65 protein-coding genes (2 of these 65 only partly in view) are annotated in these 53,954 nt (G+C 65.2%); 12 read left to right on the plus strand and 53 right to left on the minus strand.

From position 1 onward, the window contains the following. The 27 genes from D3877_RS16075 to D3877_RS29450 form a co-directional block, all read right to left on the minus strand. Positions 1–1,029, minus strand: partial view of a baseplate J/gp47 family protein gene (locus D3877_RS16075; protein WP_119831741.1) — the 5' portion only. 72 nt of this gene lie to the left of the window's left edge; 1,029 of the gene's 1,101 nt are visible here — the first part of the coding sequence; its start codon is at positions 1,027–1,029; its stop codon lies beyond the left edge, outside the window. Further along, positions 1,029–1,463 (minus strand): phage GP46 family protein, encoded by a 435-nt coding sequence (locus D3877_RS16080; protein WP_119831742.1) that lies wholly within the window; start codon positions 1,461–1,463, stop codon positions 1,029–1,031. Before D3877_RS16080 ends, D3877_RS16075 begins: the two co-directional genes overlap by 1 nt. 2 nt (positions 1,464–1,465) lie before the next feature. Next, positions 1,466–2,047, minus strand: a complete 582-nt coding sequence (locus D3877_RS16085) for a phage baseplate assembly protein V (RefSeq protein WP_119830439.1) — start codon at positions 2,045–2,047, stop codon at positions 1,466–1,468. After that, the gene (locus D3877_RS16090) at positions 2,044–3,117 is read right to left on the minus strand and encodes a phage baseplate assembly protein (RefSeq protein WP_199720745.1); all 1,074 of its coding nucleotides are present in this window, start codon (positions 3,115–3,117) and stop codon (positions 2,044–2,046) included. Before D3877_RS16090 ends, D3877_RS16085 begins: the two co-directional genes overlap by 4 nt. Continuing rightward, positions 3,117–4,592: a DNA circularization protein gene (locus D3877_RS16095; protein WP_147395201.1), complete on the minus strand. Its 1,476-nt coding sequence runs from the start codon at positions 4,590–4,592 to the stop codon at positions 3,117–3,119. The genes D3877_RS16090 and D3877_RS16095 overlap by 1 nt, the downstream gene beginning before the upstream one ends. Beyond that, entirely contained in the window at positions 4,592–5,689 is a 1,098-nt protein-coding gene (locus tag D3877_RS16100; RefSeq protein ID WP_119831744.1) for a cell wall hydrolase, read from the minus strand. Before D3877_RS16100 ends, D3877_RS16095 begins: the two co-directional genes overlap by 1 nt. Then, the gene (locus D3877_RS16105; protein WP_119831745.1) at positions 5,677–6,009 is read right to left on the minus strand and encodes a hypothetical protein; all 333 of its coding nucleotides are present in this window, start codon (positions 6,007–6,009) and stop codon (positions 5,677–5,679) included. The genes D3877_RS16100 and D3877_RS16105 overlap by 13 nt, the downstream gene beginning before the upstream one ends. Positions 6,010–6,713: 704 nt before the next feature. Continuing rightward, on the minus strand, positions 6,714–6,947 hold the full coding sequence (locus D3877_RS16110) for a phage tail assembly protein (RefSeq protein ID WP_119831746.1): 234 nt from the start codon (positions 6,945–6,947) through the stop codon (positions 6,714–6,716). After that, positions 6,881–7,381 carry a phage tail tube protein gene (locus D3877_RS16115; protein WP_199720824.1) on the minus strand — a complete coding sequence of 167 codons (501 nt, stop codon included), beginning with the start codon at positions 7,379–7,381 and terminating at the stop codon, positions 6,881–6,883. The genes D3877_RS16110 and D3877_RS16115 overlap by 67 nt, the downstream gene beginning before the upstream one ends. A gap of 12 nt (positions 7,382–7,393) precedes the next feature. Further along, positions 7,394–8,872 carry a phage tail sheath subtilisin-like domain-containing protein gene (locus D3877_RS16120; RefSeq protein ID WP_199720825.1) on the minus strand — a complete coding sequence of 493 codons (1,479 nt, stop codon included), beginning with the start codon at positions 8,870–8,872 and terminating at the stop codon, positions 7,394–7,396. Continuing rightward, entirely contained in the window at positions 8,869–9,039 is a 171-nt protein-coding gene (locus tag D3877_RS16125; RefSeq protein WP_119831747.1) for a DUF2635 domain-containing protein, read from the minus strand. The genes D3877_RS16120 and D3877_RS16125 overlap by 4 nt, the downstream gene beginning before the upstream one ends. A gap of 11 nt (positions 9,040–9,050) precedes the next feature. Beyond that, positions 9,051–9,386 carry a hypothetical protein gene (locus D3877_RS16130; RefSeq protein WP_119831748.1) on the minus strand — a complete coding sequence of 112 codons (336 nt, stop codon included), beginning with the start codon at positions 9,384–9,386 and terminating at the stop codon, positions 9,051–9,053. Next, positions 9,356–9,655, minus strand: coding sequence for a hypothetical protein (locus D3877_RS16135; RefSeq protein WP_119831749.1), 300 nt, complete (start codon positions 9,653–9,655; stop codon positions 9,356–9,358). The genes D3877_RS16130 and D3877_RS16135 overlap by 31 nt, the downstream gene beginning before the upstream one ends. Then, positions 9,652–9,978, minus strand: coding sequence for a head-tail joining protein (locus tag D3877_RS16140; RefSeq protein ID WP_119829096.1), 327 nt, complete (start codon positions 9,976–9,978; stop codon positions 9,652–9,654). Before D3877_RS16140 ends, D3877_RS16135 begins: the two co-directional genes overlap by 4 nt. A gap of 3 nt (positions 9,979–9,981) precedes the next feature. After that, the gene (locus tag D3877_RS16145; RefSeq protein WP_119831750.1) at positions 9,982–10,212 is read right to left on the minus strand and encodes a hypothetical protein; all 231 of its coding nucleotides are present in this window, start codon (positions 10,210–10,212) and stop codon (positions 9,982–9,984) included. Position 10,213: 1 nt separating this feature from the next. After that, positions 10,214–11,251 carry a major capsid protein gene (locus D3877_RS16150; protein ID WP_119831751.1) on the minus strand — a complete coding sequence of 346 codons (1,038 nt, stop codon included), beginning with the start codon at positions 11,249–11,251 and terminating at the stop codon, positions 10,214–10,216. A 14-nt stretch (positions 11,252–11,265) separates the two neighbouring features. After that, a complete protein-coding gene (locus tag D3877_RS16155) occupies positions 11,266–11,670 on the minus strand; it encodes a head decoration protein (protein ID WP_119831752.1) in 405 nt (134 codons plus the stop codon). Positions 11,671–11,680: 10 nt separating this feature from the next. Further along, on the minus strand, positions 11,681–12,280 hold the full coding sequence (locus tag D3877_RS29885; RefSeq protein ID WP_158599927.1) for a hypothetical protein: 600 nt from the start codon (positions 12,278–12,280) through the stop codon (positions 11,681–11,683). A gap of 27 nt (positions 12,281–12,307) precedes the next feature. Beyond that, entirely contained in the window at positions 12,308–13,195 is an 888-nt protein-coding gene (locus D3877_RS16165) for a S49 family peptidase (RefSeq protein ID WP_238474917.1), read from the minus strand. After that, complete coding sequence (locus tag D3877_RS16170; RefSeq protein WP_199720826.1) at positions 13,192–14,829, minus strand: phage portal protein; 1,638 nt, start codon at positions 14,827–14,829, stop codon at positions 13,192–13,194. The genes D3877_RS16165 and D3877_RS16170 overlap by 4 nt, the downstream gene beginning before the upstream one ends. A gap of 3 nt (positions 14,830–14,832) precedes the next feature. Continuing rightward, positions 14,833–15,090 carry a gpW family head-tail joining protein gene (gene gpW / locus D3877_RS16175; protein WP_119831754.1) on the minus strand — a complete coding sequence of 86 codons (258 nt, stop codon included), beginning with the start codon at positions 15,088–15,090 and terminating at the stop codon, positions 14,833–14,835. A 10-nt stretch (positions 15,091–15,100) separates the two neighbouring features. Beyond that, positions 15,101–17,080: a phage terminase large subunit family protein gene (locus D3877_RS16180; protein ID WP_238474918.1), complete on the minus strand. Its 1,980-nt coding sequence runs from the start codon at positions 17,078–17,080 to the stop codon at positions 15,101–15,103. Beyond that, positions 17,058–17,627 (minus strand): hypothetical protein, encoded by a 570-nt coding sequence (locus D3877_RS29445; protein ID WP_147395202.1) that lies wholly within the window; start codon positions 17,625–17,627, stop codon positions 17,058–17,060. The genes D3877_RS16180 and D3877_RS29445 overlap by 23 nt, the downstream gene beginning before the upstream one ends. A gap of 97 nt (positions 17,628–17,724) precedes the next feature. Next, positions 17,725–18,432: a hypothetical protein gene (locus D3877_RS16190; protein ID WP_119831756.1), complete on the minus strand. Its 708-nt coding sequence runs from the start codon at positions 18,430–18,432 to the stop codon at positions 17,725–17,727. Position 18,433: 1 nt separating this feature from the next. Continuing rightward, the gene (locus D3877_RS16195) at positions 18,434–18,763 is read right to left on the minus strand and encodes a phage holin family protein (RefSeq protein ID WP_119831757.1); all 330 of its coding nucleotides are present in this window, start codon (positions 18,761–18,763) and stop codon (positions 18,434–18,436) included. 3 nt (positions 18,764–18,766) lie between these two features. Further along, entirely contained in the window at positions 18,767–18,991 is a 225-nt protein-coding gene (locus tag D3877_RS16200) for a hypothetical protein (RefSeq protein ID WP_119831758.1), read from the minus strand. A 94-nt stretch (positions 18,992–19,085) separates the two neighbouring features. Beyond that, positions 19,086–19,484, minus strand: a complete 399-nt coding sequence (locus tag D3877_RS29450) for a hypothetical protein (RefSeq protein WP_147395203.1) — start codon at positions 19,482–19,484, stop codon at positions 19,086–19,088. A gap of 24 nt (positions 19,485–19,508) precedes the next feature. On the opposite strand from D3877_RS29450, the gene D3877_RS29455 reads away from it, so the two are divergent. Further along, entirely contained in the window at positions 19,509–19,730 is a 222-nt protein-coding gene (locus tag D3877_RS29455) for a hypothetical protein (RefSeq protein ID WP_147395204.1), read from the plus strand. 68 nt (positions 19,731–19,798) lie between these two features. On the opposite strand, the gene D3877_RS16210 is transcribed toward D3877_RS29455, so the two are convergent. The 17 genes from D3877_RS16210 to D3877_RS16285 all read right to left on the minus strand — a co-directional run bounded on the left by D3877_RS16210 (position 19,799) and on the right by D3877_RS16285 (position 33,987). After that, entirely contained in the window at positions 19,799–21,073 is a 1,275-nt protein-coding gene (locus D3877_RS16210) for a hypothetical protein (RefSeq protein ID WP_119831760.1), read from the minus strand. Then, positions 21,070–21,363 carry a helix-turn-helix domain-containing protein gene (locus tag D3877_RS16215; protein ID WP_119831761.1) on the minus strand — a complete coding sequence of 98 codons (294 nt, stop codon included), beginning with the start codon at positions 21,361–21,363 and terminating at the stop codon, positions 21,070–21,072. The genes D3877_RS16210 and D3877_RS16215 overlap by 4 nt, the downstream gene beginning before the upstream one ends. Continuing rightward, positions 21,360–21,644 (minus strand): DUF2312 domain-containing protein, encoded by a 285-nt coding sequence (locus tag D3877_RS16220; protein ID WP_238474919.1) that lies wholly within the window; start codon positions 21,642–21,644, stop codon positions 21,360–21,362. Before D3877_RS16220 ends, D3877_RS16215 begins: the two co-directional genes overlap by 4 nt. After that, positions 21,641–22,867, minus strand: a complete 1,227-nt coding sequence (locus tag D3877_RS16225; RefSeq protein WP_119831762.1) for a hypothetical protein — start codon at positions 22,865–22,867, stop codon at positions 21,641–21,643. Before D3877_RS16225 ends, D3877_RS16220 begins: the two co-directional genes overlap by 4 nt. A gap of 11 nt (positions 22,868–22,878) precedes the next feature. Continuing rightward, on the minus strand, positions 22,879–23,154 hold the full coding sequence (locus D3877_RS16230; protein WP_119831763.1) for a hypothetical protein: 276 nt from the start codon (positions 23,152–23,154) through the stop codon (positions 22,879–22,881). After that, positions 23,148–24,176 carry a DNA-methyltransferase gene (locus tag D3877_RS16235; RefSeq protein ID WP_119831764.1) on the minus strand — a complete coding sequence of 343 codons (1,029 nt, stop codon included), beginning with the start codon at positions 24,174–24,176 and terminating at the stop codon, positions 23,148–23,150. The genes D3877_RS16230 and D3877_RS16235 overlap by 7 nt, the downstream gene beginning before the upstream one ends. A gap of 47 nt (positions 24,177–24,223) precedes the next feature. Further along, positions 24,224–25,309: a phage antirepressor gene (locus D3877_RS16240; protein WP_158599928.1), complete on the minus strand. Its 1,086-nt coding sequence runs from the start codon at positions 25,307–25,309 to the stop codon at positions 24,224–24,226. Further along, positions 25,302–25,916 carry a hypothetical protein gene (locus D3877_RS16245; RefSeq protein WP_119831766.1) on the minus strand — a complete coding sequence of 205 codons (615 nt, stop codon included), beginning with the start codon at positions 25,914–25,916 and terminating at the stop codon, positions 25,302–25,304. Before D3877_RS16245 ends, D3877_RS16240 begins: the two co-directional genes overlap by 8 nt. A gap of 19 nt (positions 25,917–25,935) precedes the next feature. Then, a complete protein-coding gene (locus tag D3877_RS16250) occupies positions 25,936–27,369 on the minus strand; it encodes a helicase-related protein (RefSeq protein WP_199720827.1) in 1,434 nt (477 codons plus the stop codon). Then, complete coding sequence (locus D3877_RS16255; RefSeq protein ID WP_119831767.1) at positions 27,366–27,623, minus strand: hypothetical protein; 258 nt, start codon at positions 27,621–27,623, stop codon at positions 27,366–27,368. Before D3877_RS16255 ends, D3877_RS16250 begins: the two co-directional genes overlap by 4 nt. Continuing rightward, positions 27,623–29,200: a DNA cytosine methyltransferase gene (locus tag D3877_RS16260; RefSeq protein WP_119831768.1), complete on the minus strand. Its 1,578-nt coding sequence runs from the start codon at positions 29,198–29,200 to the stop codon at positions 27,623–27,625. Before D3877_RS16260 ends, D3877_RS16255 begins: the two co-directional genes overlap by 1 nt. Positions 29,201–29,203: 3 nt before the next feature. Beyond that, positions 29,204–31,048, minus strand: a complete 1,845-nt coding sequence (locus tag D3877_RS16265; protein WP_119831769.1) for a DNA polymerase III subunit beta — start codon at positions 31,046–31,048, stop codon at positions 29,204–29,206. A 3-nt stretch (positions 31,049–31,051) separates the two neighbouring features. Continuing rightward, a complete protein-coding gene (locus tag D3877_RS29890; RefSeq protein ID WP_158599929.1) occupies positions 31,052–31,219 on the minus strand; it encodes a hypothetical protein in 168 nt (55 codons plus the stop codon). After that, entirely contained in the window at positions 31,219–32,352 is a 1,134-nt protein-coding gene (locus tag D3877_RS16270; protein ID WP_119831770.1) for a nucleoside triphosphate pyrophosphohydrolase family protein, read from the minus strand. The genes D3877_RS29890 and D3877_RS16270 overlap by 1 nt, the downstream gene beginning before the upstream one ends. Further along, entirely contained in the window at positions 32,349–32,705 is a 357-nt protein-coding gene (locus D3877_RS16275) for a DUF968 domain-containing protein (RefSeq protein ID WP_119831771.1), read from the minus strand. The genes D3877_RS16270 and D3877_RS16275 overlap by 4 nt, the downstream gene beginning before the upstream one ends. Before the next feature lie 209 nt (positions 32,706–32,914). Continuing rightward, the gene (locus tag D3877_RS16280) at positions 32,915–33,181 is read right to left on the minus strand and encodes a hypothetical protein (RefSeq protein WP_119831772.1); all 267 of its coding nucleotides are present in this window, start codon (positions 33,179–33,181) and stop codon (positions 32,915–32,917) included. Then, positions 33,178–33,987 carry a phage regulatory protein/antirepressor Ant gene (locus D3877_RS16285; protein WP_119831773.1) on the minus strand — a complete coding sequence of 270 codons (810 nt, stop codon included), beginning with the start codon at positions 33,985–33,987 and terminating at the stop codon, positions 33,178–33,180. Before D3877_RS16285 ends, D3877_RS16280 begins: the two co-directional genes overlap by 4 nt. On the opposite strand from D3877_RS16285, the gene D3877_RS29460 reads away from it, so the two are divergent. Beyond that, complete coding sequence (locus tag D3877_RS29460) at positions 33,986–34,471, plus strand: hypothetical protein (protein ID WP_147395205.1); 486 nt, start codon at positions 33,986–33,988, stop codon at positions 34,469–34,471. The two genes, D3877_RS16285 and D3877_RS29460, sit on opposite strands and share 2 nt — an antisense overlap. Positions 34,472–34,696: 225 nt before the next feature. On the opposite strand, the gene D3877_RS16290 is transcribed toward D3877_RS29460, so the two are convergent. The 6 genes from D3877_RS16290 to D3877_RS16310 form a co-directional block, all read right to left on the minus strand. Beyond that, positions 34,697–34,999: a helix-turn-helix transcriptional regulator gene (locus D3877_RS16290; protein WP_119831774.1), complete on the minus strand. Its 303-nt coding sequence runs from the start codon at positions 34,997–34,999 to the stop codon at positions 34,697–34,699. A 183-nt stretch (positions 35,000–35,182) separates the two neighbouring features. Beyond that, positions 35,183–35,506, minus strand: coding sequence for a helix-turn-helix domain-containing protein (locus tag D3877_RS29465; RefSeq protein WP_147395206.1), 324 nt, complete (start codon positions 35,504–35,506; stop codon positions 35,183–35,185). Between the two features lie 175 nt (positions 35,507–35,681). After that, entirely contained in the window at positions 35,682–36,443 is a 762-nt protein-coding gene (locus D3877_RS16295) for an SDR family NAD(P)-dependent oxidoreductase (RefSeq protein WP_119831775.1), read from the minus strand. Positions 36,444–36,600: 157 nt separating this feature from the next. Continuing rightward, complete coding sequence (locus D3877_RS16300; RefSeq protein WP_238474920.1) at positions 36,601–37,572, minus strand: DMT family transporter; 972 nt, start codon at positions 37,570–37,572, stop codon at positions 36,601–36,603. 326 nt (positions 37,573–37,898) lie between these two features. Continuing rightward, complete coding sequence (ubiB, locus tag D3877_RS16305; RefSeq protein ID WP_119831776.1) at positions 37,899–39,437, minus strand: 2-polyprenylphenol 6-hydroxylase; 1,539 nt, start codon at positions 39,435–39,437, stop codon at positions 37,899–37,901. Positions 39,438–39,442: 5 nt separating this feature from the next. Beyond that, positions 39,443–40,231, minus strand: a complete 789-nt coding sequence (locus D3877_RS16310) for a class I SAM-dependent methyltransferase (RefSeq protein ID WP_238474921.1) — start codon at positions 40,229–40,231, stop codon at positions 39,443–39,445. A 259-nt stretch (positions 40,232–40,490) separates the two neighbouring features. Between D3877_RS16310 and D3877_RS29470 the strand changes: the two genes are divergently transcribed. The 10 genes from D3877_RS29470 (at position 40,491) to D3877_RS16360 (ending at position 51,408) form a co-directional block, all read left to right on the plus strand. Then, positions 40,491–41,240 (plus strand): hypothetical protein, encoded by a 750-nt coding sequence (locus D3877_RS29470; RefSeq protein ID WP_147395207.1) that lies wholly within the window; start codon positions 40,491–40,493, stop codon positions 41,238–41,240. Further along, positions 41,237–42,748 carry a helix-hairpin-helix domain-containing protein gene (locus D3877_RS29475; protein WP_147395208.1) on the plus strand — a complete coding sequence of 504 codons (1,512 nt, stop codon included), beginning with the start codon at positions 41,237–41,239 and terminating at the stop codon, positions 42,746–42,748. Before D3877_RS29470 ends, D3877_RS29475 begins: the two co-directional genes overlap by 4 nt. Before the next feature lie 211 nt (positions 42,749–42,959). After that, positions 42,960–43,802: a bifunctional DNA-formamidopyrimidine glycosylase/DNA-(apurinic or apyrimidinic site) lyase gene (gene mutM, locus D3877_RS16325; protein WP_119831780.1), complete on the plus strand. Its 843-nt coding sequence runs from the start codon at positions 42,960–42,962 to the stop codon at positions 43,800–43,802. A 163-nt stretch (positions 43,803–43,965) separates the two neighbouring features. Next, on the plus strand, positions 43,966–44,253 hold the full coding sequence (locus D3877_RS16330) for a hypothetical protein (RefSeq protein WP_238474922.1): 288 nt from the start codon (positions 43,966–43,968) through the stop codon (positions 44,251–44,253). Between the two features lie 123 nt (positions 44,254–44,376). After that, positions 44,377–45,153: an enoyl-CoA hydratase gene (locus D3877_RS16335; protein ID WP_119831782.1), complete on the plus strand. Its 777-nt coding sequence runs from the start codon at positions 44,377–44,379 to the stop codon at positions 45,151–45,153. Between the two features lie 174 nt (positions 45,154–45,327). Next, entirely contained in the window at positions 45,328–45,588 is a 261-nt protein-coding gene (gene rpsT / locus D3877_RS16340; protein WP_119831783.1) for a 30S ribosomal protein S20, read from the plus strand. 539 nt (positions 45,589–46,127) lie between these two features. Next, positions 46,128–47,726 carry a chromosomal replication initiator protein DnaA gene (gene dnaA, locus D3877_RS16345; protein WP_119831784.1) on the plus strand — a complete coding sequence of 533 codons (1,599 nt, stop codon included), beginning with the start codon at positions 46,128–46,130 and terminating at the stop codon, positions 47,724–47,726. A 147-nt stretch (positions 47,727–47,873) separates the two neighbouring features. Next, positions 47,874–48,803: a GGDEF domain-containing response regulator gene (locus D3877_RS16350; RefSeq protein WP_119831785.1), complete on the plus strand. Its 930-nt coding sequence runs from the start codon at positions 47,874–47,876 to the stop codon at positions 48,801–48,803. Between the two features lie 189 nt (positions 48,804–48,992). Then, positions 48,993–50,198, plus strand: coding sequence for an extracellular solute-binding protein (locus tag D3877_RS16355; RefSeq protein WP_238474923.1), 1,206 nt, complete (start codon positions 48,993–48,995; stop codon positions 50,196–50,198). 154 nt (positions 50,199–50,352) lie between these two features. Next, positions 50,353–51,408 (plus strand): ABC transporter ATP-binding protein, encoded by a 1,056-nt coding sequence (locus tag D3877_RS16360; RefSeq protein ID WP_119831786.1) that lies wholly within the window; start codon positions 50,353–50,355, stop codon positions 51,406–51,408. Positions 51,409–51,417: 9 nt separating this feature from the next. Here D3877_RS16360 and D3877_RS16365 read toward each other — a convergent pair whose 3' ends face one another. The 3 genes in view from D3877_RS16365 to D3877_RS16375 are tightly spaced (at most 51 nt apart) and all read right to left on the minus strand, a layout consistent with a single transcriptional unit that may run on beyond the window. Beyond that, positions 51,418–53,121, minus strand: a complete 1,704-nt coding sequence (locus D3877_RS16365; RefSeq protein ID WP_147395209.1) for a copper resistance CopC/CopD family protein — start codon at positions 53,119–53,121, stop codon at positions 51,418–51,420. After that, on the minus strand, positions 53,118–53,654 hold the full coding sequence (locus D3877_RS16370; RefSeq protein ID WP_119831788.1) for a YcnI family copper-binding membrane protein: 537 nt from the start codon (positions 53,652–53,654) through the stop codon (positions 53,118–53,120). Before D3877_RS16370 ends, D3877_RS16365 begins: the two co-directional genes overlap by 4 nt. A gap of 51 nt (positions 53,655–53,705) precedes the next feature. Further along, on the minus strand, positions 53,706–53,954 hold the 3' portion of the coding sequence (locus D3877_RS16375) for a DUF2946 family protein (protein ID WP_119831789.1). It continues 159 nt past the right edge of the window; the window shows 249 of its 408 coding nt (coding positions 160–408); the start codon falls outside the window, past its right edge; it ends in the stop codon at positions 53,706–53,708.

Genomic DNA, 53,954 nt, shown 5'->3' on the forward strand with positions numbered 1-53,954 from the left:
GATGTCGAAGCTGGAATCGCCCAACGCCACCTGCACCGCTTCCCACAGGCGGTTGATGTTCACCGTCCCGCCGGGCGTGGCGTCTTCGCGCAGGCGTTCGATCAGGGCGTCGCGCGCCGCCGCCTGCGAGGACAGGGGGATTCCAGCGATGGTCAGCGCCAGCGGCGACGGGATTGGCGCGACGACATAGACCAGCGCCGTCACCGGCTGGAGCGGCCAGAGCGCGTTGGCGACGGTCAGCTGGTCGCCGGTGGCCGGTTGCGCGCGGGTTTCGGCGCTCGCCACGCCGTCCGACCCTTGCGGAAAACCGCCGTGCGCGGCCTGCGCGTCGTCGAACATCACAAACAGCACGACGGTGCCCAGCCCCGCGCCGTTGCGGACGCACCAGGACCGCGTCACGCCGGGGACGGCGAGCGCCCAGCTGACGAAATCGTCATGCGCGCCGCCCATCGCCGTGATCTGGTAGGCGGTCAGCATGCGGGTGCGCAGCTCCTCGTCCGCCTCGACATCCGCCCCGCCGATCAGCGCGCCGCTCGTGCCCGACGACGGCACGCCGGAAACCGCTTGCGACAAGGCGAAGGCCGCGCCCGCGTCGGTGTTGCCGCCCGCCCCCGGCTCGTCGGCGAGGACCGGGACGCTCGCCGTTCCAGCAACCCCAACGGCAACCGTCTGGGTGCTGGTGAACGCCCGGCCATCGGCGGCGCGGGCGATGGCCGTTCCGCTTGGGATCACGGCGCCGACGGCCCCGGCGAAGGTCACGATTCCGGTCGCGGCGGCGGCGGGCTTGCGGGTGACGCCCTTCAGGGCCGCCCAGCCCTCCAGGGCCTCGTCGGTGCAGGTGAAGGGGACGGCCTGCTTGGCGATCCAGTCCAGATAGCCGTAATGCAGATGCGCCAGCCCGGCTTGAGCCGCCCCCAGCACCCCAAGCACCGACCGCCGCAACAGGTTGGCCCCACCATCGACCGCCGAGGCGACGTCCTGCGCCACCTGCTGGCGGATGTCGGTGAGGGTTGGACGCGAAAACGGCATCAGGCGACTCCTTGCCAAGCCCAATCAAAGTTAAAGCTGGTCGATTGGCCGTCGCTGCGGTGGGCGATGACCCAGACGCCCAAGGTCGAGCGGCGCGCCCATTCCACGCGGATCGTGAAGCGCGCGACCACGCCGTCGTCGATCAGCCATTGCAGCGCCTCGGCGACGTAATCGGCGGCGCGCCGCCGGGTCTCTTCCGTCTGCTTGGCGCGGTCGAGCAACCACAGCCGCGAGCCGATCTCGCGATCCCCCCACCAACCCCGCCGGTCGCCCGTGCCGTCCGGCAGGCTGTCGGAGGCGGTCGCCGGGCGGTCGGTGAACAGGCTGAGCAGGATGGCGGTGGCCAAGTCGTCGCCCGTGTCCAGGTCGCCAGAGACCAGGGACCAATCGCCCCGCGCGTCGTTGGCGATCCAGGACACCAGGATGTCGGCCATGGCTATTCCTGTTGGTTGGGGATGGCCGTGCTGGCCCCGCCCGGCTGCACGCCGTTGTGCGTGTGCTCGTTATAAATGGCCCGCATGCTGGCCATGCTGCGCCCGCCGCCGCCGACCTGGTCAATGATGTCGCCCGTCACCTCCAGCAGCGGCGCCTCGATGCGGACTTTCGCGCTTGCCTTGATCGTCAGGCTGGGGGTGTCCTCAATCGTGATCGGCAGCCCCGCGCCCTTGACGACGATGCCGTTGCGGGTCAAATGGACCGATTGGCCGAGGTCGTCGTAGAGGCAGACCTCTCCACCGGCCAGCCCCTTTGGCCGAGCGCCCTGATTGCCGCTGGCCACCACCACGCCCATTGAGCGGTCGCCGCCGACGAACAGCAGCACGACGTCGCTGCCGATCGGCGGGACCGACGAGAGGCCGTATTCGATGAGGCGCGGGGTGTTGTCGCGCAGCTCATCGACGCCCAAGCGGACCTGCATCGTCTGCACCGCGCCGCCATCGGTGACGGCGGTGATCCGGCCCCGGCCAATCGCCAGCAGCGCGCGGGTGTAAAGGCGCTCGATCAGTCCCGGATCGCTCATGGCCGCGCCCCCGGCGTGACGTCTGACAGGATAGGGACCAGCACGGTCGGGGCCAGCTCGAAGGCGGATGGCGGCATCAGCACCAGGCTGGCCGAGGTGCCGGACGGGCCGCGCTGATACGTCACCTCGGCGATGATCCATGTTGCGTCCAGGTGCAGGCTGGGCAGCGTGACCCGCGCCAGCCGGTTCGGCGTCCACAGCTCGCCCGCCGCGTCGCGCCAGCTGTCCACAGTCAACCGCACCTGGAAGGAGCGCCCCGCGCGCCGGGCCATTTCCCAGCGGCCCCGCTGCTCCGACAGCCCCAGCGCCACGATCCCGGATTCGGCGATGATGAAGCGCTTGCGGTGGCGCGTCACCCCGGCGTCGCGCACGATGGCCCGGATGTCGCCGTCAGGACCAGCCTCGCCCAAGGGCGCCATGGAGAGGGAGCGCACGACGTATTCTGAAAAGCGCTGATCCATCGAGAACAGGGCGACGGCACTCTCGACATTCGCGCCCTGGGCGAAACCGCTGGCGTGCTCGACCGTTCCGACGCGCGACAGGACGAGGTTGCCGTCCGGCCCGTCGTAAGCCAGCAGAGCGCGAAACCGGGCGATCCGCTCGATCACCGCGAAGGGCGTCTCGCCCCACATGAGATTGATCTGCGGGATCGGCGGACCGACGTCGGTCAAGGCGCTGACCGTGACGCCATAGGGCTGGGCCAGCTTCGCGGCGATGCTCAACACGTCGGCGCTGCTGATCTGGTTGCTGGGCCATTCCGCCGAACAATCGACCAAATCCTGGCATTTCCCGCGCCCCGTCACCCGCAGGCTGTGCGACTGGCGGTCAATGGCTGGGATGAAGCGGTCCACATAGCCGGTCAGCACCAGATCGGAGCCGAGCAGCACCTGGCATTCATCGCCCTCCTTGACGACGACGCTCGCCACCTCGCCCGGAAAGCGCTCGGTGAAGGTGATGTCGAAGTCGGACGGCAAGCGTTCGACGCCGCGCGTCACCCGCAGCTGCTGCCAGCCGGAGAGCTTGCGCCCGGCGGCGCCGCCAATCACCAGGGTCAGGTCGTCGATCATCATCACTCCGCCAAGGCGTTGAAGGAGACCGGCAGAAAGGCCGGGTGGATCGCGCCGGATTGCTCGACCAGCTCGTCGCTGCGCGCAGGGTCCTGGTAGAGCCGCTGCGCCAACACCAAAGCGGGTTGCGGGCGGGCTGTGGACACGACCACGCGGCGCGTGAGGCTGGCTCCGCGCTCGGTCAAATCAACCGAGACGGCGGTGCGCAGGGCGCGCAGCGCCTGGTAGGTCTGGTCCTGCCCGGCGTCGCCCGCCCGCGTCATTTCGGCGTCGATCAGCTCCACCACCCGGCTGCGCGTCTCAACCGCCTGGTCGTGCGATGGCGGCTCATACCGCGCGGCGGCCCGCGCCACCTCCGCCAAGGCGGCGCGCCGCACCAGCGTGGCCGTGGCCGTGGCCGCCGGGGTCGGCGACGGCGACGGCCCCGAAGGGGCGGCCCCTGAACCGACGGTCCCTGAACTGACGGGGGAGACCGGCGAAAAACTGGCCAGCGGCGTCAGCAGGCGCAGCGCGTCCGTCGCGTTGGGGGTGGCGCGGGCGGCGGCGGACACCAGCGCGGCGACGCTCGCGGCGGCGGTTGGCAGGCTCGCCGCCGTCAACGCGTTCGCCTGCGCCATCGCGTCCGCGCCCGCCTGCGCCACCGTCGCCCGCCGCGCCGCCGTGGCGGCCTTCAGGGCGGGGAGAGTGGCGGGGAAAGCCGTCGTCGCGCCACGCCGCCGACCCTGGACCTTTGTGCCGCCGATGAAGCGACCGAACGCTCCGGGCAGGTCGCGCACGGCGTTGTAGAGGTTCGTCGCGTCGTCGATCAGGCGAAAGACCGCCCGGACATAGACGCCGACCGCGCTGACGATCTGCCGCAAGATGGCCGATCCCTGCTTGAGCAACCCGCCCACCGTTTGGACGAAATCCAGAACGGCGGCGGCTCCGACGGCGTCCGCCGCCGCCTCGATCTGGCCGACGCTGGTCGCGCCGCCCTCGGGAAACTGGAGCTTTCCCGCCTCGACGCAATCCAGCGTGATTTCGAACACCCGGCCTTCGCGGCGGCGCTCAACGACGTGAAAGCGCAGCAGAGCGACCGATTTCCGACCCAAGGTCGGATGAACCAACTCGGCCTCGCCCGCCGTCTCGCACGCCCGCACCAGCCGGTCGCGCTGGGCCAGCACGTCGCCCCCGCCATACTGGACCGACCCCTCGACCAGGAATCCGATCAGGCTGATGCGGCGCGGCCCGCGCCCCAAATCCTCCACCCACACCGAATCCCGGTAGGGGTATTCATGGACGGCGACGCGGCGGCCAAACTCCGAGGCCGATCCGATGACGCCGAAGGGCACGCCCCGAAACGACGCGGTCTGAAGGCGGGTGTGCCACGGCCCGGCGCCGCCGTCGAACCCGGCCAGATCGACGCCCAAGCGACCAGCGGCGTTGGTGACGCGATCCAGCGCGCCGCCAAGGGCCTGATAGGCGTTGCGGTTGGGCATCACGGCCTCGCAAAGTCGGGAGTGGAGTAATTGACGCGTGTTGGCGCGAAGATGCTGTCCGGCTGGCCCTGCACCGACGCCGTCGTTCCCGGCGGCACAGCGCCGGAGAAGCGCACGTCAACCTGGATCGGTTGCCCCTGTTGCGGCCCCTGTTGGCCGGGTTGCCCCGGATTGGCGGTGGCCGCCCGCGCTTGTTCCGCCTGCGCCTTGGCGAGGTCCGACAGCAACACCGAATAATTCGGCACCGGCGTTGGCTTTTCCCCGAACACGCCGGGCTTGTAGAAGCTGTGGTCGCCGATTTCCGCCGACCGCAGATCGTCCCGGCCCCGACCGAAATCAGTGCCGCGCCGCTCGGAAATGTCGCGGTTGAGGAAATAGGTGGCGCCGCCGGTCGGGTCGGTCCGCCGCCCGCTGGCGATCCCGTCCAGGATGCCTTGGACCGTCGCCCGTTGCGCGCTGGATCCCGATGGCAGGTTCCGCCAGTCGCCGCCCGCCCGCATCACCGGCTCGAACTGACCGCGCTGGTTGACCACGTCGGGGATGGACCCGCCCCACGCCGGGTGGGCCGATCGGTTCAGGACCGTCCGCACCACACCTTCCAAGCCCACAGCCCCCTGGTTGCCGGCCTCGGCGATGGCGACGCGGGTCAACGCCTCCACCGCCGTCGGATCGAGGGTGATCGCCTTGGTGTCCGCGCCGACCGTCACGGGCGGGACAGCCGTCGGCAGAGCGGCGGCTGTGGATTGCGGCGCGGCGACGGCGGGCGCCGACGGCGCGGCGGCGGGAGGCACGGCGGCGTTGGCGGGGGTGACGAACAGGCTCCGCCACCAGGATTTCTCCGGTGGGCTGGCCTGGGGCGCGGCGATGGCTGGTTTTCCTCCGGCGTGGCTGATTTCAGGCTGAAATGCGGCAGCCAGCTCGGCCAGCCGGAATCTTCCCGCTGCTTCTTTTCTTCGGTCGTTTTCACGGACGCCGAACCGGAACGGGTCGGCTTTGCTGATCTTGTCCAGCTCGCCACGGACGAAATCACCGATCCCGTTCCAGTGTTCATAGATCAGGGCCGCTCCCTGGACGATCCCCGCGATCAGGCCCAGCACGGGTGAAACCGCGCCACACCGGCCACCACCCCCAAAGCGACGCCGACCTCGGCCAATCCGCCCGCCAACGGCTTGTTGGCCGCCGCCCAATCGGCGGTTTTGTCGATGATGCCGCCAAATCGGTCAGCGTAAGACGCCTCAATCGTGGCCCCAACGCCTTGGGCGGCGGCTTTCAGCCGATTGAGCGACTGTCCCAACTCTTCGGACTTCGCCTGCGTGTCCTGCGACACCTCCGCGTATTTCTGGACGTCGGCCAAATACGCGTTCCAGCCCGCCCGGCCCCGGCGCAGCATCGGCAGCAGCGGCTCGACCCCGAACATTGAGCGACGCGGGCCTGAGTCTGCGGGTTGCTCTGCCGACTGATCGCGTCAGCCAGATCGCCCATCGCCCGCTCGGCGTCCACCGCGCCAGAGCCGTTCGGCTCATGCGGATGTTCAGGACGTTCAGCATCGCGGCGGCTTCCGGCGCGCGGCCATAGGCGGCGTCCTGCAACGTCGCCCCCAGAGCGCGCAGGCTGCCGGTCATCGCGCCCGCCTCCAACCCGGCCAGCCCCGCCGCGCTGCCCAACGTCCGCAAGCGACCGGCGGCGATGCCGATCCCCCGGCGGCGTTCGCGGTGGCGACGCCAACCTGCCCCCACTGGTTGACCAGCGCCGCCACGCCCGCGACGGACCCCACGCCCGCGATGGCCCCACGGACCCGCCCAGCAGGCCAAGCCCACCGGCGGCCTCGCGCGCCATTCCGCCGACGTTGGCGACCCGTGACCAGGCGCCCAACCGGTCGCGTCGCCCAACCCGGCGACCGCCGACCGATCCGGCATGGGCGGCGGATTTGGCCGAGCGCCGACCCGACCTTGGCGACGACGGCGGACGCCTGTCCTTCGCCGTGATGACGATCTGGAATTGGTTGGTCATCGGGCTTCCGCCTTCATCATCCGCACGGCCTGGTCAAGCCACCAGGACAGCTCCGTCCAGGTGAGCGACCACGCGTCGCGCGGCCCCCAGCCATACCACCGGTCACCTCGGCTAGGACGTCGCGCCAGTTGTCAGGCCACCGCCCGTAAAACCCATCAGGTAACGCACCGCCTTCTCGAAATCGCTGTAGGGAATCCGCTCGACGACAGGTTTCGGAAGGCCGGAGACCAAGGACACCATCACGATGTCGCTCATTGTGGGGGACGCGTTCGGCCCGATCAGGGCCTTTTGCGCCTTCTCGACCTCGCCCGCCGTCGGCTCGCGCAGCCGGATCTCCGTGTAGATTCCAACCCGACCTCAATCGGCTTGCGCAGCTCGATCACGAGTTCGTCCGGCAAATGATCTTGCTCATGGTTTACGCCTCCTCGACCAAAGCGGATTCGAACTTCACGTCGAAGGTCGAATCCGCGCCCTTGACCTCTGGCTGTCACCGTCCAGGCGTTGCGCGCCGTGACGATCTTGCCGTTGGCCAGCTCGATCATGACGGTGACGTTCGTCATGGCGTTGAAGGCCGCGACGGACAGGCTGCCCGCGTCGCGCAGGGTGGCGGAAATGAAACCGGGGATCGGCGTCTCCTTGTAGCCATGGACGCCGTCCATGCCGCTGATGGTCTCGCGTTTGACCTGCGCCGGGAGTACTGAAATCCCGGCCAGCATGCAGCTGACGCCATCGACGGTGAAATAGGCGACTCCCGCGAGTCGGCGGCTGGTGTCGGCCATGGGCGAACCTCCTTATTGCAGGCGGAATTGGGCCAGCAGCGCGAAGATGCGCAGCTGGTTGATGAGGGCGCCGGGCCACAGCACGTCGACGCGGTTCGGGTTGGTTTTGTTCTTTTCGACGATGATCTCGGCCTTGAAGACGTCGCCGTTCTGGACGTAGCCCTCGGCCTCCAGCTCGCGGTACGCCGCGATCAGGTCCGCCTTGATGATGTTCGGCGTCACCACGTTGGCGCCGGGGCCAAAGCGCGTGCCGTTGGCCGCCAGCTTGACCCGCGCGTATTTGCTGGTGATGACGCTCTTCATCCGGCGCAGGATGAAGGCCAGCAGGAACAGCGTCTCCACCTCCAGATAGCTGTCGTCGGCGGCCCCGAAGCCGTTTTTCTGATAGGTCGTGATGACGTTTTCGAGACGACAGGTCCCATCGTCGGCGGTGACGAAGGTGCTGACGCCGTCCCACAGCAGCACGTTCCGCTCGGCGATGGCGAAGCGGCTGGCGATGGGCGGGGCCAGCATGCTGGACAGCGCCAGCGTCTGGAGCGGCGTGCCGGGGTCGGCGCGCAGGCTGACGGCGGCGGTCCCAGCGAAGTCCGCCGCCACAATCCAGGCCGGGGTCGGGCTGTCGTAAAAGCCAAGCACCGAGACGTGCTGGTCGTTGCGCGTCGTGCCGAAGCTGGTCAAGGCCCCCAGCGTCCCGCGCTTGGCCGCGAAGGCGTGCCCGTAGATTTGCTGGGACCAGCTCCAGCGGCCCGACACGTCGTTCAGCAGCGCCTTGACCGCGTCCAGGCTGGCCGCGTCGGTGTAGGGAAAGACGATGAAGTCGAAGGCCATGTCGCTCAGGCCCGCGAAGGCGGCGGACAGGTCCGGCGGGGTCGCGCCCGACGCCATGGGGGTTACGGCGACGCTGAGACCGACGGGCGAGGCCTCGCCGCCCGCCGCCCCTCGGTAATTGAGGCGGAGGTCAATCTCGTTGCCCGCCGGTCCCTTGTTTTTGGCCGTCAGCGTGACGACCCCGGCGTCAGCGGACGCCGTCACCGGCAGGTCGATCATCGCGTTGACCGTCGCCGCCAGGGCCGTCGCCGCCGTCGCGCCGGATTGGCCGCTGGCGACCGCCTGGGACACCAGCGCGCCGCCGACGTAGAGCGACAGCACCCCCGTCGCCGTCGCGCCGCCCGTGAGGGTGACGCCGCCGCTGGCCGCCACGCCCGCCTCGGAGTCGGCCAGCGGCAGGAACCAAACCTCGCCGAAATTGTCCGCTTTGCGGTAGGCGGCGGTCATCAGCGCCAGCATCGAACCAGGGCCGCCCTTGACCACCGCGTCGGTGGCGCCCTGGCAGATCGACGCCTGATTGGGCGTGGCGGTTCCGGCGGCGGTGATCTGGCCGACGATGAGGGTTCGCATGGTCTGCGCGGCGCTGTTGGCCTTGGAGTTGTCCACCTCGGCGTAAAACAACGGCACACGAAGATTTTGAGGGACGTTCTTGAACGGGATCACGGCTTGTCCTCCTCGCGGGCCACAGGAACGACCAGCGTCACGTCGCCAAAGACGTGCAACAGCCGGTTCCAATAGGGGGTGTCGGGAACCTCTCGCCCGTCTTCGGGCAAAAAATCCTTCAAATCCGGGTCGCGCACGGCGACGCCCGGAGCGGGTTTCACGCGCATGGCGCGGCTCCTTAAAAGGTGATGGAGAGCGCGGCCTCATCCCGCCCGTCCGGGCCGGACGTCCGGGGGGCGGGACGCGCCGCCTCGGGGAAGGGCGCGTCGGGATAGACGCCCGTGGAGTCGAAGGGGTCGAGCAGGTCGGCGTGGACGTCGAGGCCGTCGAGCTGGTCGGTGATGACCGGCTCGAAATCCTCGGGGTAGCGGAAGGCGAACTGCATGCGCAGCTCGCCGACATGCTTTTTGCCTTCCGCCGAAATCGCGGTTTCGGTCCGCACGCCCACCACCTGCTCGACGCTGGCGACGATGCTCCAGTCGGTCAGCGCCGCCACCTTGATCTGGCGGCGCAAGTGGACAGGTCCGCCTTGACCGCCTCCGACGTCTCCCGCTCAACCTTGGCCTCGACCAACAGGATGGCCGTCGTCAGGAAGGCGGGAAAGCCTGCGTTGCCACGGCTTTCGCTGTCCTCACGCTGATCGTCGACCATGATCGCGGGCAGCTCGCTGCTGGCGAGCGGCGTGTCGCGGGGGGCGAAGACGTTGGCCCCGGCGAGCGTGTTCGCCGCCTTGAGCGCGGCGATCACCAGTTCGCGGAGCTGTTCAGAAAAGAGCACGGTCATCCCGACACCCAATTCAAAAAGAGCTTCGCCCAGCCATGGCCATCCGGCTCCACCACCGAGACGACATAAACGGTCCCGCTGGCCAGAATGGTCAGTTGGTCCTTGATGTCCGGCGGCGTCGGGAATTGAGACAGCTGGACTCCCAAAACCGGGCTGGCCGAGGCGACCGGCTGGTCGGCCAGTTCCTGCACCTCGGCGTACGCTTCATCGAAGACGCCGGTGATGGTGAAGGGCGCGCCGCCAGCGAAGGGCGCGTACAGCGCCGCCTGGCCAAAGGCGTCGGCCACCGGCCCGTGAACCAAGCCATCCCAATCCACCGCCATGGATCAAGCCTCCGCCGGATCGTTGGTCGCGACCGCGACCGGCTCCGGCAGGGCAAAGCCAAGCTCGCGCAAGCGCTTGGCCTCGGCAGGCTCGACGTCCAGAGTCTCGCCGGGGCCATGGGCGATCAAGGTCGGTTCCCCGTCTTCGCCCTTGCCCGCCCGATGGACGGCGCGGCGCGGCGCCACGGTGATCGCGACCAGCCCCGTGGTGGCCGGGTTCTGTTTCTCAGCCATGTCAATTCACCTGCACGAACATCGCGCCGTTGGCGCGGGAGGGGATGATGACGGGGGCCGACTGCATCAGGATCAGCCGTTGGGCCGGATCCTTTTCGACCCAGGACTTCGGGGCGTAGGCCAGCGGGCCATAGCCATGATCCGGGTCCAGGATCATGCCGAACGCGCGGGTACCCTGAAGGTCGGGGCCAGCCAGGACCACGCCGCCGTCGGGGATCATCGGCTTCTCGACATTGTCGTCCGGGTCGATGAACCAGTCGTTGTAGAGCCACAGCCGGTACTGGCCCCAGACGCCCTTGGACACCGCGCCGCGCTGCACCTGCGTGCCAAGCTGGATGCTGTTGCCGCCGCCCTGGCCGGGATACCAGTTGGCCGTCTTCAGAACCGGGTCTTTGATGAAGGCTTGCCAGCTTTTGGTGGTGAACACGACGTCCGTCACCACCGCACCCGACTTCTTCAGGACCAGCGTGGCCCAATTGTCGAGGTCGGTGGTCGGCGACGCCGTTTCGTTCTTGATGGCGTCGGCGGTCCAGCGGGCGCTGCCCGACAGGGCCACGGTCAGGGCCGGATCGCGCTGGAAGTCGATCACCGTGGTCGGGAAGCCGTCGCCCTTGATGGTGACGGCGCCGGTGCACAGCGCCGACGCCGCCATCCATTCCAGGCGACGGTTCAGCATGTCGATCTGGTCGGCCATCTCCAGTTGGAGGTTGGCCATCTCGCGCTCGGCCCCGCTCAACTCGCCGCCGATCCGCTCGCCAATCTGGCGCCGCACCGGCTTGCGCAGATCGGGCGCGCGCTTGTCCTTGATGTAGGCGGGCTTGAACTCGTTGGTCTGCATCCGGCGGCTCTCAACGAGCTTGCCAGCGACCAGCGGCGAGACGAAGGGCGCCATGCGGCGCAGGCCGACGTCGACGTCGATGGCCACCGTTTCCTTGTCGCTGGTGACGATGTTCGGGAAGAAGCTGTCCAGCAGCCAGTTCTGCGCCGTTTTCAGGTTCGGAACCACGCCGACCAGGACGGCGGTGCTGTAAATGTCCATGGGAATGCCTCCGGTCAGGACGGGTCGACGGCCAGGACGGCCGTCTTGAGGTAAATGCCCGCGTCGCGCAGCGTGTCCTTGACGCCGCTGGCGGTGTGGCCGGCGCCCAACACCAGACGACCGGCGTTGAATTCACCGGCGAGGTAGACGCCGACGAGCTTGTCGCCGCCGCTGGCGTCGACCGCGTCGGCCAGGATGACGGACGGCGTCTGGCTGCCGTCGTTGGCGGCGGCGGCGCTGAGGGTGTATTTGCCCGACGCGGCGATCTTGCCGAGCACCGCGCCACGGGCCAGAACCTGGCCGCTGACCAGGGTGACGGTGTCGGTCACGAGTTGCTGGCGACCCGCGATCAACTGGTCCGGCACAAACTCGTTCGAGGCCATGCCCGGCGCGAAGGGCGAGCTGGAGAAAGTGTTCATGGGCGGCTCCTCACTTCTTGGCCGCGCCGCTGGTGGCGCGGTTGTAGGCGTTGGTCATGCGCGCGACCGTTTCGGCGACGCTGCCCTTCTCCGGGCCGCCGCCGTCGGGGCCGACGGCTGGGCTTTCGACATGGGCCATGCGCTCGCCCAGACCGCGCTTGCCCTGTCCGACAGAGGCTGACGTCTCAGCCAGGAGGCCGACGGCTTCGGTGGCGGTGAGGTTGGTCGAGAAAGCGAGACGGGCCGCGACGTGAGCCTGACCGGCGGCGTGCGGGCTGCCGAAAATAAGGGCGCAGCGTTTGCGCTCGTCGGACCGGCCTGCGGAGTAGGTTTTTCCCGACTTCTTCGCCTTCTTGGACTCGCTCTCGTCGTCCTCCGCCTTCTCCTTCTCGTCGTCGGGATCGGCGTCGTCGGGGTCCTTGCCCTCGTCCTCGGCCTTTTCCTTCTCGTCGTCAGGATCGACGGCGTCGGGATCCTCGTCCTCATCCTCGGCGCGTTTGCCCTTCGTTTCGTCGTCCTTACGCTCGTCGCTTTCGGCCTTGGTTGCGCGCCGACCGAGGCCCGCCAGATGCGCGAATTGAGCCGCCGCGCCCATAAACGGGTGCCGCATGGGTGGTCTCCTTGCTGTGTTGTGAAATCAGCCCAGCTGATCGAGCAGGGCCAGGAAGGCGGCGTCGGGCGCCATCACCGCGTCCACCAACCCGAGCCGTTCGGCGTCAGCGGCCAGGAACGTCGCCGCCTGCGTGTCCCGGACCTTGGCGGCTGGGAGTCCTCGGTTGCGGGCGACGGTGTCGACGAACAGCGCGCCCATGGTGTCGATGTCCGCCTGGAAGCGCTCCCGCGCCTCCTTGGACAGCGGAATCTCCGGGTGCCCGTCAGCCTTGCGGTCGCCGTAGGTCACGAATGTGACCTTGATCCCAGCGCCGGTCAGGGCGGTCGACCAATCGACGTGCATCCAGATCACGCCAATCGAACCAGCGCCGCCGGTGCGCGGAGCGATCACCCGATCCGCCGCCGACGCGAGCGCGTAGGCCGCTGAATAGGCCCCCTCGGACAGGATGGACCAGATCGGCTTGTCGCCTCGCGCGCCATGGATGGTGTCGACCAGGTCGAAGCACCCGGCGACCTCGCCGCCGGGGCTGTCGATCAGAAGCACGATGGCGCGGACCTCCGGATCGCGCAGGGCGCCGAGAAACGCGGTGCGGATGCCGTCGTAGCCGGTCATGCCCGACCAAGGGCGCAGAGCGCCCAACTTGTGGACCAGCGTCCCTTCAATATGAATGACCGCCACCCCAGCGACGACGTCATAACCAGCGTCGCGCTCCCGCGACCGGCGGGGGCCGTCGCTGTCGTCGCTGTCAAAAAAGGCCTGCGGCGAGACGGCGACGGCGTCGCCGTTGACCCGAAAGAGGTGGGAAACGCCAAGGCGGTCGCTCAGCGCGGCCATGATGACCTCGGCCTTTTCAGGCCTGATCGCCAAAGGCGTGTTGAACAGCCGCTGGGCCAGATGTTGGAAGCGCATCATTGAGCGTCCGGTTTCTTCGGCGGCGCCGCCGCCTGGTTGGCGGGAATGTTCATCTTCGCCCAGCTGGGCGGTTCGAGACCCCGCTCCTTGAACCCCTGCATTTCGCGGGCGCGCTGGTCGAGCACCTCCTCCCAATCCTGGCCGGTGTTCTCCGCGCACTCCTCCTCCAGGGTCGAAAGGGCGGCGTCCATGCCGAGAACCGCGCCCTGCTTCTCGGCCACCGGATCGATCCAACCTCGGCCCGGCCCCATCCAGCGGCATCGGCTGTACGCGCCACGGGCGTCGAGGTAGTCGGGGACGACGCCGGACGGCATCGGCAGATTGTCGACCTCCATCATCTCTTCCAGAATAGCGCAGTAGACCGGCGAGCCGAACCCGACGGCAAAGTCGGTGCGACGCCGCGTCAGCGTCTTCCACGCCTCAAGGAGGGCGGCGCGGGCGCTGGAATAATTGACGTCCGACCAATCGTTGCTGAGCTGCTGCGCGCTGATGCCGATCCCGGCGGCGGCGTTGCGCAACACCGCCCCCTCGAAATCGGCAAAATTGCTGTTGGGTCGGGCCGCCGAAACCGTGTTGATGGATTCGCCGGGAAACAGGATCGGCATGCGCGCGCCGTTCAGGGTCGTGCGCCGCTCCTTGTGGTAGTTGGCGCGTTCGGTCTGGTAGGCGCCAACAGCGCCATCATCGCCCAAAGCCGCCTCGACGAGGGCCGGATCGAAGGGCGACTGCACATATGCAGCGAAAATCGCGTTGATGATGGCGGCGTCCAGTTCCGTGCCGTCGTATTTGATGAGCATCTTCAGCCGCTGGACCACGGGGGTTAGGACGCCAGCCCCCCCGCGATGTTGATCGGCCCGGTCAGCATCGAAATCATGGACGATGATCGGGCGCCCCCAATCGGTTTCGCGCGGGATGCGCTGCCAGGTCACGCTATCCGCCGCCGCGAACCAGTCGCCTTGGTGCGCCCTGCGGATGTGGTAGGCGACCGCCGCCCCGTGTTCATCGATCTCAACGCCGCCGCGCAGCTGACGCTGGTCAAACTGCACCTGCGGGTTGGACAGCCGGTCAGGGTCGATCAGCTGCACCACGGTGCAATATTTCGCTCGACCGCGACCAACCCGCTCTGGCATCCACGGCAGCCCGGCCAGGGCGTCGCCATCGACCAGCTTGTGCCGAAACGCCAGTCGGAATATCTGCGCCATGCTGCGCTGCCGCTGCGCGTCGCAATAGTGACCAGGATCATCCGCCCAAGTGCGCCAACCGGCCTCCACCGCCCGCCCAAACGCGTCAGCCCAGGACGCGTCAAATCCCTTGTTGCCGGTCATCAGGGCGAGCGCCCGGTAATCGGGCTTGGCGATCGGTCGGAAGGTCGCGCCGACCGCGTTGTCCAGAATACGGGTGATCGCTCCCGACGCCCAGCCATCGTTGACAGCCAAATCTCGCGCCCGCGACACGATGCGGTCGCGGTACATGTTGACGCTGTCGGGCGCCCAGAGGAAGGGCCGCCAGCCTTCCATATGCTGGCTCTGACTGTCGGCGGCGTCGTATGGCGTGTCCCCACCGCCGACCAACATGGAGGCCCGGCGTTGGGGTTGCTGGAGCGGATTGCCATCCAAGCCGAGGATCGTCGTCATGAATCAGAACCGGAAATGGATGGGGCGACGACCACGGCCAATGCCGAGCTGCGTCTGGATGGCGACAATCTGCGCGGTGATCCTCGCGCTGTCGGTCTGGCCGTAGCTGACCGACCGCGCGCCATTGCCTTGCGTGTAAGAGACCGTCACCGCCTTTTGCCCAAGGGACAGGTCGATCAGAGCCTTTTGCAGGGATGCCAGAGCAGTGCGCAGCGCGGTGTCGGACATACCGGCCAGGATGGTGGCGTTGAGATCAGTCATTGGATGCCCTTCAAGCCAAGCGGCTGGTGAAGCTGGCCGCGCGTGGGGTAGCCGGTGGCGGAACAACGGGCGGGGGTGCGATGCTGGTGGTTGGTGGCGAGACCGCCGGTTCGCTTGGCCCGACGCTGGTCGCGACAGCACCCCCGGTGATCGCCACCTCGTCGGCGCGTCGGTTCAGTTTCAGACCCATGTGGAGCAGTCCACACAGGGCAGCGTAGGCGTAGACCCGGCAGTCAAGCGCCTCATTCGCCCGCCCCGGCGGCAGTTCCCAAACCCGATACCGCTGACCGCCCAAGATTTTGAGCGCCGACCGTTCCGATGTGAGTTGCGCGAAATAGTTGATGTCGCGATCCGCCGGGAAATGCATGTAACCCGGCCCCGGCTCTTCGATGTGCAGCCGCGCGCGGATGGTGTCCTTGGCGGCGTTCACACCGAGGATGACCGGCCGGAACGTCGCCTTGGTCCGCGATGTTGGCCGCTTCGTCGGCCAAACCGGCGACCGCGCGCCGCCGCGCGCCGATTCCCCTTTGATGGCCCAGACCCGGCGGCCAAGTCGAGCCTTGGCAAATTCATAAACGGCTTGCGTGTGGTGTCCTCCGGAATCGATGCAAGCGGCCATAACCTCAAAACCGCGCCCATCCGCGCGTCGCCACACGCGACGCAAGTAGGCGTCAACCTCTGCCTGCACTTCAGGGTCCGAAAACGCGCCATCGATGACGTGATAATCGATGGACCAGCTTTCTTCGTTTCGCCCCCAGCCGACCGCCTCCAGCTCAACACGATAGTCCTGGACGTCGATTCCCATGCTCACTGAGGCCACGCCGTCCGGGACCTCAGCCGAGTAGACCTCGCAACGTGCGGCTAAGCGCGCCTCGTTCAACGCCCGCTCGCCGCGATCTTCGTAAGGCTCGCCCAGAACCAAATTGATGAAGGTCTGGCGCGACAGCGGGTCATCCTTCACCCGCAGCCATTCAGCCACCAGGTTTGGCCAAGAAGCGTTCGGAAACAGGCTGTAGCCCGCCCAGATGTGAAAACCCGCATGGCCGGAAAATGGCTTGGTCGCCCGCCATTCTCCGGCTGCGATCATGTCGGGCTTGTCAGTCTCGGCGATGACGCATCCGGCGACGCAGACGTAGTAGGCCGTCTCCGAGAGGCCGTTGCCTTCGGCGTCCTTGTCCCATTTCAGGCCGTGCGGCGTGTCCTTGCCACCCCACTCCAGCGGCTGAAACGTGCCGCAGTGAGGACACGGCACAAAGTAGCGGCGCTGATCGCTTTCATTCCAGGACCGTTCGATCCGGCTCAACCCCTTCACCGTGGGTGTGCTGCCCAGCACGATCTTGCGGTTCCAGAAAGTTTCGGAGCGCTTGGCTCCAAGCGCGATCTGATCGCCTTCCATCCCAGCGCCGCCCGTCGGGTAGCCGTCCACCTCATCGAACAGAACGATCCGGGCGGTGATCCGGCGGAAGCCGCCGGGGCTGTTGGCTCCAACCAGCGTCAGGCTTGACCCGTTCAGAAAGACCTTCTTCAGGATCGTGTTGCCCGAATCCTTGGCCTTAGGGTCTCCGGCGATCTCGGCCAACACCGGCGTGTCGCGGAGCATCGGCGCGATCTCCGACTTGCTGTAATCCTCCGCATCCTCGACGCGCGGCTGCACCACCAGGATGGGCGCCGGGTCTTGGTGCAGGTAATAGCCGACGACGTGGTCCAGCGTTTTGGTGTAACCGACACGGGCCGACTTCATGACGGTGATCCGCGTCACCGAAGGATCCGTGACGGCGTCTTGCATGCCCGTTTGGTAGCCGAAGGCCCGAAATCGCCCGGTCTGCGCGCTCGTCTCTTTGCTCAGGACCGCGTGCCGCTCCGCCCATTCGCTCAACGTCAGATTCGGCGGCGGCTGAAGGTTGCTGCGTCGGGCGTCGGTCAGGGCCGCCGCAAGCGCAGATTGCCCACGGACGTACCGATCAGGGTCAACCGCCACTCGCTCCGTCACGGGTCAACTCCTCAAGGGCTTCGGTGATGATGGAGCGCAGAGCCTCTTGCACTTCGACCACCGTCTTGCATCGGTGAAGGCGGGGCGCCTGTTCGGCTGGGATCGCCAACAATCGCGTGCGCACCTTGGCGTATTCACTTCCCACCGATTGGGCGACCTCAACCACCGGCACCACCGCGCCGGACTTCACGTCGTATTCAAGCTGGCGCAGCAGGGCGAGGTAGTTCTCTTTGACCCGCTCGGCCTCGGCCTGGGTCATCGTCGCGCCGGTGCTGGTTACGATGCGCTCGGCGGCTTGCTCCGGCGTTTCGACCGCCTGAAGGACTAGCGGCACCCCCTGCGAACCCTGCGAACCTTTTTGCGAACCTTTTTCGCTGTGGTTCGCACCCTCCCGGTTGGCTTTCCTCCAACCTGTTCCAACCAAATTCGGGTTCAGCGTCCCATCGGCCAACGCCTTGAGGCGACACGCTTTAATGGCTTTACGAACCAGAGTGTCGCTGCACCCTTCGCGTCGCGCAAATTCCCGGATAGGAATTCCTTCAGCCATGTGCGAACCCCTTTTGACACCCCACAGCTAGGGACGCATCGCGGTGTGCAATGCCCACGTTTGCCAACCCCCTGGGAAGGACCCATTGAGGGGGGCCTCACCTCTTGGCTGTCGCCAGAGCCGCGCCCATGGCCTTGTCGAACTCGGCCTTCAGCGAGGCCCGCACCACGTCCTTGGCCCGCTCGCTGTAGCCCAGGCGCTGCTTGACGGGCAGCGCGTCGCCGAACCGGACCAGCAGCTTCAGCCCGGTCAGCACGCCGTCCACCTTCCGCAGCTTGCCCTTGGTCCCGTAATCGCGCCAATAGCCGCGCTTGGGGTCCTCCCGCCGGTAGTCCCGCTTCGGTCTCTGCCAGACCCCGCTGACCGTCTGGCCAGAGCGGAAGTTGATGGTCCCGACGAAGGTGTCGGGCCGGGCGGCCAACCGACGGAGCTTGCCCTTGGGCAGGTTGCCGTACTGGTTCAGATCGACCGCCTTCGGGTTGAACAGCGTGCCGCCTCGCTTGGAAGGCGGCAGGTGATGCTGACCGCCCGTCTCGAAGGGTTCCAGATACTGCGCCGCGATGTCCTTGACGAAGACCGTGGCCGTCAGGTCCGCCTTCTTCGCCGCCGTCACGCCGATCGAGCGCTGGGTGAACAGCGTCGGTCGGTCGAAGACTTCGCTGAGGGCCTCCTTTTCGGCCCCTTGGACCCGCTTCGCCACGGCGGTCAAGGCGCGGGCTGTGGCGAAGGGGATTTGCTTCTTGGCCAGATCGCTCAACGTTGCCTGAAGCGGCTTCAGATCAACGCCGGCATTCAGGCCAAACATCTCAACTCGGCTCCCGCGTCGGCGCAGCCACGCCCTTGAGCCGCCACGACACAAACGCGTTGAGCACCTCGATCCCGACGTACCCGGCGGCGCAGCCGATGCCAGCCGTTGTGAGCGGATCGGCGTCCATCCGCTGCGCGACTGACCCAGCGGCGAGCGTCAACGCGCCCAGCGTCGGGCAGTCCAGCAGCATCATGCGGCGGAACGACTTGACGCGCCCAGCCTTGGCTTCGCGGGACCAGCGGGCGAACATGCCAAAGACAACCCCAACCAAGGACGGCAGCAGTGGCTTGGCCGCCTGGATCAGGTCGGGGTTGGGATCAGCGGCCATGGGTCAGTCCTCGGAGCGTGTTGGGTGCGCGCCAGCGGCGCGGGCGTAGGGGCGCACCGGATCAGGCTGACCGGCGATGGTTTCGCGATAGGCGGCAACAAGGTCGGTGGCGAGACCCAGAGGGTCGTCAAGCAGGATGGGCAGAACGAAGCGGCGACCACGACGCCAAACAACCAGCTCCACCTTGCCTTCCACCGTTCGGGCGTAGGCTTGCGGGCGGTCGCGCATGGACGGAACCCCAGATACAGAAACGCCCCGCACGGGACAACCCGGCGGGGCGCAGACGCAGCTTCTGTGAGTGTCATAAGTGGTACTTGAGAATTTAACTGCGGTCAAGAGGGCCTTGACGGCCAGATGCCGCACGCGCCTCGACGGCGCCCCAGTTGTCCGCATCGGTCGAGCTGAACTCAGCCCTCTCGCCCGCTCGCCCCATGCGTTGCTGACGGCTTTCTGGGTCGTAGCCGTAATGCCACGCCAACACCCCCAGAGACGCCACCAGAATGCCCTTGGCAGCCGTCGGGTTGAGGCTGCGACCCGCCCCAAAGATCGTCCGTTCCGCATGCTCCTTGACCGTCAGCCCCAAGCCAAGGACGTCCCAAACCGCGTTTGCGGCTGGGCTTCCCATTCCACCGAGCGCCCGGATCGCCCGGCCCACATCGTCCCGCGCCCGATAGACCTTGGCCGGTTGATCGCGGGTGACGCCGCCACCGCCACGCGACATATCCGCCGCTTTCAGCGGATCAAGATGCGCAACGCCAAAGCTGGTTTGGAAATGCTCGCCAGCCTCGACATGCCATGCCTGAATTTCCTCTTTGCGTTGAAGCGCGTGCAGAATGTCCACGACGCGGTAGGGGCTTCCAACGCTACCGGCGGCGTCAATGACGCTGCGGTCGTGGGATGGCTGAAGGATTGCCGATCCCGCGTGCTCCACCGCCTTGTGCTGACCGCGAATGGCGAGGGTGTCTGACGCAGGAGGATCATGACGGTCACGCGGGTGTCGCGCAGCGGGCCTCGCGGCGGTAACTTTTGTGCGGCTCATTTCGAGGCCTCCGCGACGGTCGCCGGATGGGGGATGATGGTGGCGGACGTTCCGCCACTTTTGGCGGGTTTGACTCGAGGGGCGACCTGGAAATCAATCTCATCAACCCCCAAGCATTCCCGCAGATCGTGGTCGTGATGCTGCCGCAGCCGGTCGGCGGTCAGTGCAGCAGGGGCCACGATGACAGCCCGGCGGTCGGCCTTGGTGATGGCGCATGGCTTGATCCAACTGGCCCACTGCACCGCCGAGAAATGCGTGTCGAAGGGTGGTGGGGCGCGATCACCTACCGTCACCTTCGGCGCATCCGCCACTTGTGGCGGACCACGGCGAGCGGTGGCGATGGCGCCGTTGACGTCCTTCGTGAGCATGGCGAGCGAGAACGGCGCTGACTGTTTTGGTTTTTCGGACAGGCGTTTGAGCTGTCGGTCCACAACGTCGCCGATCAGCGCCAGGGCGTCGGGGGCGGTCATGCCGGCCGTTTCCGCCACGGACAGCCAATCCCGGATGATCCGCGTATCCCCGATGGATCGCTCATTTCGGGTCACGTCAAACCAGTTCTCGACGCCCATCTCGACCATGACGAACACGGCGTCAACAGCCCCAGAACCAAAATCCTGAACAATGGCGGCGGCGGTCTGACCGCTTCCGCCCGCGACCGCGCTACCGCCAGCCGATGATTCATCGACTCTAGAGCTTATATCCTCCTCCCTCCTACCTCCTACCTCCTCCCTCTGAACGGCGAATTCCGTACCAGTTCCGTACCTGTGGGGAACTGGTACGGAACTGACGGCGCGTGATGTGGCATTAATTCCGTCAAGGTTCAGAACTGGTGCGGAACTGTCGGTTGTTTCAGCCATTGCCGGTTCGGAACCACTTTCGGACTGGTCCTCAACCAGTTCGTTTTGCGCTGCCTTTGAGCGCCTGTTCATTCCGACCCAATCCCGAACCTCTGGGGTAATGGGGTGGACTGCCTTCGGCTTTTTCGGGCGCTGCCACAGGACGAAATTGCGGATCGCCCCGTAGGCCTTGCCATCGACCTCATAGGGCAGGATCTGTCGATGCGCGGACAGCTCGCTCAGAAGATCGCTGATGTCGCTGTCGTCGGCGGGCAGCAGCCGCATCTTCAGGGCGCGCGGCTTCCACTCAAAGACGCCGTGGTCATCGGCTTCGTTGCGCAGGCCGATAGCCAGCAGGCGGGCCAGGGGGCTACACTCGACGAAATCCTCATCGGTCCATTGGCCCGGAAAGCACGATCGGATGCGAGCCATCATTCCTCCTTGGGCGCGATAGCGCGCCCGCTGGGCGGCGGATCGGGGTTTTTCGACCCAAGCGCCGGGGTGGTGGGGACGAGGCGAACACCAAGAGCGGCGCACCACAGGAACAGATTGAAGGCGTGCGGCTCCGCTTGCGCGGCCTCCCAACGCTCCAACGAGCGCAGGCCAAACCCGGCAAGGTTGGCGACGTCAGACTGCCGCAGCCCCAAGGTTTCGCGACGCTGAAAGAGCGTGTTCCGTAGCTGGCTCCAGTCGCTCATGGGGTTGGGGGCGTTGAGGGCGCTCATTCCACCATCCCCAACGCTTCTTTGTAGAGGTCGAGCAGGGCTTCCTGCTCCTGCCGGTCGGCCTTGTCCATTTTGCGCAGACGGATGATCTGGCGGATGATCTTGGTGTCGAAGCCGGTGCCCTTGGCTTCGGCGTAGACCTCCTTGACGTCCTCTTGCAGACCTTTCTTTTCCTCTTCCAGGCGCTCGATGCGCTCGACAAAGGATTTCAGACGGTCCGCCGCAATGCCGCCGACATCGGGCGCGCCAGCGCCACCGGAGTTGTGTCCCATGCCGGTCATCGCGCACCCCCACAAGCCCGCAGAATGGCCCGGTTGATCGCCTGGGTGTCCGCCGCATCCACGGCCACCCCAGCGGCGCGGAGCAGATGTGCGGCGGCTTGCAGCGCCTCCAGCAGGTCGGGTGCGGCGGCAATCAGGTTGGCGTTCGCCTCGATCTCCTCGTCGGACAGACCATTGATGCTGAGGCGGCAAACGTGGGTGTTCCGACCAGCGAAGATGACCGAATACTTGTGAGCAGGCGGGATGTTGCGGTTCCAGCCTCCGGGGGTGTGGTTGGCGGGAATGCGGTCGATCAGGGTGGTGGGCGTCCGGGCCAGCAATCCGGCGGTCGCAGCCTTGCGAATGAGCGCGCTCATGCAATGGTGGCTAGCCATCGCGTCGGTGCCGGGGTCGCTGTGTTCATCGATGAAGACCGCCATCACGTCGCGTGCGCGGGTCATTTCAATCGCCAACTCCACCGCCAGCGCGGTCACGTCAGTGAACGCGGCGTCGTAATCGTCCAGCATCGATTTCAAATCGTGGGCGTAATACCCATCGGGGTCGGGGTCATCGATACCGACAAGATCAAGGACGGCCTGAACCACATCGCCGGACCACGCTTCATCTTCCTTGATATGATCGGCAAGCTGCGCTTCGGCCTTGGTGGCGCGGTCCTTCATGGCAAGGAATTCAGCCGTCCGCGCGGCCAGCTCCCGCGTCACCAAGTCGTAATCCGCTTCGAGGGCGCCCTTTAGCCGCACGATCTCCGTCGCCTGCGCTTCGGAGTGCTGTCGGATGATCTCGGCGGCAAGCGCCGGTATGCGGTCGAGCACATGCTCCGGGATATCGCCTGGGCGACCGATGGCGATCATCCGCCAATTATCCATCTCGTGGTCGGGGCCGCCGTCTTCGTCCGTGTAGGGGATGACGGTCGCCACCTGCCCGCCATATGTGGCGGACGCAGCGACCGGGGCGACGCTCCACCCATGGAACCAAGCGAAGGCGGCATAGGCGGCCACGTCGATGGGATCGCCCTTGTGGACGTGGCGCAGCAGCTCGACCGCCAACTCGGCGCGCCAGTCCCTGCGCATCCAGTTGGCCGTCCAGCCATACTTGATCTCGGAGGCGCGGAGCTTCTTCGCCATCGCCTCGGCAAAGTCGCGGACCAGCGTGGCGGTGTTGTGGTGCAGCCCTTCCGGGATGGTGAAGGCGGCGGTAGCCTGGGGCTGTTTGGTGTTCGTCATGTCGGGATGCCTCAATTCGTCCGGGCGGGGCGCCAGTGCGTGGGCGCGCCTGCGGGATCGGATTCGTTCCAGGTGAGGGAGTGCGGGCCGGGGTGGTCGGGCGTGACCCAGAAGCCGACGATGCCGGGGAACAGCGCGTTCTCGGCGTCAGCCTGCCAGCGCATCTCAATGACCATGTCCGGGCGACCGTTGCTGTCGAAGGCGGCCAGCTCAATGACCGTGCTGTCGCGCGGAGCGGTGTGGATGGGCAGAAAATCAACGGTCGTGAGGATGGCGGCGCTCACCATGACGCCTCCACCAGGTCGAAGAGCGACCCGTAAGCGCTGACCTTCTCCTCTTCGGCCAGGAACTTGGCGGCCTGCTGGAAATAGGTCGGGTTGAGTTCGGTGCCGATGAATTTGCGGCCCATGGACAGGGAAGAGACGCCCTCCGATCCGATGCCAGCGTAAGGGGACCAAACGACATCTCCCTTGTTCGTGTAGAGTTCCAGGGCGCGCTTGGTGATGTTCAGCGGCATGGGGCAGAGGTGGCGCTCGGCCCGCTCGTCCTTGGCGATGGCGACGTTCAGGACGTCGGTGGTGGGCAGGTCAGCATCGCCCTGCCCCGGCTCCTTCAGGTTCCAGACCTGGGAATGGGGCGTCCGGCGCGGATCGCCGTAGGGCAGCCACAGGTCGATGTCGTTCGTCCGCCAGATCGGGGACGCGAGGTCCTGCCATCGGGCCAGCGGAACCTTGTCCTTCGGATGAGCGACGGGGCGAACGAGGTCTTCCTCACCCGGCTTGGCCCATTTGCGATAGACCATCAGGTATTCGGGCATGCCAACCCGGCAGAAGCTGGAGTCGGCCTGGAAGGTCTTCCACAGCAACCCGTGGGCGTTCGTTTTGGCCCGCTCCAACACGGGATCACGGTAGATCGTGATCCGGCAGTGGAAGGCGAAGCCCTCCTCCAGATGGACACGGGTGCAGCCGTCGGAGAAAGCCCGCAACCCCGCCGATCCGTCCTCGCTGCTGTTCTGGTAGTAGACCAGATCCTTGACGTGGATGGCGGTCAGACGTCCAGGGCGGAGGATGCGGAACTTTTCACGAACAAGGTGGCGGTAGTGGTCGAAGAACTCGGCGTCCGTGGCGCAGTTGCCGTGATCGGCGATGGATTCGCTGTAGACGTAGAGGTTGCTGAACGGCGGGCTGTAGACCGCCAGATCGACGCTGTTGTCCGGCAGGTTGCGGGCGAAGCTAACGCAATCGGCGTTGTAGAGGCTCCAGGCCTCGCCGTTGGCCTGATCGAGGACCAGCGGGGGAATGTCATGCATGGACGGAATCCTTGCTGACGGCGGACCAGTCGGTATCGACGCCGAGGTCACGGGCGAAGCGGGCGATGCCCCTGCGCGTCACCATCACTGATCGGAACTGCCTCGGTGCCGTCGGGTTTCGGAAAGGTGTGGAGCTTGTGCGCGAGCAGCTTCGCTTGGATGCTGGACTGGTAGGCAAGGAGGCGGGTCGAGTCGGGGCGGCGGTAGGCGTAACGCCTGGAAACCAGCCATTCGCGGAAGGCCTTGGGCTGTTGACCCAAAACCTTCGCAGCGTCGCGGAGGCAGAGGAGGCCTTCAGTTCCGGCGATCCGCTCCAGCGCGCCGGTGGCGATTGACGCCTCACCCTTTGCGGCGGTCAGTGCCTTCTTGGTCGTCTCGACTTCGGCCGAGTAGGACAGCAGCAGGGCGCGAAGCTGGGTCGGATCGTTCAGGTCGATCTGCGGAGCCGGGGCGCCGTAGGAGCCGGTCTTGCGGATTGTGGGCAACACATCCGCCGTGACCCACTTCTTGAAGCGCTTCGCCGCCGGTTTCCGGCTGGTCAGGATCAGGCTGTAAAGGCCGGATTCGTTGATGATGGTGAAGGACTGGGCGCCGCCGCGCTGACCGGAATGACCCTCGGTATTGTCGAGGGTCATCTTTTCGTCGTCATCCACCCGCTTGGCGGCGTCAGACGGATTGCCGATCTCCAGCACCCGGCACACATCCGCCAGCACGAACCAGGGATCGCCCGCGCGGTCGGTGATGCGAACGTCAAGGCCCTCGAAGGCGAAGACCGTCATGGACGAATTCGTCAGGACCGCCGATGCAGTGGGCGACGCAACCTGCTGGTCGGCGTGGATTGCGGGGATCGCCACCGACACAAGCCACGCCTTGAACCGCTGGGCGCTCGGTTTCCGGCTGGTCATCACGAGCGACCACAGGCCCATCTCGTTGATGATGGTCATGTCCTGAACGCCGCCGGTGGTCTGGATCGGGGTCCAGTTCTTTTCGTCGGCGCTCAGTCGGCCCACGGCGGAGGCGGGGGTGCTGATGTCCAGCGCCACACAAACGTCGACCAGCACAAACCATGGGTCGCCGTTGATCCGCAGCGCGCGGATGTTGATTCCCTCGAACGTGAGGGTGTGGTTATCCATGGGTGGCCTCCCGCGCCGACGGATAACCGGCTTCGCGCCACGCGTTCCACGCAGCGCGGTCATCCTCGCCCCAGAGGGTGACGGTCTCATCGCCAGCCTCCCACCGCGCCCTGTTCTCGCCGCCAGGGAAGCGAAACGTCACCGCAGCGACGCTATGGATACGTCCACCCCGGAATTCCTGGCTGACGCGCGCATGGAAGTCGCTCCCGCCAGGAAACAGGGTGCGGCATTCCCGATCCACCTCGGCGCACCGGGTCTTCTCCACGCCTCGCTCCACGATGTAATCCAGGCGGCACCAGGGGCAGCAGAAGACACTCTGGCCGTCGTAGACGGGCTGGGCGGTCTCGCCGTTCACCCGACGAAGGCAGCCGCAGCATTCGAATTGCCATCCATTCCCGATCAGCGCCTTGGTCGGCACGGGGCCGGGGGCGTATTGATCCAAGGACTTCGCGCGGCGGCAGAACTCGACACCGCTCCAATCGCAATCCATCTCGTTGGCCGCCATCCGGCGAGCGGGGGCGTTGCTGGTGGCAAAAACCACGCACCATCCCTCATCGCCATCGTGGGCCTCGTAGGCCAACAGGGGCTTGCCCTTCTTGAGAATCATGATAACGGCCTCCCGGCGCTCAGGGCGCTTCAGCGGTGTGGGTGGGCGCGACGCCGGACAGCCAGGACGGCAGGGCGGGCGCGATGGTGGGGGCGTAGGTGAGCTTCACGCCGCGCGGCTGGCCGATGCGGGACATGGCGGCGGCCATCTCGCGCTTCATGGCGATGTGGTCGGCTTCCTTGCGGGCGATCGCGGCGGATGCGTGGGCTTCGGTGTCAGCCTCGGCCGTGTGAACGTGGACCGGGCGCTTTTGGCCGAACCGCCAGAAACGGCGGATGGCTTGGTAATAATCCTCGTAGCTGTAGCTGCGACCGACGAAGGCGGTGCGGGCGCAGTGCTGCCAGTTCAGACCGTAACCGGCGATGGACGGCTTGGTGACGAGCCGACGGATTTGACCGCGACCGAACCGGAGGAGGCGCTCCTCCTTCAGATCTGGCTTCATTGACCCGCGCACGGCGACCGAGTCCGGGATGAGGGCTGTCAGCGCCTCTTCCTCGTAATCGGTGTCGCACCAGATCACCCACGGCTCATCGGGTTCGGCCATCACCACGTCGGCGATCAGCCGGGCGCGGGCCTCGACCGTCAGGCGCTTTTCCTTGTGCAATTCAGTCGCGGATGTGCCGGGCAGGCGCAGGAGCTGCATCTGGCCATCACGATCCTCACCGGCCCCTTGGGTCAGATCGGCGCGAACGGTGTGGTTGACCGTCACCAGCTCCGGCATCTCGAACCCGGCGTCGCTGTACCCGAGGTCCGAGGGCTTGGAGATGCAGCGCGCCCAGGTGCCGACCCAGCTCCAGAAATCCTCGACGGCGAAGCGCTTCAGCCGATACCGGCCCATGTGCTTCTGGTCGTTGATGAACCAGCGGGTCAGCATTTCCACCGAGTCCATCACCCCCAGAAACTGGCAGTGCTGGCCCAACTCGGTGTGGTCGTTCGGCGCCGGGGTGGCGGAGAAGCAGGCGCGGTAGGGGATGACCGAACCGAAGGCCATCAGCTTGCGGGTGGTGACGCCGCTGAAGCTCTTCAGGATCGACGATTCATCCAACACCAGAGCGCCGAAGGTCTCCGGCTGGAAAAGGTGAAGGCGCTCGTAGTTGACGATGTTGACGCCCGGCCGGACATCGTCCTGGCTCCGGATCACCCGGACATCGTCCAGCCCCATGTCCCGCGCTTCGGCGACGTGCTGGTGTCCAACGGCAAGCGGGGCGAACAGCAGAACGGGCTTGCCGGTGTGTTCGGCCATGATCCGGCCATACTCCAGCTCGATGCGGGTCTTGCCGAGGCCGGTGTCCAGAAAGCCAGCGCCACAGCCGATGCGCAGGAGGAATTCGACCGTGTCGCGCTGATAGCCGAACAAGCTGGACGACAGGGGGGGAATGCTGTCGAGGCCACGCGCGGGGGCGGAGATCAGCTTGCGGGCCAGGACGTCGGCGTATGAGGGGGCGTTGCTCATGACCGCGCCGCCTCTCTGCGTGCCGCTTCGCGCTTCCGCGCGGCGGCGGCTTCGGCGCCACGCCGTGCGCGGGTGCGGATGCTCTTTGCCCAAGCGGTGGGCGGGGCGTTGTCCCGCACATCCTCGGCGGTGATGACGCGCACCGGAAACCCAGAGGCCAGCGCCTGGGCGACGTCTTCGGACATCGACTTCGCGCCCCGGCGGTGATGCGCTTCAGCTTCGGTGCGGAGCGGATTGGGGTGGGTGTGGCGCATCAGGCGGCGCTCCCCATCCGATGGGCGCGGATGGCCCGATCAATGCGCCGACCGATCCAGGCCATGACCGGGACCGACATGCTGTTGCCCAGCGCCTTGTAGCGCGGCGAATCAGCGGCGATCTCGCCACGAACCAGGATGGCGGTGTAGTCGTCAGTGAAGCCCTGGAGACGCTCGCACTCGACGGGCATGAGGCGCCGGACGCCGGAGGCCATCATCGCGTGGGGTTTGTCACCCCCTCCCCCGCCACAACGAAGCGCGGGCATCACGTCGCCGCCCAGCTCGGCGCTTCCGCCACCCTCCCGACCGCGAAGGCTCACGGCGACAGCAACTTGACCTCCGCCGTTCATGTGGCTGGCGTCATGCCCCATAGCCCGGAGGGTTGGAGCAACGTCCGACGCGTCGCCGCCATGATCTTTGCAGGAGAAGGCGACAACGGAAGCGCAGGCGTCCGTCCCGGTGGTCAGAGGGGCGGTGACGTTGCCTTCCTCGTAGACGGCCCCATCGCCAGCGGTGCGGTAAGCGGTGACGACGCCATGCTGCTTACCAGCCTGAAGCGTGAACATCGGGTCGCCGTCATCCCCGATCCCAATCCCGGCCCTTGGGTCAGAGGTTGAGGCTCCGGTGCGGGCGCCGACCTCCAGGATTGGATAGGCTGGCTGACAGACGAAGGTCTCGGTCTCGAAATCCAGGCGACCACTGGCGGTGTGTGAGGCGTTCAGGGCGGTTGCAACGTCGATTGGGCCGGAGGTGTTGTTGCCGCCAAAAGCAAGGGCTGCTTCTATGCAGTGGTTGGCCTGCGCTCGGTTGTCGTCGGGGCCGCCATTTCCAAGGCTTCGCGTAAGGGCTTGGGTAACTCGCGCCGCCGCTTCTCGGCGCGGCGGATGATCCCGTCGCAGGCCCTCCTGCTCAGGAAGTATTTCCGAGGGATCTGGCCCGTCCACAGGACAGCAGACAACGAACACACGGCGGCGTCGTTGGGCCAAGCCGAAATATTGGGAATCCAGGATGCGCCACGCCGCATTTCGACGGGGTCCAGCAACCAGACCCGCGTCGGTCCAGCGGAGTCCCGGTGGCGGAACGAGGGGGGTATCCGCGCCCACAAGCCCCGCGAGGAAACAGCCGAAGGCGTTGTCCTTGGTGTTGAGGACGCCGGGGACGTTTTCCCAGAGGATGACGAGGCCGGGCTTTCCAAACCGGAACCGCTCGCTGTCGATGGCATTGGCAAGCCTCACATACTCCAAAGTCAGGTTGCCGCGCGCGTCGTCGAGGGACTGACGCAAACCGGCCAGGCTGAAGGCTTGGCAGGGGGTTCCGCCGCACAGGATGTCCGGCAGTCGAATGCCCAACCGGCGGAAAAAGCGCATGCGCATGGCGGTGAAGTCGCCCCAAAGCGGGACACCCAAGGTCGCCGCGCCGGATTGGTTGGCGTTGACCGCCCGCTGACGTTGCTGGAGGACTTGGCGCGGGAACGCCTCAATCTCGCTGAAGAAGGTCGGCGCCCAGCCAAGCCCTTCCCAGGCGACGGATGGCGCTTCGATGCCAGAACACACAGTCCCGTAGGTGATCGGGTCCATGGATCAGCCCTCCGCCTTCGACAGCCGGTAGGGCATGACCACGATCAGGTGTTCGGCGGCGTTGATGTCCTCCTCCTGCGCGGCGCGCCAGAAGGTCGGGGCGTCCGGGCTGCCCATTTCGCAAGACAGGGAGCTGGCGTTCAGGGCCTCGACCGCCGGGACCAAGTATTTCGACGAAAACCCAATGCTGGCGCTTCCGAAGGTGAACCCCGTGTCCGTTTCCAGAACGTCGACGGCGTCGGCGCTGCCCCGCTCAGCCGTTTCGACCCGAACGCCCTCGGCGGTGATGGTCAGAGCGAGAGCGCGGTCTTTGTCGTCAGCCATGGAGCGGACGCGACGGATCGAGGCCAGGAAGTCGCCGCGCGGAATGGTCATCCGCTTGTTGGCAATCCCCAAAGCGTGGGAGATCACCCGCTCATAAGGGGCGAACGCGACAGCGGAAAGCGTGGTTCCGAAGCTGAATGGAAACAGGTCAAAGGTGGCGCGGCGCTGACCGATCACGAGACGCGCCTCGATCTCATCACCAACGACATCCAGTAGGCGGCGCAGCGCGGCGACCGAGGCGGAGGGGATCAGAACGCCGGGGAACCCATCACGGTTGCCGAACAGCGCCACGAAATTCTCGGCGCCCGTCGAGACGTTCAGGTCGGCGCGGGACAAGGCTTTCACGTTGCTGGTCACGACCCGCACCCCTTCAGGGAGGGCGTGGACGGCCATGCCCATCAGGTTTGGCTTGGTGTCGTCCGTGCACATGGTCCCAACAACCCGGTCAATCGCCTGCTTGAGCGCGGAGGCCGGGATGGTCATTTCTGCGCCATCGGCTGGGGCGAAGACCGGAAAATCCTCCGCGTAGCGTGTCGGAAGGTGGAAGCGGGTTTTGCCGCAGAGGATGCGGAGACGGACGCCGTCGGCGGTCGCGCCAACCGCCTCCAACGTGATCTGCGCGCCGTCCGGCAGAGCGTCGATGGCGGTCGCCAAGGCGGCGCCAGGAACGGCAAGTCTACCGGGCTGCGCTCCGATGCTGATCGGCATCGTCACACGCACATCTACCGCCATGTCCGAGGCGGACAAGGCCAGGACGGTGTCGGAGACGTCCAGCAGGACGCATTCCAGAATGGGGATTGCCGATTTCTTGGCGGCGAGCGCGACGACGCGCTTCAACGCCGAGAGGAACGGCCCCTTGTCGATGGTGAACTGCATGAGCGTGTTGCCCTTGGGGATGGCCTGCGGTGGCGCGCTCTGGGGCTGCGCCGGGGCGGCGGGCGGTTGGGTGGGGGGGATTGGGGTGACGTTCGTGGGTTCGGAAGACGGCGCGGACGGGGTCTGTTTGACCGCGTCGGCGATGGCGGCGACGTCGTTGACGGGAGCCGATCCATCGGTCTCTCCGTCGCCATCGCCGTCTTCGTCGTCAGCGTAAAAGTCGTCAAAGTCAGGATCTGACCCCGCCAACTCGGCGAGCGTGTCGAGCGTCCGGCCAAGCGGACGACCACAAGTCCCGTGCTGAGGCTCGTCGTAGATGGCGCGGGCGACGCGGTGGGACGCCGAATCCGGCTTGAAGGCGCTGGAGATCAGGTCTTCAATTTCGGTGGGCTGGCCCAACCGCTCCACCTCATCCGCGAAGACCCAATAGCCCTCTGGATCGGCATCTTGTGCGCCCCACATCGGGTCGATCCGGTCGCGGACGAGCCGGGCAAAAGCGCCATATGGAAGGTCTATCGGGCGGGCGACAACCTCCACCACCATCGCGCCTTTGGAGAGCGGGAGCGTGGTTGACGCCAGCAAGCCGCCGGGGCCGATCAGCCCGGCGTAGAGTGGGGCATCTGTGACGCAGGTTGCGGGGATGCGCATCGCTCACCCTCCGCTTTTGCACGCAACCGGCGGGCGCTTGATGGCGGCCAGCAGGTGGGCGCGGGCGTCGTCATGGAGGCAGACGCGCAGGCGACGGGTGGCGACGTCGGCGGGGGCGGCGAAAGCGGCGGCAAGGCGCGCGACGCAGCGCCGGATGATCCGGGCTGGCATCAGGCGGCGCTCCGGTGATAACCATGGCCGGTCCCGTCCAGGCTCCAAACACGCGCCCGGTTGACCGCCATCTTGGCGTCAATGGCCCCCTTCAGATCCCCAAACTCGACCAGTTCCTGAAGGGCGCCGATGATTGATTGGAGGATGGAGCGCGGGACACGCAGCCCGTCTTCTCCCCGCTCCGGATCAATTTCCGCGACCTCGCGGGCTAGACACCCAAGCTGGGTCACGACGAAGGCGACCAACCGCTCGGGCTGGCTGATGCATGTCTGACGGCCATCGGCCAGCCAGTCGGCAACCCCCAACAGCTCGCCGATGTCAGCCAGGATCAGGGCGACGTCGGCAGCCTCGACGGAGACCCGTGACGGGTCGGCCCCGCTGGTGACGGCGCGGAACAACTCGGCCGCCTCCTCCACGGCGCGCGCCATCTGGCGCATGGGCGTGCTGACGCCAAAGGTCGCGCGCTTCCATTCCATAATGGAGGCCTGCGTCTCCCCTTGCGGCGGGGCGGCGGGCGCCTGAGCCTTGACCTCCGGCGCCAACACGGCAGGCAGCAGGTTGAACGTCACCTCGGAAAAATGCTTGGCGTTCGGATGGCGGTATTCGAGAAGCCGATCAGCGGCAAGGGCCTGCGCGCGCGAAACCCTGCGCACACCCTCGACCGCCCCCTCAAACACCAGATGGCCGCGACCGCGCGCGAGCGGATTTCGGATCACCACCTTCCGACCAGCCGGGCAAGCCCGTTGCGCGTAGCGAAGGCCGTGCGGGAAGCGCAAGACGCGGCGGCGAGCGTCGGCGATCTCGACCAGCTCGCCGGGCGTAGCCTCCAGGTGCAGGACACCCCAATCGGCGTCCGGGTTGTGGCGGCGCAGGATGTCGACCACTTTGTTGGTGACGGCCCGGGTGAGATCGACCAGGGAGCCGTTCTTGAAATAGCCGCCACGGTGGCCGATGACGTCCGTCAACGTCGCGGCCCAGACTTGGCGGGTCTCGTCCATCTCACGCTTGAGCGTGCCGATGGCCACGCCGTCCAGCGTGATGGCGGGTTGGCTGGGGGTGATGACGAGGCGCGCCGCGACGGTCTTGTAATTGATGACCGCCGGAGCGGGCTGGGTGGTTGGGAGCTGGATCACCGCTGCGCCTCCATCTTCTTGAGGTGACGCTTCCAGGCTGGTGACGCGGCGGCGAACTCGGCGGCGAGCGCCTTCATGTTGATCCGGTGACGGACCTCGAAGGCCGGTTCGCCAATGGCGTGCTGTTCCTGGTGATGCTCGCGGCACAGGCTGATGGTCCAGTTGTCGGACGGCTTCAGTCCGGTCCCGCCATCGGTGCCGACGCGGACGTGGGCGACCTCGATCGGCACGCCCTTGCAGCCGGACACAGAGCATTCGTGACCACGGACAAAGGACAGGTGGGCGGGGGAGCGGGCGCGCTTGTCGCGTCCGGTCTCGGCGCTCTCGCGCTTTCGGCGGGCGGGGAGAGGCATGGCGGCGGTCTCCGATGGATGCGCCGCGCTCTATCGGGCGTGCGGCTTTCCGGCGGATCGCTGCTTGCGTCCGCAACGCCCTGTGGCCCCACCCACGGTGTGGGTAAGGGGCTTGGAAAGGTGCCGCCGGGTCTTGGGGGAAAGGCCCGGCGGCAAGGCTGGGAGAAAACGCCCTCTCGGGCTGGTGGACGCGGGCGAACCCGCGAAACTCAGGCCGCCAGTTGTGGCGGTTGAATGGGTGTGGCCAGGTCCGCGCTGCGTTGGTCAAGCCACTCGACCGCCTTGGTGGGGCAGCCGAAGTGCTGTTCCGCCGCCTCGAATCCCAACGTCACAGCCGCGCTGTGCGTCACGCTCGTCATGTAGCGGCAGCGGTCAGTCCCGACGTCTGCGACGCTGACGAACGCTCGACCAGGGCGCGGATCGCGCTCGATCAGCAGGGATGCGGCGCCCATGTTACGGATGATCCGGTCGGTCACTGGAGACCTCCACCCGGATGGTTGCCGTTGATCCCCTTGGCGCCGGGAACCATCATGGCGAGGCGGGCCAAACCCTTTGGGGTGACGTGGACGCGCTCGGTCGTTTTGTCCGATCCGTCCGGGCGCTGAACCGTCGTCACCTTGTGGACGAGGTATCCGTTTTGGATTTTGTCCTGATAGCCGATGTCGCCCGGCTTGCCGGGGCGGCAGTAGGTCCATTTGTTGGCGCGCATGAAGTCGAACAGAACCTTGGGCCGGACCTGCAACGCCTTCGCTGCGTCCGTCGGGCACATGGTGCCATCGGCGTTTGCGATCCGGTCGAAGGCATCCACCACCGGCTTGGCGGCTTCGATCTGCAATTTCTGCTTTTCGATGGTGTCGGCTTGATCTGCCGCCAGACGCAGCGCTTCGGAAAGGGTGCCGGGGATGGCGAAACCCGCAGCCCGGCTCTTCAGTGCCGATTCCATGGCGTTGAACTGGTCGATGTAGCGCAGCTTGAAGGTCAGCGCCTTGGACCCGGTAAAACCCATCGCCAACAACGTGAAGCCGTCGCGGGTCATGTCGTAATCGGAAACCGAAGGTCCAGTTAAGTCTTTGATTTCATTCGGTGCAAAATTGCGTTGAGCATGTTCCGGCGGAAGGTCGGCGATCAGATCGCGGATCGCCCGGTTAACGTCGGCGTTTCGCTTCCCGAAGAACGCCGACACGTCACGGCTGTTGGCAAACACCTTGCCGTCACGCTCGAACACGACGGGAAGCGGATCGCTCTCCGGTCCGGTTGAGGTGGCGGTAGCGCTGTTTATCATGGACAAACCTCTCCTGTTCGCGCCAGCGGTGATGGCACGGCTTGGGTTGTGGTTGCTCAATCAGCGAACAGAAATTCGACTTTCGCGATCACCCCAGCTACCATTCCGCTTGGTTCAAGCCATGGAGGTGGTGGTGGAAAATCGGTATATCGAAGATCGTATTTCTGAGTTGGAAGCAACCATTAAAGCGCTGTCGTCTAGATTTGACGCCCTTCAGGCGTCACACTCAAATCTCGAACAAGAAGTAGAGGCAGCAAAACAAACGATTGATTACGAACAAGACTACCGTATGGAGCTTCGCGGTGAAGTGATTGCCCTTTCTCATTTCTTGTTTGCGCTCGGTCGCTTCTTGGAGCGCGATTCAGATGCCACATATCCAGGATCAATGACTGAGGTTCTAAACGCCGCGCTAGAAAATTTACCAAAACTCGATAGAGACCAAGCTGGACGAGTCATTCAGGTGTTGAGTCGCTGGCGCTCCTAGCCCCCAATATCCCGGCCCTTTTCACGACTGCTGGTCTGGGCCATGGTGGCGGCCACTGAGGCCCGCGCTTGCCGCACCCTCATGTTCCGCCGGTAGCGGGGGGCGGGCGGCGCCTTTGGCAGTGGCGTTCCCGGCTCAATCCGTCCCGACTTCGGCAGTCGGTCGGGCTGTATCGGCTTGCCCATTGGTTCCTCTCTGTCGTTGGGGTTGGAGATACCCATCACCTTACGGAGCTGGGTGATGCGCAACGCCAGGAGGGCGTCCGCGCTTGCGGGGGGATTGGGATGCGGGGGCGGCCGGAGAATTGTTGGCATCAGAATCAAGGCTGACGACCGACGGCTGATGTCGAGCGTCCTTTCGCGACTTGATCCAGTCCTCGATTTCGGATTCATCCCAACCCACAGCGTTGCCGCCGATCTGAATGCGCTTGGGGAAATTTCCCGCCTTTTCGAGGCGGTCAACGTGCATTCGGCTGTATCCGCCGATGCGGCTCCGCACTTCAGGAAAGCGCAGGATGCGACTGGTCATTTTGCCCGCCCGCTAGGTGGTTGCGGTTCGTGTGGCTTGAGGTGCCGTCACGTTATGCGGGCATAATTTCACTCTGACTGAAAACCGTCAAGGATGATTTTCAGTCAGAGTGAAAAATCACTACGCTCCAGCCAGGAGCCTGGGGTTCGGCGAGTTAGCGCCAGGAAGTCGCTCGCTTGCGGTTTACGTCCTGCGCCCACGGTTCTCCGGCTTCTCGCGCTCAGATTTTGCCACCACTTCCGCGCCCTCGATAGACATGGCCACGGTATTTGATAGATTTCTTTTATCGCCAAAAAATAAATAATCAGACGAAACGCCGCATTTATAAAGAGGTGAAAGTCTGTATGGGGTAATCATGGTATTTCCTCTAATGTACTGAGTGTATGTGCTTCTGGCGCAGTCGAGAAGTTCACACATTTCATTTGGAGAAAGTCGCAATGCCATTCGTGCAGCTTCGAGTCTAATTCCAAAATCATAATTAAATGTATTTTGTTCAGCGTCAAACATTGCCATCCCCATCCATGCCATAACGGAACCAGCCGTTTTTCGATTGGACAGAAATAACACCGTATAACACTGCGTCACAAGCGCAAGTGAGTTACAGTCTGTTACCCAACTGTTACCCAAAAGAATGAAGCGGCCCAAGTTACAGCCGCTTCACGATGGAAACATAGACGATAAGTTATTGCGGGGCCATACGGATCGCGCCGTCCAAGCGGATGACGTCGCCGTTCAGCATTTCATTCTCCAGAATATGCTGGACCAGGCGGGCGTATTCGTCGGGGCGGCCAAAACGCTTGGGGAAGGGAACGGTGGCGGCGAGGCTGTCCTGCACCTCTTGCGGCATGCCCAGCAGCATCGGCGTGCCGATCAAGCCGGGGGCGATGGTCATCACGCGCACGGCGCTGCGCGCCAGATCGCGGGCGGCGCAGATGGTCAGGGCGACGATGCCGCCCTTCGACGCGGCGTAGGCGGCTTGCCCGATCTGCCCTTCATAGGCGGCGACCGAGGCGGTGTTGATGATGACGCCGCGCTCCCCCGATTCCAGAAGATCCAGCTTGGCCATGTCGGCGGCGGCCAGACGCAGAATGTTGAAGCTGCCGATCAGATTGACCTCGATCACCTTGCGGAAGGAGTCGAGCGGCATGGCGCCGTCGCGCCCGACGATGCGCTGGGCCGGCGCGACGCCCGCGCAGTTGATGGCGATGCGGGCCGGGCCGTGGGCGGCGCGGGCCGCCTCGAACGCGCGCTCCGCCGACTCGCTGTCGGTGACGTCGCAGACCAGCCCCAGCCCGCCGATCTCCCGCGCGGTCTGCTCGACGGCGTCCTTGTTGACGTCCAGCACCGTGACCTTGGCGCCCAGCGCGGCGAGATGGCGGGCGGTCGCCGCCCCCATGCCCGAACCGCCCCCGGTGACGATGGCGGACAGACCGGCGATGTTCATGCTGTTTCCTCCTGACGCGATTGGGCCGTGCGACCGGCCATGGGATGAGCGCCGTTATAGCAGAGGCGCGCGCCGGACCAAACTGTACCGTATGGTTAACGGTGCGCGTGGCAAAACATTGACGTCGTATGCGGTTGGGAGGATCGAACACGCTTGCCTAGGCCGCGCGTCGGCTTGGTTCCGGGTCGTTTCCCGCCCGCAACATGCGGGATTGCGCGACGTCGCGGTGCATGGTGTAGAGCGCCGATCCGGCGATCACCGCCGCGCCGACCCAGCCCCACAGATCCATCATGTCGCCAAAGGCGATCCAGGCGATCAGCGCGCTGAAGGGCAGCCGGGCGTAATCATAGGGCATCATCGCCGAGGCCGGGGCCAGCGACAGCGCCCGCGTCATCGTCAATTGGGCCAAGGTCAGGAGGCCGCCGAGCAGCAGCAACCATCCCATTTCGGTCCAGGTCGGCCAGATCCAAACAAACAGGGATGGCGCGACCAAAGCCGGAAGCCCCGCCATTGGCGCGGAAAACAGGCTGATATAGACGACAACGACCGGAATGCTGTCGGTCTGGGTCAACCCACGGGTCAACAGCAGGGCGGCGGCGGCGGCGGCGCAATGCAGCATCAAAATGGCGAAAGCGCCGTCGATTTGCCCGCCATCCGGGCGCAGCACGATCAGCACCCCAGCCAAACCGACGAACACCGCCCCCCAGCGCCGGGCCTGAACACGCTCGTGCAGAAACAGGGCGGCGCCAAGCGTGGCGAACAGCGGCGTGGTGAAGCTGATCGCCGTGGCGGTGGGCAGCGGGATGTGGGCAAGGCTGTAATACCAGGCCATCATCGCGGTGACGGTGATCGCCGCCCGTGACGCGAACAGGCCGAGCCGCCCGCCCGCGATCACGGCGCGGCAGGGCGCGGCGCCGCTGGTCAGCATCCAGGGCAGCATGAAGGCGACGGAGACCAGATTGCGGATGAAGACGATTTCCAGCGACGGCACGCTCATCGCCACATGGCGGACGGTGGCGTTTCCAGCGGCGAACAGCAGGGCCGCCGCCAGCATCCAGGCCACCGGCTCCACCATGCGGGGCAGGGCGGTGGCTGGCGTCACCAGCGGGGGGGACTGAGTGGTTGGCATGACGGCACGCCCCCGGTGTTGGCGGGTGAGGCCATCGCCCGGGCGGACAATGGCGTCAATGAACCATCATCATTCGCGCGCATTCCAGTTTTCGCAAGTCAAGAACAACCCTTTTGATTGTTCTATCCTAATGGCTATATCCTAAAAAGCTGCGAGATCGAAGCAATTTCCCGGATGCATACGTGAGTATATCGTCTTCGAGCGACAACCGGGACTGCCGTTTCTCTTGCCGGGGCGCGGCATCCATTTGGGCGCGCTTGCCGTCGTCGCGCAGAATGATCCGCCGCGCTTGGAAAAAACGCGGCGGATCATGCGCTTGATGCTTTTCAGATAATCTTCAGAACGATCACCGCCAGCAGCCCGGCGATCACCCACAGAGCGAGGCGGTCGCTGCGGCGTCGGCGGTCCCAGCCTTGCAGCATCTGGCGCACCGTCTGCGGGTGCAGGCGCAGGCCGCCGGTCGCCATGTCGGCGGTCACGCGTTCGGCCTCGCGGACCAGGGCGGGCAGGCGGCGGATGGTGGACAGGGCGGCGCCGACATCCTCGACGATCTGCGCCTCCGGCCCGCGATTCTCGCGCATCCATTGCTCGATCAACGGGCGGGCCAACTCCCACATGTTGATGGTGGGGTTCAGCAGCCGCCCGACACCCTCGGCGGTCAGCATGCTTTTTTGCAGCAGCAGCAATTGCGGCTGGGTTTCCATCTCGAACTGTTCGGTCACGGCGAAGAGCTGGGCCAGCAGCCGCCCGACCGAAATGTCGCTCAACGGCTTGTTCTGCAACGGCTCGCCGATGGCGCGGCAGGCTTGCGTGAAGATCTCGATGGATTGGTGGCGGGGGACATAGCCCGCCTCGAAATGCACGATGGCGACGCGGCGGTAATCGCCGGTCAGAAAGCCGATCAGCATGTCGGCCAGATAATAGCGCGTCGCTTGATCCAACCGCCCCATGATGCCGAAATCCACGGCGGTGATGGTGCCCTGTTCGTTGATGAACAAGTTGCCGGGGTGAAGGTCGGCGTGGAAAAACCCGTCGCGGAACACCTGGTTGAAGAAGCTGGCCGAGGCCATGGCGAGTATGTCGTCGCGGTTGAAGCCCGCCGCCTCAATCCGCGCCGCCTCGTCCACCTTGAAGCCGCGAATCCGCTCCAGCGTCAGCACGCGCCCGCCGGTGCGGTCCCAGTCGATGGCCGGAACGTTGAAGGTCGGATCGTCGGTGAAGTTGCCGCCCAGCTCCGACGCGGCGGCGGCCTCCATCCGCAGATCCATTTCCAGGCGGGAGGTGCGGGCGAAGGTGTCCACCACCTCGCGCAGGCGCAGCCGCTTCAGCCTCGGCAGCACCGCTTCGGCCAGCGCGGCCAGCCAGTAAAACAGGTCGATGTCGCGCTCGAACGCCGCCTCGATGCCGGGGCGCAGCACCTTGACGGCGACCTCCTGCCCGGTGGCGGTGACGGCGAAATGCACCTGCGCGATGGACGCGGCGGCGACCGGCTTGTCGTCAAAGCTGGCGTACAGCGCCGCCAGCGGTTGCCCGAACTCCGTCTCGATGATGGCGCGGGCGTCGCGACCGGGGAAGGGCGGCAGCTTGTCCTGCAACTCGGCCAGATCGACCGCCATCCGCTCGCCCACCAGATCGGAGCGGGTGGACAGCAATTGCCCCAGCTTGATGTAGGTCGGCCCCAGCTCGGCCAGGGCGCGGGCCAGACGTTGGCCGTCGCGTCCCGGCACGCCGCGCCGGGCGATCAACCGCCACAGCCAGGACAGGCCGGGGGCGGTGGCCAGCAGGCTGGCGGGCAGGGCGTCGTAACGGGCCGCCGTGCGGCCGATCACCGCCAGACGCAGCAGATTGCGCAGAATTCGGAACACGTCGGTCAGATCCGCCAGCCGGAATGGATGGCGGCGATCCCGCCCGTCAGATTGCGCACGCGCACCGCGCCAAAGCCCGCCGCCGCGATTCGCCGCGCCAGATCCTCTTGCGCCGGAAAGCGCCGGATGCTTTCGGCGAGGTAGCGGTAGCTGTCCTCGTCCTTGGCGACGATGCGCCCGATCTTCGGCAGCACCTGGAAGGAATAGAGGTCGTACAGCTCGCGCAGCACCGGCAGCACGACGTGGCTGAACTCCAGGCAATAGAATTTGCCGCCGGGCCTCAGCACCCGCCGCGCCTCCGCCAGCGCCGCGTCGATCCGGGTGACGTTGCGCAGGCCAAAGGCGATGGTGTAGGCGTCGACTGACCGCGACGCGATGGGCAGCTTTTCCGCGTCGCCGACCGTCCAATTCACCCCGGACAGGATGTTGCGGTCAATCGCGCGGTCGCGCCCGACGCGGACCATCGCCTCGGTGATGTCGCAGACGATGGCGGCCCCGCCGCCACGGTTGAGAAAGCGGAACGCGATGTCCCCGGTGCCGCCCGCCACGTCCAGCAGGGTCATCCCCGGTTTGGGCGCGACCATCTCCATCAGCGTGTCTTTCCACAGCCGATGAATGCCGCCCGACATCAGATCATTCATCAGATCATAGTTGGTCGCCACGCTGCCGAAGACGGCGCGGACGAGTCCCGACTTGGCGTCGGGATCCACGGGCTTGAAACCAAACCACTCGCCTTCGGAACCGGAGACGGGGCCAGGAACGGATGCGGTCGGATGGGGGGGCGTGTCGCTCATGACCGGGACCATAGCGCGGCGCGCGAAGCGATGCCAGCGGGCGGATTGCGCGGCGGGTGCGGCGGTTTGGGGAGGGGAAGGGCATGAATCTTTTGATTGCGAGCTAATTAAATAACCAAAAAGTCATTTTTAAACCCATACGTGATTGAAGGGTACGAGTGGCATGAATCAGATGTTTGACATCGCCAGATTGCTTTAGCTAAAAGGTAATACTACCGATCGGCTCAAAGCGAGCCGGATTGCCGGAGGCTTGGGCGAGATGGGTGATATCGGATGTTTACTTTGCGGGCATGATAGAACGGAAGGGATTGCCAAAAATGCACTAGGGCAACTATCTATTTCAATTAATAATTTCTCAGCTAGGGCGATCAAATTTCTTGCAGAAGATGCTTCCGAGGATATGCTGAGCTTCGGCCCCTTTTGTGCTCGTGTGCTCCTCGAGAATGCATCGGCAGCATTGGTTGGTCGTTTAGATACTTTCCGTATTTTGTATTTGAGTGAATTTCAGGCGCAGCCAGAATATGAATATGGGAAGCGAGCAAAATCTGCGTTCTCATGGGCTGGTGATGTAATTCCTGACGAGAAAAATTCGCAAAATTTGTGGCATGTAGATCACGATATACCAAAAATAAGCAGGGCTTTATTTTCTCGCCACGTTGACCACATATATTGGAAGCCAGCTGTAGACAAGATGCTTGATTTTATTGCTCCTTACAGCGGGAATCCCTCAGTTGCTGATTTGCTTCAATTAGACTCAGAGGATTATATAAACTCTGTTAAGGGTAAAAGCTCTCAGCTTTATTCTACTCTATCTAAAGGGGTGCATTGGGAATTTTTTTCAAGCGCTCTTATATTTGATGAGGAGACTATTAAGACTGCTATTAGGGATACATGTCTTCTTGTTGGGCATTTAGGATTAGTTTCTCATTTTATACCCACTGCTTATGCTTCCCTTTCGCCGGAAGAAGCGGTAAATGCCTACCTCTCTTTTAGAAAGGATGTCCCGTGACCTTTCAGCAAGATGATGAAGCGGACTCGGGGTTGATTCTTGCCGCTGAGGAATGTCCGCCAGAGCGATTTGCGCAGTTTCACAGCTTTTCATCTTACGATGATGCTATTATCCGTAAGCTTAGCGCTCATGGTCCAGTATTGATTCGTGGTGGCCGCGGAAGCGGTAAAAGTGCTCTTCTTCTGGAGGCATACCGGAGGATGCGGGGCGGAGAAAGCACATTTCCGGTTTACGTAAGCTTGAGATATCTCCCTCTTTTGCGGTCAGATGGTCAGGAGTACATAGGTCATTTTTGTATTCTTCTTTCTGGAGCAATAAAAAAGGAAATTGAAGAAAGGAATTTAGATTGTGATTTTGGCATAACATCTGATCAGGTTTCTATACAGTTGGGATTGACGCGGCTTTCCCAAGATATTGGGAAGCGAATTGTCCTTCTTTTTGACGATGCCGCACATATCGGTAGAGAGAAGCCTCTTGAGGTTTTCTTTGATTTATTCAGAACGCTTTCAAGCAATCTTACGGCTTGTAAAGCATCAATTTACCCTGGGGTTACAAAGTTTGGTATAAGATTTGATGTTTTCAATGACTCTACCGTCGTTGATATAGGTCGTTCTGATGTCTCAAGTTTTTCAAACTTTTTCCCTGACGTTGTTCAGGCTAGATATCCGAAATTGGCGGAACGTTCGACTTTTTCGGATCGTCTATCTCCTCAACAATTTGCAAATCTTCTTGGCAGGGCTGTTGTTGGAAATCTTCGAGGTTTTATACTTGCATGTAATCGATTTGAAGAAATGGACCGCATTGGTATACCTGAACTAACTAAGTGTATTTTAGATATGGCTACAGATTATTATTGGCCTCTTATGGAAGAAGTGGCGCCAAAGCTGGGAGTCTATGAGCCCCTTATCGAGCCTGCTCGCGATGTGGTGGAGATAATCGTTGAGCATGCGTGCAAGCCGGTTAAGGACCGTAATCGTTCTACTCTTATTGCGCAGGATCGTGTTCTTATACATAGGCATATTGTTGCGCAGTATAGTAAGATCTTCGAGATATTGGAGTATCTTGGATTTGTTGCTCGGAGAGAGGCGTCTCGCGCAATGAAATCCGGCGGTCGCGGGCCGGTGTTTGCGGTTAATTTGTGCAACATTCTTGATTGCATCCCTTCAAAGCGGCTAACATTTGAGATGATCGAAGAATGGATCGGTGGAGCTCTTGAACCTGCGGAATTGCACTCATCGGGACAAGCATTTAATGGAATTAAATTGCCCGCGCTTCCCGACGAAGACGGATTGGCGATTTTGGGAAGGCCAGTCAAAGTTCTCTCAAAATCCCTAGCTTACCCTTATGGGCTTACTTCATCTATGATAGAAAAGCTTGAGGGTGCTGGGATTATTACTGTTGGAGATCTTGCTGATGTGTCGGATGATAGGCTTTATAGAATAAAAAATATTGGGCCCATTACAATAAAAAGAATTCGAGATGTTGTTTATCAGGCAATATGGATGTGATTTCGGAGGGTATTGAAAGTCAAGCAGGAAATATCTGTGCTTACTGGCGTTGTATTTCTTGTGTATGAAAATAATATTTGGCGCTTACGGAAAGGTATAAACCAGTGAGGTATTCTGTTTTGGCTAGAGTAGGGTTTCAGGGCTTAGCAAATTAGATTACTCCAGATCATCCCCCTTGCCTTCCGTCCCCCTTCCCCCCACCCTGACGCCCATGCCTGAGCTTCCTGAAGTTGAAACCGTCTGCCGGGGCCTTGCCCCGCATCTCGAAGGGCGGGTTCTGGTCCGCGTCGATCAGAACCGGCCGAACCTGCGCACGCCCTTTCCGGCGGATTTCGTCGCGCGCCTGACCGGGCGGCGGGTCGAATCGGTGCGGCGGCGGGCGAAGTATATCTTGATGGGGTTGGATGACGGGACCGTCCTGATCGTCCATCTCGGCATGTCGGGGCGGATGCTGATCGCGCCGGAGCGGCCCGAGTCGCCGGGCAAGCACGATCATGTGGTGTTCGAGGTGGAGACGGGAACCACCGTCACCTTCAACGACGCCCGCCGCTTCGGCCTGATGGATCTGACGACGGCGGACGGGCTGGCCGATCATCCGATGCTGCGCGCCCTGGGGCCGGAGCCGTTGGGCAACGCCTTCTCCGGCCCGGCGCTGGCCGAACGGCTGGCGGGGAAAATGACGCCGATCAAGGCGGCGCTGCTCGATCAGAGCGTCGTCGCCGGGCTGGGCAACATCTATGTGTCGGAGGCGCTGTTCCTGGCCCGGCTCAGCCCGACGCGCAGCGCCGCCACCATCAGCGGGGCCAAGGCCGACCGGCTGGCCGCCGCGATTCGCGAGGTTCTGGGCCGCGCCATCGAGGCGGGCGGCTCGTCCTTGCGCGATTACCGGCAGGCGTCGGGCGAGCTTGGCTATTTCCAGCACCAGTTCGCGGTGTATGACCGGGCGGGCCAGCCTTGCCCCGGCTGCACCTGCGACGTCGCGGCGACCGGCGGCGTTCAGCGGATTGTACAGTCGGGGCGCTCGACTTTCTATTGTGCGGCGCGCCAACGCTGATATACCTGGGGGTATGACGGCTTTCTCGGCCACGCTTCGGGCGACGCTCGGCGCCCTCCTCCTTGCCGGCCCCGCAGTCGCGGGCCTGGGGAGCCTCGCTTTTCCCTTCATTCCGGCTTCCGCGTCAGCGGCGTCGCCCAGCGCGTCAGCGGCCTCGCCGTTCGTGCCCGGTCTGGCTGATGTTCCGGCGATGCCGGGACTCGACCCGGTGGACGCCGAACCGCTGGTCTTCGACAAACCCGACGGGCGGATCGTCCAGGCGGTGCTGTCGGGGATGGTGCCGCGCGGCGCGGTTCTGGCCTTTTACGACCAGACCCTGCCGCAACTGGGCTGGCGCCGCGCTGCCGAACGCAGCTTTGTCCGCGAGGGCGAGGGGCTGCGGCTGGATTTCGTCGCCACCGGCGCGCCATCGGACAAAACGACGGTGCGCTTCACCCTGACCCCGCGTTGAGGCGCGGGAAAACAGGGCAGGGCGGGGCAGAGACCAAACACACAACAAAAACAAAGAAACCGGACGCACACCACACGCGGGGCGGCAAGGCCGACCCCGCCCGATCGGGAGATTGCTGCAACCATGTCGTATGAAACCATCCTCGTTGAGACCCGTGGCCCCGTCGGCCTCGTCACCCTGAACCGTCCCAAGGCGCTGAACGCGCTGTGCGACCAGTTGGTGACGGAGCTGGGCCAGGCGCTCGACGCGTTCGAGGCCGACGCCGCCATCGGCGCCATCGTCATCACCGGGTCGGAGCGCGCGTTCGCCGCCGGCGCCGACATCAAGGAGATGGCGGGCTTCTCCTATATGGACGTCTACAACTCCAACTTCATCACCGCGAAGTGGGAGCGTCTGGCCAAGTGCCGCAAGCCGACCATCGCGGCGGTCGCGGGCTTCGCGCTGGGCGGCGGGTGCGAGTTGGCCATGATGGCCGATTTCATCCTGGCCGCCGACACCGCCAAGTTCGGCCAGCCGGAAATCACCATCGGCACCATTCCGGGCGCCGGCGGCACCCAGCGCCTGACCCGTTTCGTCGGCAAGTCCAAGGCCATGGAAATGGTCCTGACCGGCCGCATGATCGACGCGACGGAAGCCGAGCGTTCGGGGCTGGTCAGCCGCGTCGTTCCGGCGGCGGAGCTGGTCGAGGAAGCGGTGAAGGTCGCCACCAAGATCGCCACCCTGTCGCAGCCCATCGTCGCCATGGCCAAGGAGGCGGTCAACGCCGCCTATGAAACCACGCTGGCCGAAGGCGTGCATTTCGAACGCCGCGTCTTCCATTCGACCTTCGCCAGCGAAGATCAGAAGGAAGGCATGGCCGCTTTCGCCGAAAAGCGCCAGCCGGTCTGGAAGAATCGCTGATTCATCTGGTCGCCATCCCCCGCATCTTGCGGGGGATGGCGCTGTTTCCATCATGATGTTGTTTCGCTGCATTCTGATGGAATCAGCGAAGGTCGATGTCTTGACTCTCATTTAGCCTAAGCGTATAAGGCGCGCTCGCATTGCGACAGGCGTGTCGTTCGGAGTAGGGTTTCCATGGCCAATCATAAGTCCGCTGAAAAGCGCATCCGTCAGACCGAGCGTCGTACGGAAGTCAATCGTAACCGCGTCAGCCGCATCCGTTCCTTCGTGAAGAAGGTTGAGGGCGCGATCGAGGCCGGTGACAAGTCCGGCGCCGCCGAGGCGTTCAAGTCCGCTCAGCCGGAAATGATGCGCGGCGTCACCAAGGGCGTGCTGCACCAGAACACGGTGTCGCGCAAGCTGTCGCGCCTCTCGGCCCGCATCAAGGCTCTCTAAAGAGCCTCTTTGCCGGTTTCAAAAAGCCGCGCCCGAGACTCGGGGCGCGGCTTTTTGCGTTTAAAGCGAACCTGTGGGTTTTTTAACAATTGTTTTGGAACCCCAGAAAAGCGCCCGGTGATTCTGTAATGGAATCTTGGGGTTAGTTGGCGAGCCAGAGTCTTTTTGACCCGTTCGCCATCTGTCCCATTGCCAGCCATCTTGCGTGGGATTAGACTTTTGCTCTGTCCGGTGTTGCGAAATAGCGTGTTCATCACGCTCCGCGCCGTTCGGATAAGCGCAGAGATGACAAAGCTCTTGAACCAACCTGAGACGGATGAGTCGTGGTTGGCGCGATAACTTTGTTTTTCTTAAAACACGTTGCATCGATGATGAAATTTGCAATTGCATCATTGATGGGCGTTTGGCTTTCGCTGGTCTGATCGGCTGGCAAGGCGCGGATGGTTTTGACCCGGTGGGGCGTGTTGGGGCGGGGCGGGATTGACCCGCCCTTTCGGTGGCGGACGCCGCCGAGGGGAACGGGGCGGGGGTAGAGGAGCATGTCGGTCGGCGTGTCGTTGGATCAGCAGTGGGCGCGCATTCGCGGACGCCTGAAAGACGAAGTGGGCGAGATCGCCTACCGCAGTTGGCTTCAGCCCCTGTCCGTCGCCAGCATGACCGGCGGCGAGGTGTGCATCGTCGTGCCGACGCGCTTCATGCGCGATTGGGTTCTCACCCACTACGCCGACCGGATTCGCGCCCTGTGGTCGGGCGAAAACCCCGACGTGCATTCCATCGACGTGGTGGTCGCCTCGACCAACGCGCCCGCCGTTCTGACCGCCGACAACGACGACCGCGACGATCCTCCGCCCAATCGCGGCCATGATCGAGGAGCGGATCGGGCCGGGGACCGTGTTGCGGATCGCGGCGAGTCCCGTTCGCCCTTTTCGACCTCGCCCGAACGGCGGCTGTCCAGCGCGTCCGATTCGGGCAGCGCGGCGGCGGGGCATGTCGCGGCGGCGGCCTCCTCGCCCTATGGCGGGGCGGCGGCGGCGGTCTACACCTCGTCCTCTTATGGCGGGGCGTCGGACGAATCGCCGAACGGCGTTCCGGCGATTTTGGAGGACCGCTCCGACCTGTCGGCGGCGCTCGACCCGCGTTTCACCTTTGAGAATTTCGTCGTCGGCAAGCCGAACGAGCTGGCGCACGCCGCCGCCCGCCGCGTCGCCGACGCCACCACCGTCACCTTCAACCCGCTGTTCCTGTATGGCGGCGTCGGTCTGGGCAAGACCCACCTGATGCACGCGCTGGCCTGGCAGATCCGCAAGAATGATCCGAACCGCAAGGTGCTTTACCTGTCGGCGGAAAAGTTCATGTACCAGTTCATCCGCGCCCTGCGCTTCAAGGACACGATGGCCTTCAAGCAGCAGTTCCGTTCGGTGGACGTGCTGATGATCGACGACGTGCAGTTCATCAGCGGCAAGGATTCCACGCAGGAGGAGTTCTTCCACACCTTCAACGCGCTGGTCGATCAGAACCGGCAGGTCATCATCTCCGCCGACAAAAGCCCGTCCGATCTGGAAGGGATGGAGGAGCGCTTGCGCTCCCGCCTGGGTTGGGGTTTGGTCGCCGACATCCACCCGACCACCTATGAGCTGCGGCTGGGGATTCTCCAGGCCAAGGCCGACGCGCTTCAGGCGACGATTCCGCTGAAGGTGCTGGAGTTCCTGGCCCACAAAATCACCTCCAACGTGCGCGAGCTGGAAGGGGCGTTGAACCGCATCGTCGCTCACGCCGATCTGGTCGGGCGCTCCATCTCGCTGGAAACGACGCAGGAGGTGCTGCACGATCTGCTGCGCGCCAACGACCGCCGCGTCACCATCGACGAGATCCAAAAGCGCGTCGCCGAGCATTACAACATCCGCGTCGCCGACATGCATTCCGCCCGCCGCGCCCGCGCGGTGGCCCGGCCCCGGCAGATCGCCATGTATCTGGCCAAGCAGTTGACCGCCCGCTCCCTGCCGGAAATCGGCCGCAAGTTCGGCGGGCGCGACCACACCACGGTGATGCACGCGGTCAAAAAGGTGGACGAGCTGCGCGCCACCGACCCGTCCTTCGCCGAGGACGTCGAACTGCTGCGGCGGATGCTGGAAAACTGACCCGGATTCGGGGCAAAGCCGGGCAAAGCGGGGCGGGCGCGGCGAAGCGTATCAGCCCCTGACCTTTGGCTGGATTTATGTGACTTTTGGCTAGAATCCTGCGACAAGCCCAACCATCGGGTTGCATGGTTGGGGAGTTGACGCGCCATGGAGACCAGCGTCCTCGTCGTTGACGACTCGGCGGTTGTTCGCAGGATCATCAAAGAGCTTCTGGAGCGTTACGAGTACCGCGTCCTGCTCGCCAAGGACGGCGAGGAGGCGTTGGCGATCTATCGCCGCGAAGACGTCCATGTGGTCATCACCGATCTGGAAATGCCCAAGATGAACGGGCTGGAGCTGTGTTGGCTGATCCGGGCGGACGACGACCAGCACCGCACCTTCACCATCCTGATGACCACCGACGCCGACAGCCAACGCCGGATCGAGGCGTTTGACGCCGGGGCCGACGAGTTCCTGACCAAACCCATCGACCTGCCGATGCTGCGCGCCCGCGTGCGCGCCGGGGAACGCATCACCCGGACGCACCGCGTCATGGCCGACCTGCTGAACACCGATTATTTGACCGGGGTGATGAACCGCCGCCATTTCATGGAGCGGCTGGAACGCGCCCATGACGGGGCGGCGCGCCACAGCGCGCCACCGCTGGCGCTCGCCATGTTCGACATCGATCATTTCAAGGCGATCAACGACACCCACGGCCATTCCAACGGCGATCTGGCGCTGAAGCGCTTTGCTGAAAATTGCGCGGCGCTGGTCCCGGAGGGCGGCTTTCTCGGGCGGCTGGGCGGCGAGGAGTTCGGCATGGTCCTGCCCGCCGGGGATCTGGAGGCGACGGTCGCCGGGCTGGAACGAATCCGCGAATCCACCGCCGCGCTGACGACCGTCACGGCGGACGGCGTGGGCTTTCAATTCACGGTCAGCGTCGGCGTTTGTCTGGCGCCGGGAGCCGAGTCGGTCGCCGCCCTGCTGGCGCGGGCCGACGAGGCGCTTTATTTCGCCAAACGCAGCGGGCGCAACCGCACCGTCGTCTGCGGAACGGACGGCGTGGTCCTCAAGGCGCGCTTTTACGTGATGTGATCGGCCCCGCCGGATGTGACGGCGCCGAGTCGGCGCGATGACGACCGTATGAAGTTTGGCCAGATGGCGCGGTCCCCCATGGACGACCGCCGATTCTCTCGTGCACACTCCTTGCCCTATGCGGAAGCCGGACGACGCCTGCGCGGTCTGGCCCATGCCAACGCTTTGAGAACAGGGAGATTGGGCGCCATGCCGACGACCACGCCGACGCTTGCCACCGCCGCCGCCGCGATGACCGAATCCCAGCGATCCAGCGTCGAAACCCAACGCGCCGCGAAGAGCTTCTCCCGCCGCCTGCTGCTGAAGAGCGCCGCCGCCGTCGCGGGCGTCGCCTCGGTCGGTCCCTACATCCTGCGGGAAGGCCATGCGGCCTCCGGCTCCGTGAAGATCTTCTCCTGGGCCGGTTACATCAGCCCGGACATGCTGGCCGATTTCGAGAAGAAGACCGGCGTCAAGGCGACCCTGACCGAATACGGCACCAACGACGAACTGCTGAACCAGTTGAAGGCGACCGGCGGCGCCGGGTTCGACATCATCCACCCCACGGTGGACCGCGTGCCGAACTACGTCGAATTCGATCTGGTCCAGGCCATCGACGAGTCGAAGGTCAAGTGGGACGGCTGCCTGAAATCGTCGGTCGATGGGTCCGCCGGGATGGGCGGCGTCGTCGGCGGCAAGCGTTACTTCGCGCCGGCCGATTGGGGCACGGAGGCGCTGGCCTATGACATGAAGAAGGCCCCGCTGGTCTATGGAACCGCCAGCTACGGCGATCTGTGGTCGCCCGCCAACGCGGGCAAGGTGACGCTGCGCGGCCATTCCTCGCTGATCGGCATCGGCCTGTGGCTGGAAAGCCAGGGCAAGCTGCCGCACCCGATCCGCGACCAGTTCAAGGACGAGGCCAAGGCGCGCGCCAACTTCGACGCCATCCTGAAGGTCGCCGCCGCCAACAAGAAGTCGGTCGCCCAATTCTGGACCAACGAGAACGAGGCGCAGGGCGCCTTCCGCACCAACGGTTGCGTCATCGGCCAGACCTGGGACTCGACCGCCGTCGCGCTGCGCAAGGAAGGGCTGCCGGTCCGCTACATCGCGCCGAAGGAAGGCTCGCTGGCCTGGATGGAAGGCTTCGCCATTCCCAAGAAGGCGGAGAATCTGGACAACGCCTACGCCTGGATCAACTGGTTCTACACCCCGCAGGCGGGCGCGCTCTACACCAACTTCTCCGGCATCTCCAGCACGGCGGTTGGCGCGGAAGCGCATCTGACCGACCTGAACAAGCAGTTCTTCGCCGACGCCTATCCGGGCGACGCGCTGCAAAAGCTGTGGTGGTGGCCGATCCAGGAAGCCTGGTACGTCTCGATCCGCAACGAGTATCAGGACCGCTTCCTGGCGGCGTGAGGCTTGGCGTGATTGTGGGGGGAGCGCTTCGCCCCCTCCCTAACCCTCCCCCGCCTGTGGCGGGAGAGGGAACTCCGCTGGATTTCGGCAAAGCTCCCGCCCCCTCTCCCGCCGCAGGCGGGGGAGGGATGGGGAGGGGGCATGAGGTGACGGCATGAGCCAAGACGTTCAACTCGATTCCGTGACCATGCGGTTCGGCGCGGCGGTCGCCGTCAACAACGTGTCGCTGACCATCCAGGCCGGGGAGTTTTTCAGCTTTCTGGGGCCGTCGGGCTGCGGCAAGACGACGATCCTGCGGATGATTTCCGGCTTCATGGAGCCGACCGGCGGGGCCATCCGCATCGGCGGCGCCGACATGCGCGGCATCGGCCCGAACAAGCGGCCCACCGCGCTGATCTTCCAGAATCTGGCGCTGTTTCCGCTGATGACGGTGGCCGAGAACATCGGGTTCGGGCTGGAGGTGCGCGGCGTGCCCTCCGCCGACCGGCAACGCCGGGTGCGCGAACTGTTGGAACTGGTCGCCCTGCCCGAGACGGCGGAGAAGCGCGTCACCGACCTGTCGGGCGGCCAACGCCAGCGCATCGCCATCGCCCGCGCCCTGGCGGTCGAACCGGCGGTGCTGCTGCTGGACGAACCGCTGTCGGCGCTGGATCTGAAGCTGCGCCAGCACATGCGGGCGGAGTTGCGCGAGTTGCAGCGGCGCACCGGCGTGACCTTCATCTACATCACCCACGACCAGGGCGAGGCGCTGACCATGTCCGACCGCATCGGCGTGATGTCGCGCGGCGTGCTGGAGCAGGTGGGCGACGGGCCAAGCGTCTATGACCACCCGGAATCCGCCTTCGTCGCGTCCTTCGTCGGCGAAACCAACCGCTTTGACGGGACGGTGGCGGAATCGGCGGAGGGCTGGGCGGTGCTCGACACCGGCTTTGGCCGTCTGCGCGGGCGCAACCCCCGGCGGCTGGCGCCCGGCGACCGCGCCACCCTGTTCGTCCGCCCGGAACGGTTGACGCTGGGGCAGGACGAAAACGCGCTGGAGGCCCGCGTCAGCCACCGCGATTTCGAGGGGGCCTTCGTCAACGCCTTCCTGGACGGCGGGTTGATGGCGCAGGTGCCGCATTTGGGCCATGACCCGGCTTTCATCCCCGGCGAATCGGCCCGGCTTGGCTTCCGCGCGGCGGACGCGGTGGCGTTGCCGACCGCGTCCTGAGGCGCATCCTTACTTGTCTGGCCCTTGCTCGCCCACCGTCAGGCTGGCGCGGAAGATCGCCTTCTCGAAATCGTCGATCAGCGCGTCGACCCGGATGTCCCAGCGTCCGGCCAGCGGCAGGGTCAGGCCGTCCAAGCGATAGACGCCGGGGCCGCTGCGGGTTGGGCGGCGGCTCAGCGGCTCAATCCCGGCGGCGGGCTGCGACAGCTCCACCGACAGCTCTTTCGGGTCGAACGGGGCGCCGTCGGGCTGGGCCAGATGCAGGGTCAGCCGGTTGGCCCCGACGCGCGCGGGATCCAGGTCGATCACCGCTTGCCGTCCCTTGGCGGTCGCCACGCTGCTGTAGCCGACGGGGGCCTCGATCACCGGCTTGACCAGCGTGCGCGGCGGCGGCGTGGTTCCCAAGGCGGCGGTCAGCAGGACCACCAGCCCCATCACCGCGACCTCCAGCGTGACGCTCAGGCTCAGCAGCCGATTCGCCCGCTCCCGCGCCGCCCGCGCGCCGTTTTCCAGCGTCGGGGTCAGCCACAGCCGGTTGACGGTCGCCAACCCAAGCAGCAGCGCGACGCCGATCATCTTCACCAGCCAGAATTGCCCATAGGCGGTGGAGCCGATCCGGTCGGGATCGGTGATCTGAAGCGCGCTCAACCCCGCTCCGGCGACGATCAGCAGGGCGACGACCCAAACCGCGCCGTGGGAGAAGCGGCGCACGAGCCGCGCCGCCTCCAACGCCGGGGCGTGGCGCAGGATGGCGCGCAACGGCCCCAGCGCCCCCAGCCAGAAGGCGGCGGTCAACCCATGCAGCCCGACCAGCGGCGCGGCGAGCCAGGACGGCGGCGCGGTGGCGGCGTGGCCGGTGACGGTCAGCGCGCCGATGGCGATCAACGCGCCAAGCAGCAGCGTGAGGGTTCCGCCGACACCCGTCCGGTTGCGCCACAGCCCGACGGCCAGCAGGGCCAAACCGGACAGCGCGATGGCGGCGCTGGTCCCGCCGGTGCTGGCCAGAACCGCCCGCCAGGCCTCGGGCGTCAGCAGGGCCAGCGGCGACTCGCCGATCAGCAGCGCCCCGGTCAGCCCGAGATTGAGCGGAACCGCCAGCGCGGCCAGCGCGACCGTCACGCGCAGCCGGGCCAAACGGCCCAACGGCGCCCAATCCCGCCCGGTGCGGAAGGCCGCCCCCGGCGCCACCAGCGCGAGAAACAGCCCGCCGCCCGCCGCCGCCAGCAGGCTGCTGTAATGCAGCGCGCGGGCCGCCATGGCGGCGAGCAGGGCGAGGTTGCGGCCCCGCTCCTCCGCCTGTTCCGGGCGTTCGGGCGTCATGCCGACGCCGAACAGCAGGGATCCCGCCACCGGATGCCCGTCGCCCGACGTCACCCGGTAGCTGACCGTGTAGGGGCCGGGGGTGGCGGGCAGCGGCGGCAACGGCACGCGCAGGGCGTCGTCGCTGGCGACCGCCGGGCCGGGCAGAACCAGCGCGCCGCCCGGCCCGAAGGCGTGGATGGCGACCGGCGTCACCGGCTCGTTGAAGCGCAGGCGGATGTCGGCGGGCGGACGTTCCACCCGCGCGCCGTCCGCCGGGCTGGATTCCATCAGCACCGCGTGCGCCTGGGCCAGCGTCGGCAGGAGGACCAAGGCCAGGAGGAGGGCGAGAAGACGCGCCCAATCCCCTCGTCCCGCCGGGGGGAGAGGGGGCGTGGCGGGCAGGCCGGTCACGGCTTGGCCGTCAGCGTGACGCTGGGCGCCGGTTCCTTGTAATCATGGGCGTCCTTGCCGGGTTCGGGGATTTCGATCCAGCGGTTGACGCCCTTTTCGCATTCCTGCACCACCGGGACGTAAATCACGGTTCCGGCGGGCTTTTCGGGCAGTTTGGCCTGGAAGACGAACTCGTCGTACCAGGCGTCCGGCAGGTTGCCGCCGGTCCATGTCACCTCGGTCACGCCCTTGGTGATGGTCTTGCCGTGGCTTTCATAGGGGGTGGCGTAGGGGCCTTCGGTGGTGGTCAGCGTCCAGCCGATCTTGGGCATCGGCTTCACCGACACCACGCCCTCCGGGATGCGGACGCGAATCGCGGTGGTGGCGCTGCCGTCGCAGCCATGGCCGATGCGGATCACCGCCTTGTAATAGCTGCCGCTCGGGGCCTGCTTGGTTTCCAACGTGGCGTGGGCCGAGGCGTCGGCGGGGAGGATCGCGGCGGACAGGGCGAGGAGTCCGGCGGCGGCAAGCGCGGCGCGGGTGGGGCGGATCATGGATGGGCGCTCCGAAAAACACGGGTCTGACGAAAAAACGGATGGAAACGGTCAGACCGGGATCGGCGGGGCGCGGGCGGCGAAGGGGCGGGCGCTGCGGTCGGCGCGCAGGACGGCGCGGACCGGAATCGGCGCGGCGGAGGCGACGGAGGTCGGCGGCGAAAGCTGCGGCCCGGCGGCGGGGCCGAGCGCCCCGTCGGCGACCGACAGGCAGATCGGGCAGTGCTGGAGATGATCGCCGGGGGGCGCCGGTTGATCGGGGGCCGGTTGATCGGGAGAGGTCCGCCCGCTCCCCGGCGC

It is taken from the genome of Azospirillum cavernae (assembly GCF_003590795.1).
In the GTDB taxonomy this organism is placed as follows: domain Bacteria; phylum Pseudomonadota; class Alphaproteobacteria; order Azospirillales; family Azospirillaceae; genus Azospirillum; species Azospirillum cavernae.

Bases quoted from the DNA above. Each gene is read 5' to 3' on its own strand.
- D3877_RS29470 (WP_147395207.1), top strand. From the start codon at position 40,491: ATGGGTGATATCGGATGTTTACTTTGCGGGCATGATAGAACGGAAGGG.
- dnaA (WP_119831784.1), top strand. From the start codon at position 46,128: ATGTCGGTCGGCGTGTCGTTGGATCAGCAGTGGGCGCGCATTCGCGGA.
- D3877_RS16230 (WP_119831763.1), bottom strand. From the start codon at position 23,154: ATGGTGAGCGCCGCCATCCTCACGACCGTTGATTTTCTGCCCATCCAC.
- D3877_RS16295 (WP_119831775.1), bottom strand. From the start codon at position 36,443: ATGAACATCGCCGGTCTGTCCGCCATCGTCACCGGGGGCGGTTCGGGC.
- D3877_RS16290 (WP_119831774.1), bottom strand. From the start codon at position 34,999: ATGACCAGTCGCATCCTGCGCTTTCCTGAAGTGCGGAGCCGCATCGGC.
- D3877_RS16145 (WP_119831750.1), bottom strand. From the start codon at position 10,212: ATGGCTGAGAAACAGAACCCGGCCACCACGGGGCTGGTCGCGATCACC.
- D3877_RS16155 (WP_119831752.1), bottom strand. From the start codon at position 11,670: ATGAACACTTTCTCCAGCTCGCCCTTCGCGCCGGGCATGGCCTCGAAC.
- D3877_RS16275 (WP_119831771.1), bottom strand. From the start codon at position 32,705: ATGCCTCTCCCCGCCCGCCGAAAGCGCGAGAGCGCCGAGACCGGACGC.
- D3877_RS29890 (WP_158599929.1), bottom strand. From the start codon at position 31,219: ATGCCAGCCCGGATCATCCGGCGCTGCGTCGCGCGCCTTGCCGCCGCT.
- D3877_RS29455 (WP_147395204.1), top strand. From the start codon at position 19,509: ATGCGCAACGCCAAAGCTGGTTTGGAAATGCTCGCCAGCCTCGACATG.
- mutM (WP_119831780.1), top strand. From the start codon at position 42,960: ATGCCTGAGCTTCCTGAAGTTGAAACCGTCTGCCGGGGCCTTGCCCCG.
- D3877_RS16215 (WP_119831761.1), bottom strand. From the start codon at position 21,363: ATGAGCGCCCTCAACGCCCCCAACCCCATGAGCGACTGGAGCCAGCTA.
- D3877_RS16245 (WP_119831766.1), bottom strand. From the start codon at position 25,916: ATGATTCTCAAGAAGGGCAAGCCCCTGTTGGCCTACGAGGCCCACGAT.
- D3877_RS16195 (WP_119831757.1), bottom strand. From the start codon at position 18,763: ATGGCCGCTGATCCCAACCCCGACCTGATCCAGGCGGCCAAGCCACTG.
- D3877_RS16260 (WP_119831768.1), bottom strand. From the start codon at position 29,200: ATGGACCCGATCACCTACGGGACTGTGTGTTCTGGCATCGAAGCGCCA.
- D3877_RS16085 (WP_119830439.1), bottom strand. From the start codon at position 2,047: ATGAGCGATCCGGGACTGATCGAGCGCCTTTACACCCGCGCGCTGCTG.
- D3877_RS16350 (WP_119831785.1), top strand. From the start codon at position 47,874: ATGGAGACCAGCGTCCTCGTCGTTGACGACTCGGCGGTTGTTCGCAGG.
- D3877_RS16335 (WP_119831782.1), top strand. From the start codon at position 44,377: ATGTCGTATGAAACCATCCTCGTTGAGACCCGTGGCCCCGTCGGCCTC.
- D3877_RS16265 (WP_119831769.1), bottom strand. From the start codon at position 31,048: ATGCGCATCCCCGCAACCTGCGTCACAGATGCCCCACTCTACGCCGGG.
- D3877_RS29465 (WP_147395206.1), bottom strand. From the start codon at position 35,506: ATGTTTGACGCTGAACAAAATACATTTAATTATGATTTTGGAATTAGA.
- D3877_RS16200 (WP_119831758.1), bottom strand. From the start codon at position 18,991: ATGCGCGACCGCCCGCAAGCCTACGCCCGAACGGTGGAAGGCAAGGTG.
- D3877_RS29450 (WP_147395203.1), bottom strand. From the start codon at position 19,484: ATGTCGCGTGGCGGTGGCGGCGTCACCCGCGATCAACCGGCCAAGGTC.
- D3877_RS16355 (WP_238474923.1), top strand. From the start codon at position 48,993: ATGCCGACGACCACGCCGACGCTTGCCACCGCCGCCGCCGCGATGACC.
- D3877_RS29445 (WP_147395202.1), bottom strand. From the start codon at position 17,627: ATGGCTGAAGGAATTCCTATCCGGGAATTTGCGCGACGCGAAGGGTGC.
- D3877_RS16170 (WP_199720826.1), bottom strand. From the start codon at position 14,829: ATGACGACGATCCTCGGCTTGGATGGCAATCCGCTCCAGCAACCCCAA.
- gpW (WP_119831754.1), bottom strand. From the start codon at position 15,090: ATGACTGATCTCAACGCCACCATCCTGGCCGGTATGTCCGACACCGCG.
- D3877_RS16225 (WP_119831762.1), bottom strand. From the start codon at position 22,867: ATGACGAACACCAAACAGCCCCAGGCTACCGCCGCCTTCACCATCCCG.
- D3877_RS16140 (WP_119829096.1), bottom strand. From the start codon at position 9,978: ATGGCGGTGGATTGGGATGGCTTGGTTCACGGGCCGGTGGCCGACGCC.
- D3877_RS16165 (WP_238474917.1), bottom strand. From the start codon at position 13,195: ATGATGCGCTTCCAACATCTGGCCCAGCGGCTGTTCAACACGCCTTTG.
- D3877_RS16285 (WP_119831773.1), bottom strand. From the start codon at position 33,987: ATGATAAACAGCGCTACCGCCACCTCAACCGGACCGGAGAGCGATCCG.
- D3877_RS16300 (WP_238474920.1), bottom strand. From the start codon at position 37,572: ATGCCAACCACTCAGTCCCCCCCGCTGGTGACGCCAGCCACCGCCCTG.
- D3877_RS16310 (WP_238474921.1), bottom strand. From the start codon at position 40,231: ATGAGCGACACGCCCCCCCATCCGACCGCATCCGTTCCTGGCCCCGTC.
- D3877_RS16370 (WP_119831788.1), bottom strand. From the start codon at position 53,654: ATGATCCGCCCCACCCGCGCCGCGCTTGCCGCCGCCGGACTCCTCGCC.
- D3877_RS16210 (WP_119831760.1), bottom strand. From the start codon at position 21,073: ATGATGGCTCGCATCCGATCGTGCTTTCCGGGCCAATGGACCGATGAG.
- D3877_RS16135 (WP_119831749.1), bottom strand. From the start codon at position 9,655: ATGACCGTGCTCTTTTCTGAACAGCTCCGCGAACTGGTGATCGCCGCG.
- D3877_RS16250 (WP_199720827.1), bottom strand. From the start codon at position 27,369: ATGAGCAACGCCCCCTCATACGCCGACGTCCTGGCCCGCAAGCTGATC.
- rpsT (WP_119831783.1), top strand. From the start codon at position 45,328: ATGGCCAATCATAAGTCCGCTGAAAAGCGCATCCGTCAGACCGAGCGT.
- D3877_RS16150 (WP_119831751.1), bottom strand. From the start codon at position 11,251: ATGGACATTTACAGCACCGCCGTCCTGGTCGGCGTGGTTCCGAACCTG.
- D3877_RS16220 (WP_238474919.1), bottom strand. From the start codon at position 21,644: ATGACCGGCATGGGACACAACTCCGGTGGCGCTGGCGCGCCCGATGTC.
- D3877_RS16090 (WP_199720745.1), bottom strand. From the start codon at position 3,117: ATGATGATCGACGACCTGACCCTGGTGATTGGCGGCGCCGCCGGGCGC.
- D3877_RS16115 (WP_199720824.1), bottom strand. From the start codon at position 7,381: ATGGCCGACACCAGCCGCCGACTCGCGGGAGTCGCCTATTTCACCGTC.
- D3877_RS16190 (WP_119831756.1), bottom strand. From the start codon at position 18,432: ATGTTTGGCCTGAATGCCGGCGTTGATCTGAAGCCGCTTCAGGCAACG.
- D3877_RS29460 (WP_147395205.1), top strand. From the start codon at position 33,986: ATGGACAAACCTCTCCTGTTCGCGCCAGCGGTGATGGCACGGCTTGGG.
- D3877_RS16360 (WP_119831786.1), top strand. From the start codon at position 50,353: ATGAGCCAAGACGTTCAACTCGATTCCGTGACCATGCGGTTCGGCGCG.
- D3877_RS16095 (WP_147395201.1), bottom strand. From the start codon at position 4,592: ATGCCCAACCGCAACGCCTATCAGGCCCTTGGCGGCGCGCTGGATCGC.
- D3877_RS16080 (WP_119831742.1), bottom strand. From the start codon at position 1,463: ATGGCCGACATCCTGGTGTCCTGGATCGCCAACGACGCGCGGGGCGAT.
- D3877_RS16235 (WP_119831764.1), bottom strand. From the start codon at position 24,176: ATGCATGACATTCCCCCGCTGGTCCTCGATCAGGCCAACGGCGAGGCC.
- D3877_RS16240 (WP_158599928.1), bottom strand. From the start codon at position 25,309: ATGGATAACCACACCCTCACGTTCGAGGGAATCAACATCCGCGCGCTG.
- D3877_RS29885 (WP_158599927.1), bottom strand. From the start codon at position 12,280: ATGCGGCACCCGTTTATGGGCGCGGCGGCTCAATTCGCGCATCTGGCG.
- D3877_RS16105 (WP_119831745.1), bottom strand. From the start codon at position 6,009: ATGTTCGGGGTCGAGCCGCTGCTGCCGATGCTGCGCCGGGGCCGGGCG.
- D3877_RS16125 (WP_119831747.1), bottom strand. From the start codon at position 9,039: ATGCGCGTGAAACCCGCTCCGGGCGTCGCCGTGCGCGACCCGGATTTG.
- D3877_RS16255 (WP_119831767.1), bottom strand. From the start codon at position 27,623: ATGCGCCACACCCACCCCAATCCGCTCCGCACCGAAGCTGAAGCGCAT.